Annotated in this window: 57 protein-coding genes and 2 pseudogenes (2 of these 59 only partly in view); 31 read left to right on the top strand and 28 right to left on the bottom strand. The window is 68.7% G+C overall.

The window, feature by feature from the left end:
• Positions 1–223, top strand: partial view of a methylmalonyl Co-A mutase-associated GTPase MeaB gene (meaB, locus tag CV755_RS29580; RefSeq protein ID WP_109283306.1) — the 3' end only. Its footprint begins 737 nt before the window's first position; only the last 223 of its 960 coding nucleotides appear in the window; the start codon falls outside the window, past its left edge; it ends in the stop codon at positions 221–223.
• A 161-nt stretch (positions 224–384) separates the two neighbouring features.
• Here the strand turns inward: meaB and CV755_RS29585 are convergent, their stop codons facing one another.
• Positions 385–861, bottom strand: coding sequence for a MarR family winged helix-turn-helix transcriptional regulator (locus CV755_RS29585; protein WP_109283307.1), 477 nt, complete (start codon positions 859–861; stop codon positions 385–387).
• Between the two features lie 103 nt (positions 862–964).
• Positions 965–1,359: pseudogene (locus CV755_RS35445) on the bottom strand (AIM24 family protein); the annotation flags it as partial.
• Between the two features lie 394 nt (positions 1,360–1,753).
• Here CV755_RS35445 and CV755_RS29600 point away from each other — a divergent pair.
• Complete coding sequence (locus CV755_RS29600; protein WP_109283616.1) at positions 1,754–3,010, top strand: RNA-guided endonuclease InsQ/TnpB family protein; 1,257 nt, start codon at positions 1,754–1,756, stop codon at positions 3,008–3,010.
• Between the two features lie 102 nt (positions 3,011–3,112).
• On the opposite strand, the pseudogene CV755_RS36410 reads toward CV755_RS29600, so the two are convergent.
• Positions 3,113–3,205: pseudogene (locus CV755_RS36410) on the bottom strand (AIM24 family protein); the annotation flags it as partial.
• Positions 3,206–3,348: 143 nt separating this feature from the next.
• On the opposite strand from CV755_RS36410, the gene CV755_RS29605 reads away from it, so the two are divergent.
• From CV755_RS29605 to CV755_RS29635, 7 genes are all read left to right on the top strand, one after another.
• Positions 3,349–3,693 (top strand): DUF3817 domain-containing protein, encoded by a 345-nt coding sequence (locus tag CV755_RS29605; RefSeq protein ID WP_109283308.1) that lies wholly within the window; start codon positions 3,349–3,351, stop codon positions 3,691–3,693.
• Positions 3,690–3,986, top strand: a complete 297-nt coding sequence (locus tag CV755_RS29610; RefSeq protein WP_109283309.1) for an MTH1187 family thiamine-binding protein — start codon at positions 3,690–3,692, stop codon at positions 3,984–3,986. The genes CV755_RS29605 and CV755_RS29610 overlap by 4 nt, the downstream gene beginning before the upstream one ends.
• A 146-nt stretch (positions 3,987–4,132) precedes the next feature.
• Positions 4,133–4,393, top strand: a complete 261-nt coding sequence (locus CV755_RS29615; RefSeq protein ID WP_241561441.1) for a hypothetical protein — start codon at positions 4,133–4,135, stop codon at positions 4,391–4,393.
• A 73-nt stretch (positions 4,394–4,466) separates the two neighbouring features.
• Positions 4,467–4,994 (top strand): MarR family winged helix-turn-helix transcriptional regulator, encoded by a 528-nt coding sequence (locus tag CV755_RS29620; RefSeq protein WP_109283311.1) that lies wholly within the window; start codon positions 4,467–4,469, stop codon positions 4,992–4,994.
• A 70-nt stretch (positions 4,995–5,064) separates the two neighbouring features.
• Positions 5,065–5,403, top strand: coding sequence for a DUF3817 domain-containing protein (locus CV755_RS29625; RefSeq protein ID WP_109283618.1), 339 nt, complete (start codon positions 5,065–5,067; stop codon positions 5,401–5,403).
• Between the two features lie 137 nt (positions 5,404–5,540).
• Positions 5,541–7,241, top strand: a complete 1,701-nt coding sequence (locus CV755_RS29630; protein WP_109283312.1) for a coenzyme B12-dependent isobutyryl-CoA mutase large subunit — start codon at positions 5,541–5,543, stop codon at positions 7,239–7,241.
• Between the two features lie 169 nt (positions 7,242–7,410).
• A complete protein-coding gene (locus CV755_RS29635) occupies positions 7,411–7,752 on the top strand; it encodes a hydrophobin family protein (protein ID WP_109283313.1) in 342 nt (113 codons plus the stop codon).
• A gap of 1,527 nt (positions 7,753–9,279) precedes the next feature.
• On the opposite strand, the gene CV755_RS34385 is transcribed toward CV755_RS29635, so the two are convergent.
• Both CV755_RS34385 and CV755_RS29645 read right to left on the bottom strand, forming a co-directional pair.
• Positions 9,280–9,579, bottom strand: coding sequence for a hypothetical protein (locus CV755_RS34385; protein ID WP_153068765.1), 300 nt, complete (start codon positions 9,577–9,579; stop codon positions 9,280–9,282).
• Positions 9,580–10,299: 720 nt separating this feature from the next.
• Entirely contained in the window at positions 10,300–13,734 is a 3,435-nt protein-coding gene (locus tag CV755_RS29645; RefSeq protein WP_422070612.1) for an ALF repeat-containing protein, read from the bottom strand.
• Between CV755_RS29645 and CV755_RS36415 the strand changes: the two genes are divergently transcribed.
• The 6 genes from CV755_RS36415 (at position 13,654) to CV755_RS29670 (ending at position 17,842) form a co-directional block, all read left to right on the top strand.
• Positions 13,654–13,902, top strand: coding sequence for a hypothetical protein (locus CV755_RS36415; protein ID WP_241561443.1), 249 nt, complete (start codon positions 13,654–13,656; stop codon positions 13,900–13,902). The two genes, CV755_RS29645 and CV755_RS36415, sit on opposite strands and share 81 nt — an antisense overlap.
• 277 nt (positions 13,903–14,179) lie before the next feature.
• Positions 14,180–14,698: a hypothetical protein gene (locus tag CV755_RS29650; RefSeq protein WP_241561444.1), complete on the top strand. Its 519-nt coding sequence runs from the start codon at positions 14,180–14,182 to the stop codon at positions 14,696–14,698.
• A 39-nt stretch (positions 14,699–14,737) separates the two neighbouring features.
• Positions 14,738–16,396: a S1 family peptidase gene (locus CV755_RS29655; RefSeq protein ID WP_153068766.1), complete on the top strand. Its 1,659-nt coding sequence runs from the start codon at positions 14,738–14,740 to the stop codon at positions 16,394–16,396.
• A gap of 266 nt (positions 16,397–16,662) precedes the next feature.
• On the top strand, positions 16,663–17,475 hold the full coding sequence (locus tag CV755_RS29660) for a helix-turn-helix domain-containing protein (protein ID WP_241561445.1): 813 nt from the start codon (positions 16,663–16,665) through the stop codon (positions 17,473–17,475).
• On the top strand, positions 17,472–17,660 hold the full coding sequence (locus CV755_RS29665) for a DUF397 domain-containing protein (protein WP_109283318.1): 189 nt from the start codon (positions 17,472–17,474) through the stop codon (positions 17,658–17,660). The genes CV755_RS29660 and CV755_RS29665 overlap by 4 nt, the downstream gene beginning before the upstream one ends.
• The gene (locus CV755_RS29670; RefSeq protein WP_109283319.1) at positions 17,657–17,842 is read left to right on the top strand and encodes a DUF397 domain-containing protein; all 186 of its coding nucleotides are present in this window, start codon (positions 17,657–17,659) and stop codon (positions 17,840–17,842) included. Before CV755_RS29665 ends, CV755_RS29670 begins: the two co-directional genes overlap by 4 nt.
• A 179-nt stretch (positions 17,843–18,021) precedes the next feature.
• Here CV755_RS29670 and CV755_RS29675 read toward each other — a convergent pair whose 3' ends face one another.
• The 4 genes from CV755_RS29675 to CV755_RS29690 form a co-directional block, all read right to left on the bottom strand.
• Entirely contained in the window at positions 18,022–18,594 is a 573-nt protein-coding gene (locus CV755_RS29675) for a hypothetical protein (protein ID WP_109283320.1), read from the bottom strand.
• Positions 18,595–18,735: 141 nt separating this feature from the next.
• Positions 18,736–20,274 carry an AMP-binding protein gene (locus tag CV755_RS29680; RefSeq protein WP_109283321.1) on the bottom strand — a complete coding sequence of 513 codons (1,539 nt, stop codon included), beginning with the start codon at positions 20,272–20,274 and terminating at the stop codon, positions 18,736–18,738.
• 88 nt (positions 20,275–20,362) lie between these two features.
• The gene (locus CV755_RS29685) at positions 20,363–21,256 is read right to left on the bottom strand and encodes a LysR family transcriptional regulator (protein ID WP_109283322.1); all 894 of its coding nucleotides are present in this window, start codon (positions 21,254–21,256) and stop codon (positions 20,363–20,365) included.
• Positions 21,257–21,373: 117 nt separating this feature from the next.
• Positions 21,374–22,000: a TetR/AcrR family transcriptional regulator gene (locus CV755_RS29690; protein WP_109283323.1), complete on the bottom strand. Its 627-nt coding sequence runs from the start codon at positions 21,998–22,000 to the stop codon at positions 21,374–21,376.
• A gap of 240 nt (positions 22,001–22,240) precedes the next feature.
• Here CV755_RS29690 and CV755_RS29695 point away from each other — a divergent pair, with 240 nt between their 5' ends.
• The 4 genes from CV755_RS29695 to CV755_RS29715 all read left to right on the top strand — a co-directional run bounded on the left by CV755_RS29695 (position 22,241) and on the right by CV755_RS29715 (position 26,225).
• Positions 22,241–23,209, top strand: a complete 969-nt coding sequence (locus tag CV755_RS29695) for a tetratricopeptide repeat protein (RefSeq protein WP_109283324.1) — start codon at positions 22,241–22,243, stop codon at positions 23,207–23,209.
• A gap of 545 nt (positions 23,210–23,754) precedes the next feature.
• Complete coding sequence (locus tag CV755_RS29705; protein WP_109283325.1) at positions 23,755–24,387, top strand: DUF6230 family protein; 633 nt, start codon at positions 23,755–23,757, stop codon at positions 24,385–24,387.
• A 94-nt stretch (positions 24,388–24,481) separates the two neighbouring features.
• The gene (locus CV755_RS29710) at positions 24,482–24,961 is read left to right on the top strand and encodes a DUF6114 domain-containing protein (protein ID WP_109283326.1); all 480 of its coding nucleotides are present in this window, start codon (positions 24,482–24,484) and stop codon (positions 24,959–24,961) included.
• Positions 24,951–26,225 (top strand): hypothetical protein, encoded by a 1,275-nt coding sequence (locus tag CV755_RS29715; protein WP_109283327.1) that lies wholly within the window; start codon positions 24,951–24,953, stop codon positions 26,223–26,225. Before CV755_RS29710 ends, CV755_RS29715 begins: the two co-directional genes overlap by 11 nt.
• Before the next feature lie 70 nt (positions 26,226–26,295).
• Here CV755_RS29715 and pyk read toward each other — a convergent pair whose 3' ends face one another.
• The 3 genes from pyk to pta all read right to left on the bottom strand — a co-directional run bounded on the left by pyk (position 26,296) and on the right by pta (position 31,180).
• Positions 26,296–27,720: a pyruvate kinase gene (gene pyk, locus CV755_RS29720; protein WP_109283328.1), complete on the bottom strand. Its 1,425-nt coding sequence runs from the start codon at positions 27,718–27,720 to the stop codon at positions 26,296–26,298.
• Between the two features lie 71 nt (positions 27,721–27,791).
• The gene (locus CV755_RS29725; protein ID WP_109283329.1) at positions 27,792–29,003 is read right to left on the bottom strand and encodes an acetate kinase; all 1,212 of its coding nucleotides are present in this window, start codon (positions 29,001–29,003) and stop codon (positions 27,792–27,794) included.
• Positions 29,004–29,083: 80 nt separating this feature from the next.
• Positions 29,084–31,180, bottom strand: a complete 2,097-nt coding sequence (pta, locus tag CV755_RS29730; protein WP_109283330.1) for a phosphate acetyltransferase — start codon at positions 31,178–31,180, stop codon at positions 29,084–29,086.
• Positions 31,181–31,411: 231 nt separating this feature from the next.
• On the opposite strand from pta, the gene CV755_RS29735 reads away from it, so the two are divergent.
• On the top strand, positions 31,412–32,437 hold the full coding sequence (locus CV755_RS29735) for an ATP-dependent 6-phosphofructokinase (protein ID WP_109283331.1): 1,026 nt from the start codon (positions 31,412–31,414) through the stop codon (positions 32,435–32,437).
• A gap of 184 nt (positions 32,438–32,621) precedes the next feature.
• On the opposite strand, the gene CV755_RS29740 is transcribed toward CV755_RS29735, so the two are convergent.
• The gene (locus tag CV755_RS29740) at positions 32,622–33,500 is read right to left on the bottom strand and encodes a LysR family transcriptional regulator (protein ID WP_109283332.1); all 879 of its coding nucleotides are present in this window, start codon (positions 33,498–33,500) and stop codon (positions 32,622–32,624) included.
• 103 nt (positions 33,501–33,603) lie between these two features.
• On the opposite strand from CV755_RS29740, the gene CV755_RS29745 reads away from it, so the two are divergent.
• Together CV755_RS29745 and CV755_RS29750 are read left to right on the top strand one after the other, a co-directional pair.
• Positions 33,604–34,530 (top strand): NAD-dependent epimerase/dehydratase family protein, encoded by a 927-nt coding sequence (locus tag CV755_RS29745; RefSeq protein ID WP_109283333.1) that lies wholly within the window; start codon positions 33,604–33,606, stop codon positions 34,528–34,530.
• 3 nt (positions 34,531–34,533) lie between these two features.
• Positions 34,534–35,418, top strand: a complete 885-nt coding sequence (locus tag CV755_RS29750) for an aldo/keto reductase (protein ID WP_109283334.1) — start codon at positions 34,534–34,536, stop codon at positions 35,416–35,418.
• Between the two features lie 27 nt (positions 35,419–35,445).
• On the opposite strand, the gene CV755_RS29755 is transcribed toward CV755_RS29750, so the two are convergent.
• Genes CV755_RS29755 through CV755_RS29770 form a run of 4 tightly spaced genes read right to left on the bottom strand, consistent with a single transcriptional unit; the run spans position 35,446 to position 36,986 of the window.
• The gene (locus CV755_RS29755) at positions 35,446–35,655 is read right to left on the bottom strand and encodes a DUF397 domain-containing protein (RefSeq protein WP_109283335.1); all 210 of its coding nucleotides are present in this window, start codon (positions 35,653–35,655) and stop codon (positions 35,446–35,448) included.
• 45 nt (positions 35,656–35,700) lie between these two features.
• Positions 35,701–35,910 (bottom strand): DUF397 domain-containing protein, encoded by a 210-nt coding sequence (locus tag CV755_RS29760; protein ID WP_109283336.1) that lies wholly within the window; start codon positions 35,908–35,910, stop codon positions 35,701–35,703.
• A 33-nt stretch (positions 35,911–35,943) separates the two neighbouring features.
• Positions 35,944–36,153 carry a DUF397 domain-containing protein gene (locus CV755_RS29765; RefSeq protein ID WP_109283337.1) on the bottom strand — a complete coding sequence of 70 codons (210 nt, stop codon included), beginning with the start codon at positions 36,151–36,153 and terminating at the stop codon, positions 35,944–35,946.
• Positions 36,150–36,986, bottom strand: a complete 837-nt coding sequence (locus tag CV755_RS29770; protein WP_109283338.1) for a helix-turn-helix domain-containing protein — start codon at positions 36,984–36,986, stop codon at positions 36,150–36,152. Before CV755_RS29770 ends, CV755_RS29765 begins: the two co-directional genes overlap by 4 nt.
• 349 nt (positions 36,987–37,335) lie before the next feature.
• On the opposite strand from CV755_RS29770, the gene CV755_RS34810 reads away from it, so the two are divergent.
• Together CV755_RS34810 and CV755_RS34815 are read left to right on the top strand one after the other, a co-directional pair.
• Positions 37,336–37,497: a hypothetical protein gene (locus CV755_RS34810; protein WP_161968765.1), complete on the top strand. Its 162-nt coding sequence runs from the start codon at positions 37,336–37,338 to the stop codon at positions 37,495–37,497.
• Positions 37,491–37,703, top strand: coding sequence for a hypothetical protein (locus CV755_RS34815; RefSeq protein WP_161968766.1), 213 nt, complete (start codon positions 37,491–37,493; stop codon positions 37,701–37,703). The genes CV755_RS34810 and CV755_RS34815 overlap by 7 nt, the downstream gene beginning before the upstream one ends.
• Before the next feature lie 235 nt (positions 37,704–37,938).
• Here CV755_RS34815 and CV755_RS29775 read toward each other — a convergent pair whose 3' ends face one another.
• The 3 genes from CV755_RS29775 to CV755_RS29785 form a co-directional block, all read right to left on the bottom strand.
• Positions 37,939–39,519, bottom strand: coding sequence for an FG-GAP-like repeat-containing protein (locus tag CV755_RS29775; RefSeq protein WP_241561446.1), 1,581 nt, complete (start codon positions 39,517–39,519; stop codon positions 37,939–37,941).
• 513 nt (positions 39,520–40,032) lie between these two features.
• Positions 40,033–41,001 (bottom strand): hypothetical protein, encoded by a 969-nt coding sequence (locus tag CV755_RS34390; RefSeq protein ID WP_153068767.1) that lies wholly within the window; start codon positions 40,999–41,001, stop codon positions 40,033–40,035.
• A gap of 583 nt (positions 41,002–41,584) precedes the next feature.
• On the bottom strand, positions 41,585–41,827 hold the full coding sequence (locus CV755_RS29785) for a hypothetical protein (protein WP_109283341.1): 243 nt from the start codon (positions 41,825–41,827) through the stop codon (positions 41,585–41,587).
• Between the two features lie 37 nt (positions 41,828–41,864).
• Between CV755_RS29785 and CV755_RS29790 the strand changes: the two genes are divergently transcribed.
• Both CV755_RS29790 and CV755_RS29795 read left to right on the top strand, forming a co-directional pair.
• Complete coding sequence (locus CV755_RS29790) at positions 41,865–42,200, top strand: hypothetical protein (protein WP_153068768.1); 336 nt, start codon at positions 41,865–41,867, stop codon at positions 42,198–42,200.
• A 36-nt stretch (positions 42,201–42,236) separates the two neighbouring features.
• Complete coding sequence (locus CV755_RS29795; protein WP_109283343.1) at positions 42,237–42,617, top strand: hypothetical protein; 381 nt, start codon at positions 42,237–42,239, stop codon at positions 42,615–42,617.
• Between the two features lie 25 nt (positions 42,618–42,642).
• Here the strand turns inward: CV755_RS29795 and CV755_RS29800 are convergent, their stop codons facing one another.
• Both CV755_RS29800 and CV755_RS29805 read right to left on the bottom strand, forming a co-directional pair.
• Positions 42,643–43,479 carry a carbohydrate ABC transporter permease gene (locus CV755_RS29800; protein ID WP_109283344.1) on the bottom strand — a complete coding sequence of 279 codons (837 nt, stop codon included), beginning with the start codon at positions 43,477–43,479 and terminating at the stop codon, positions 42,643–42,645.
• A gap of 86 nt (positions 43,480–43,565) precedes the next feature.
• The gene (locus CV755_RS29805; RefSeq protein WP_109283345.1) at positions 43,566–44,150 is read right to left on the bottom strand and encodes a TetR/AcrR family transcriptional regulator; all 585 of its coding nucleotides are present in this window, start codon (positions 44,148–44,150) and stop codon (positions 43,566–43,568) included.
• A 100-nt stretch (positions 44,151–44,250) separates the two neighbouring features.
• Between CV755_RS29805 and CV755_RS29810 the strand changes: the two genes are divergently transcribed.
• A complete protein-coding gene (locus CV755_RS29810) occupies positions 44,251–45,000 on the top strand; it encodes an SDR family NAD(P)-dependent oxidoreductase (RefSeq protein WP_109283346.1) in 750 nt (249 codons plus the stop codon).
• Positions 45,001–45,109: 109 nt separating this feature from the next.
• On the opposite strand, the gene CV755_RS29815 is transcribed toward CV755_RS29810, so the two are convergent.
• A complete protein-coding gene (locus CV755_RS29815; protein WP_109283347.1) occupies positions 45,110–45,526 on the bottom strand; it encodes a CBS domain-containing protein in 417 nt (138 codons plus the stop codon).
• Positions 45,527–45,689: 163 nt separating this feature from the next.
• On the opposite strand from CV755_RS29815, the gene CV755_RS29820 reads away from it, so the two are divergent.
• Together CV755_RS29820 and CV755_RS29825 are read left to right on the top strand one after the other, a co-directional pair.
• Positions 45,690–46,472, top strand: coding sequence for a VOC family protein (locus CV755_RS29820; RefSeq protein WP_109283348.1), 783 nt, complete (start codon positions 45,690–45,692; stop codon positions 46,470–46,472).
• Between the two features lie 776 nt (positions 46,473–47,248).
• A complete protein-coding gene (locus CV755_RS29825) occupies positions 47,249–48,079 on the top strand; it encodes an MmyB family transcriptional regulator (RefSeq protein ID WP_109283349.1) in 831 nt (276 codons plus the stop codon).
• A 15-nt stretch (positions 48,080–48,094) separates the two neighbouring features.
• Here CV755_RS29825 and CV755_RS29830 read toward each other — a convergent pair whose 3' ends face one another.
• From CV755_RS29830 to CV755_RS29845, 4 genes are all read right to left on the bottom strand, one after another.
• Positions 48,095–48,949 carry a carbohydrate ABC transporter permease gene (locus CV755_RS29830; protein WP_109283350.1) on the bottom strand — a complete coding sequence of 285 codons (855 nt, stop codon included), beginning with the start codon at positions 48,947–48,949 and terminating at the stop codon, positions 48,095–48,097.
• 2 nt (positions 48,950–48,951) lie between these two features.
• Positions 48,952–50,292: an extracellular solute-binding protein gene (locus CV755_RS29835; RefSeq protein ID WP_109283351.1), complete on the bottom strand. Its 1,341-nt coding sequence runs from the start codon at positions 50,290–50,292 to the stop codon at positions 48,952–48,954.
• A gap of 68 nt (positions 50,293–50,360) precedes the next feature.
• Positions 50,361–51,056, bottom strand: a complete 696-nt coding sequence (locus tag CV755_RS29840) for a response regulator (protein ID WP_109283352.1) — start codon at positions 51,054–51,056, stop codon at positions 50,361–50,363.
• On the bottom strand, positions 51,053–52,648 hold the full coding sequence (locus tag CV755_RS29845; RefSeq protein ID WP_109283353.1) for a sensor histidine kinase: 1,596 nt from the start codon (positions 52,646–52,648) through the stop codon (positions 51,053–51,055). Before CV755_RS29845 ends, CV755_RS29840 begins: the two co-directional genes overlap by 4 nt.
• Positions 52,649–52,760: 112 nt before the next feature.
• On the opposite strand from CV755_RS29845, the gene CV755_RS29850 reads away from it, so the two are divergent.
• Positions 52,761–54,089 carry a cation:dicarboxylate symporter family transporter gene (locus tag CV755_RS29850; RefSeq protein WP_422070602.1) on the top strand — a complete coding sequence of 443 codons (1,329 nt, stop codon included), beginning with the start codon at positions 52,761–52,763 and terminating at the stop codon, positions 54,087–54,089.
• Positions 54,090–54,173: 84 nt separating this feature from the next.
• Here CV755_RS29850 and CV755_RS29855 read toward each other — a convergent pair whose 3' ends face one another.
• The gene (locus tag CV755_RS29855; protein WP_109283355.1) at positions 54,174–54,815 is read right to left on the bottom strand and encodes a TetR/AcrR family transcriptional regulator; all 642 of its coding nucleotides are present in this window, start codon (positions 54,813–54,815) and stop codon (positions 54,174–54,176) included.
• Positions 54,816–54,940: 125 nt separating this feature from the next.
• On the opposite strand from CV755_RS29855, the gene CV755_RS29860 reads away from it, so the two are divergent.
• Positions 54,941–55,736 carry the beginning of an MFS transporter gene (locus tag CV755_RS29860; protein WP_109283356.1) on the top strand. The gene runs 866 nt beyond the window's last position, so only the first 796 of its 1,662 coding nucleotides appear in the window; its start codon is at positions 54,941–54,943; the stop codon falls past the right edge of the window.

Here is a 55,736-nt window from a genome sequence, read left to right on the forward strand (position 1 = left end):
GCACCGGGCGTGGATGGAGGAGCACGGGGTGCTCGCCGAGCGCCGCCGGGTGCGGGCGGCCCGTGAGGTGGAGACCATCGCGGTGACCGCCCTGCGCGCCCGTATCGGCGACCTCCACGGCGACCGCCGCCTGGGCGCGCTGGCGGAGCGGGTGCTTTCCGGTTCCCTGGATCCGTACGCAGCGGCCGACGAGCTCATCGAGGGGCTCACCAACGGGGGTTGAGGGCGCGAAGCGCCCCTCCCAGGGGCGCGGGGCGCTGCCGATATGCGGCTTCGCCGCGTGGGCGCGACCAGCCACAACCGGCCCGCAGCCGAAAACACACCCGGGGCGCAGCCCTGACTCAAAGCAACCCCCGGGGTGCGGCCCCAACTCCCGAAGCGGAGTTACCCCTTACCCCGCGTGGAGCGCAAGTGCTGCGCAACCGGCGCCAACGACTCATGCAACGCCTTCAGCTCATCCGCCGACAGCAAATCAATGAAGTGCTGCCGCACAGAAGCCACATGATGCGGCGCGACCTTCCGCATGACCTCCCACCCGTGCTCCGTCAGCACCGCGAACAACCCCCGCCGGTCCGACTCGCAGTTCTCCCGCCGCACCAGCCCCGCGTTCTCCATCCGCGTGATCTGGTGCGAGAGCCTGCTCTTGGACTGCAAGGTCGCACTCGCCAGATCGCTCATCCGCATCCGGTGATCCTGGGACTCGGAGAGATTGACCAGGATCTCGTAGTCGTTGTTGGTCAGACCGAACGGCTGGAGATCCCGTTCGAGCTGGTGCATCAGCAGCCGGCTGACGTCCAGATGGGTCCGCCAGGTCCGCTGTTCCTCGTCGCTGAGCCAGCGAGTGCCGTTCTCGGTGTCCATGAGTGGAATCTACCTAAATAAGTTGAATTTTTAACAGGTCGCCATGTTACAAGGGTCGAAGTGAGAGGTCAGGCGTTCGACATCACACTCCGGAGGGTACCGCTCACAGCCCGAAACGGCGCTGGAGATCCCCAAGCTGCCCCGGCAGTCCGGGAGCGGACGACTGGTTCACAGGATTCGCGTGGTTCGCACCCGATGCACCCGGTACGCCCTCTTCGTCCGGTGAACATCCTTACCCCGCTCAGCACTCCGCGCAGATAGCGGTGGTCGTAGTGGTGGCAGGGCGAGGGGCAGTCGGCCCACCCCATCAGCGCCCACCCGGATCGGCGGCTCCATGAACACCACCGGCCCGTTGGAGACGGCCATGAACTTCCCCGTGCCGATCAGCGTCAGGAACCCCGGCGCAATCGACTGCTTCAGCGCCGGCGAGGGCTCGAAGGCCAGCAGATTGCCCGAGCACACGGTGAGGTTGCCGTCCTCCATGTCATAGGAGTTGACCGGCCATCTCGCGCGCAAGTCCCGTCCTCCAGCGCGGGGTTGGCGCATCCTGGACCTGCGCTTGGCGGGTAGGCCGGGCGCTTCTGCTGTTCGGTGTACTGCCGGGTGATCGACAGCGGTGCGTCGCCGCATGATGCCGGAAGTACGACGGTAACCAGAAGTGCCCGTGCGTGATCGCTCGGTTTACGCGGTTGGTGAAGTCGCGCCGCAGGATGTGGTCGGCCTCGCCACATGTCGGCCTTGCCGTTGAACTCCCTCAGCCCTGCCTGGAAGTCCTCGCGCACGTTGCGCATGTTTTCCTCGCACTCTCAGCATCTCGTCGTCCAGGACGCCGCTTTGGTACTTCGTGACGAAGGCCAAGTGAACATGCGTCGCGGAAACTACGATGGTGGCTGTGCAGCTCCGGTACAACTTCCGCGTGTACCCCGGGCCCGGTCAACGCGTAGCGCTGGCCAAGGCGTTCGGGTGTGCCCGTGTGGTGTTCAACGACGGGCTTCGCGCCCGTCAGGAGGCCCATGCCGCGGGGCTGCCATACATCAAGGACACCGAGCTGCAAAAGCGGGTCATCACCGCCGCCAAGCGCACCGACGAACGCGCCTGGCTCGGCGAGGTGTCCTCCGTGGTGCTGGTCCAGTCGCTCCGCGACCTGCACACCGCGTACCGGAACTTCTTCGCCTCGGTCACCGGCAAGCGCAAGGGGCCCAAGGCCGCGCCGCCCCGCTTCAAGTCACGCAAGGACAGCAAGCAGTCGGTCCGGCTCACCGCGAACGGGTTCAGCGTCCGGCCGGACGGCCGCCTGTACGTGGCCAAGGTCGGCGACCTGCGGGTGAAGTGGTCCCGGACCCTGCCGTCAACGCCGACGTCCGTCACGGTCACCCTGGACGCCGCCGGGCGGTACTGGGCATCGTTCGTCGTCGAGGCCACTGCGGACATCCTCCCCGAGGCCGCCGCCGACACCGGGATCGACCTCGGCCTGAACCACTTCGCCGTCCTCGCCGACGGCCGCAAGATCGACTCCCCGAGGTTCCTGCGCCGGGCGGAGAAGAAACTCAAGCGCATGCAAAAGGCCCTCAGCCGGAAGGAGAAGGGCAGCAACAACCGGGACAAGGCCCGAAGGAAGGTCGCACGGCAGCACGCCCGCGTGGCGGACCGGCGCCGGGACTGGCAGCACAAGCTCTCCACCCAGATCATCCGTGACAACCAAGCGGTGTTCGTGGAGACGCTGTCCGCCAGGGGCCTGGGCCGCACGAGGCTCGCCAAGTCGGTCCACGATGCCGGATGGGCACAGTTCGTCGGCATGCTGGAGTACAAGGCTGTCAAGCACGGCAGGGTCTTCGCCAAGGTGGACCGGTCGTTCCCCTCGTCGCAGGTCTGCTCGGCCTGCGGCATGCGGGACGGGCCCAAGCCCCTGCATGTCCGCGCATGGACGTGCGGGAACTGCGGCACCGAGCACGACCGGGATCACAACGCGGCGAAGAACGTTCTGTCCGAAGGACGCCGGATCGTCGCCGCCGGACGGGCGGAGACGTTAAACGCCTCGCAGAGCGCGGGTAAGACCAGGACCCCGGTCCCGGCACAGCGCGTTGAAGCAGGAAGCCCCCGAGAGGGTCAGCCGACCCTGGTAGGAAACCCTGCCCCCAATAGGGCTTAGGGCTGGCTTAAGGGCGGGGGCACGTCAAATTGTCATTGAGCGGCTGGAGCAACTGTCGGCGTCATAGGCCACCGGGCCGTCGCAGCTTCTCCTCCACCTGTACGCCTGGATGTCCACCGTGACACTGCCCGACAGTTCCAGCCGGAACGCCTCGCCCGAGCCCCGGCCCACCAGCTCCCGCCGACCCGCCGCCGACCAGGGCCCCGGCCCCGCACCGCCCTCAGGGGCGCCCCCGTACCGGCGCCGCGCCCCCCGGCTGTCACAATGGCCGGGAAACTTGTGAACGCGGTCACAAGCTGTGACCGCCCGGCCACCACCCCCGACCCGAAGGTGCTTCCGTGGACCTCAAGACCGCCACCGCCCTGCGCCGGCTCCGACTGGTCTCCTCCCCGGAGGCCGTCTCCTGGCTGCTGCTGATCGTCTGCATCGTGCTGAAGAACACGACCTCGTTCAACGCCGTTCCGGTCATGGGCTGGGTGCACGGCATCTGCTTCATCCTCTACGCCGTCTTCCTGGCCGACGCCTGGAACCGCACCAAGTGGCCGCTGAAGACCGCCGCCCTCTATCTCTTCCTCTCCGTCCTGCCCACCGGCGGCTTCATCGCCGACCGGATGCTGCGCCGGGAGGCCGAGGCCAGCGTGATCGCCGCCCGTGCCCGCAAGGAAGGCGTGGTCAGCGCATGATCGCCGCATTCTCCGTGACCCCCATCGGCGTCGGCGAGGACGTCGGGGAGTATGTCGCCGAGGCGGTCCGGGTGGTCCGCGCCTCCGGCCTGCCCAACCGCACCGACGCGATGTTCACCTCCGTGGAGGGCGACTGGGACGAGGTCATGGACGTCATCAAGCGCGCCGTGGCCGCCGTGGAGGCCCGCTGCGGCCGGGTCTCCCTGGTACTCAAGGCGGACATCCGCCGCGGCGTCACCGACGGCCTGACCACCAAGGTGGAAACGGTGGAACGGCACCTCGCCGGGGGGTGAGGGTTTCGGGGTGCCCTGAGCGCGGAGCGCGTATGCCCCTTACACCTGGCGCGGGCACACGCGCTCCGCGCTCCGCTGCCCAGCCGACGTGGCCGGCCGCGATGGTGACCGGTCGCGGTGGTCGTGACTCACTCGATCGCGGCGCCGTGCACCGCGCGCTGGCCGAGGCGAGCGATGAGGACCGTCCCGGCCTGGAGCGCGCCGCCGGGCTGATCGCCGCCCTGGCCGCCCGGCCGGAGCGGGAGGTACGGGCCGAGTGGGCGCGCGGCGTCATCGCCGCCGCGGGCCTCGACCCGCACACCCAGGAGCTGCCCGCCATCCGCGCGGTACGCAAGGCGGAACCCGGCCTGAGCCTGCGGGCGGCCGTACAGGTGGTCCGCGAGGCCAAGGGCGAGCCCGTCCCCTAGGCCCGCCGCCCCGGCCGTCTCTTACTACGAGACGCCCGGCCCCGCCCGGGAGCCGACCGGTACGCTCGTCTGCGTGCCCAAGCCCCTCAGCCTCCCCTTCGACCCCATCGCCCGCGCCGACGAGCTGTGGAAGCAGCGCTGGGGAGCGGTGCCCGCGATGGCCGCCATCACCTCGATCATGCGCGCCCAGCAGATCCTGCTGGGCCAGGTCGATGCGGTGGTCAAGCCCTATGGGCTGACCTTCGCCCGCTATGAGGCGCTGGTGCTGCTCACCTTCTCGAGGGCCGGGGAACTGCCGATGTCCAAGATCGGCGAGCGGCTGATGGTGCACCCCACCTCGGTTACCAACACCGTGGACCGCCTGGTCAAGGCGGGCCTGGTGGACAAGCGCCCCAACCCCAAGGACGGCCGCGGCACGCTGGCCTCCATCACCGAGAAGGGCCGCGAGGTGGTGGACGCCGCCACCCGCGACCTGATGGCCATGGACTTCGGGCTGGGGGCGTACGACGCCGCCCAGTGCGCCGAGATCTTCGAGGTGCTGCGGCCGCTGCGGGTGGCGGCCGGGGACTTCACCGAGGAGCCGGCGGGCGAACAGGGCTGACGTGCACGCCGCCCCCGACGCACCGGGGGCCGCGAAGATCGCCCCGGAAGGTACCGCTACGCTCGATGCCATGAAAAAGAGCGTGCTGACCCGCTACCGCGCCCTCGCGTACCTCACCGGCGTGCTGCTGGTCCTCCTCACCATCGGCGTCATCGCCAAGTACGGGCTGAACATGGACGGCGTCGCCGGCCCGGTCCGGATCGTGGCCATCGCCCATGGCTGGCTGTACGTCCTGTACCTGGTCTTCGCCTTCGACCTGGGCTCCAAGGCCAAGTGGCCGTTCGGTCGGCTCGCCTGGATCCTGATCGCGGGCACCATCCCCACGGCGGCCTTCTTCGTGGAGCGCAAGGTCTCCCGCGAGCTGGAGCCGCTGCTGGAGGACGCCGAGCCCGCGCCCGCCAAGGCGTAACGGCCGCCAAGGCATAACAAGCCCCACAGCGCCCCGGACCTCCCTTGTGTTCGGGGCGCTGTTGCGCGACCATTTACTAGGACGTCCTAGTAAATCGCACGCAGCGCAACGGAGCGCGGAGAGGTGGTCGGCACCACATGGACGCAGCAGCCATCGAGGCGGGGCGCAGCCGCTGGCAGGCCCGCTACGACGCGGCCCGCAAGCGCGACGCCGACTTCACCACGCTCTCCGGCGACCCGGTCGAGCCGGTCTACGGCCCCCGCCCCGGGGACACCTATGAGGGCTTCGAGCGCATCGGCTGGCCCGGTGAGTACCCCTTCACCCGGGGCCTGTACGCCACCGGCTACCGGGGCCGCGCCTGGACCATCCGCCAGTTCGCCGGCTTCGGCAACGCCGAGCAGACCAATGAGCGCTACAAGATGATCCTGTCGAACGGCGGCGGCGGGCTGAGCGTCGCCTTCGACATGCCCACCCTGATGGGCCGCGACTCCGACGACCCGCGCTCGCTGGGCGAGGTCGGCCACTGCGGAGTGGCCATCGACTCCGCCGCCGATATGGAGGTCCTCTTCAAGGACATCCCGCTGGGCGATGTCACCACCTCGATGACCATCAGCGGCCCGGCCGTCCCGGTCTTCTGTATGTACCTGGTCGCCGCCGAACGCCAGGGCGTGGACCCCCGCGTCCTCAACGGCACGCTCCAGACGGACATCTTCAAGGAGTACATCGCCCAGAAGGAGTGGCTGTTCCAGCCCGAGCCCCATCTGCGCCTGATCGGCGACCTGATGGAGCACTGCGCCGCCAACATCCCCGCCTACAAGCCGCTTTCGGTCTCCGGCTACCACATCCGCGAGGCGGGCGCCACCGCCGCCCAGGAGCTGGCCTACACCCTCGCCGACGGCTTCGGCTATGTCGAACTCGGCCTCTCCCGTGGCCTGGACGTGGATGTCTTCGCCCCCGGCCTGTCCTTCTTCTTCGACGCCCATGTGGACTTCTTCGAGGAGATCGCCAAGTTCCGCGCCGCGCGCCGGATCTGGGCCCGCTGGATGAAGGAGGTCTACGGCGCCAGGACCGACAAGGCGCAGTGGCTCCGCTTCCACACCCAGACCGCCGGTGTCTCCCTCACCGCCCAGCAGCCGTACAACAACGTCGTCCGCACGGCCGTGGAGGCCCTGGCCGCGGTCCTCGGCGGCACCAACTCCCTGCACACCAACGCCCTGGACGAGACCCTCGCCCTGCCCAGCGAGCAGGCCGCGGAGATCGCCCTGCGCACCCAGCAGGTGCTGATGGAGGAGACCGGCGTCGCCAATGTCGCCGATCCACTGGGCGGTTCCTGGTATGTGGAGCAGCTCACCGACCGCATCGAAGCCGATGCCGAGAAGATCTTCGACCAGATCAGGGAACGGGGCCTGCGCGCCCACCCCGACGGACAGCACCCCATCGGCCCCATCACCTCCGGCATCCTGCGCGGCATCGAGGACGGCTGGTTCACCGGCGAGATCGCCGAGAGCGCCTTCCGCTACCAGCAGTCGCTGGAAAAGGGCGACAAGAGGGTGGTCGGCGTCAACTGCCACGAGGGTTCGGTGACGGGCGACTTGGAGATCCTCCGCGTCAGCCATGAGGTGGAGCGCGAGCAGGTACGCGTCCTGGGCGCCCGCCGCTCCGCCCGCGACGACGCGGCCGTCACCGCCGCCCTGGATGCCATGCTGACCGCCGCCCGGGACGGCTCCAACATGATCGAGCCGATGCTGGACGCGGTACGCGCGGAGGCCACGCTGGGCGAGATCTGCGGGGTGCTGCGGGAGGAGTGGGGGACGTACACGGAGCCGGCGGGGTTCTGAGGCCCGGCTGACCGTCCCGGAGCCCGGAGCGGAGCCGCCTTGCCGCTCCCGAACTGGCCTCCACCGCATCCTTCGTTGGAGTGCCCCGGCGAGTGACCAGCCGTAAGCAAGGGAAGGCTGCCGCCGCTTCCGAGGGGTCCACGGACACTCCGACACCAGGGGGATTGGTATGGCCCGAAACCTTCGTGCCCGCGTCTGCACCGTGGCGAGCGCACTTGTGCTCGCCGCCTCCGCGACCATCACCACCATCACCACCGCCACCCCGGCATCCGCGGCCGACCAGCTGCTCTGCTGCGACCAGGCGGTCAATGCGAACAATTCCACCGCACAGAACGTCGCCAGGCTGGTGGGCGCCGACTTGTCCCGCACCACCGGCACGGTCGGCGTCCAATGCCATTCCCTGGACCCGGTGGGTCCCGCCCGGAACTGCGGCGGGGAGCCCCTCGTCTGCGCGCACAACAACTTGGGCATCCTGGCGACCGGTTGCAGGCCGTTTAACGTCAACCGTTGAGTGGACAGTGGCCCCGGCCGTCGTCCGGGGCCACTGTGTGCTCATTCCGCGCGGACCGGAGTCACCACTCGATCAGGACGGCGCCGTTGCGGGGATCTATCAGCGATCATTGGGACCGTCATGTCGGGGAAGTGACGTTCGATTCTCGTGCCCGCGCAGGGGCGCGCTCGTCGTCACAGCCGTCTACCTGACGCCCCCTCGAGTCTGGTCGGGTCCGCTACGGGCGATGCCCTGGACATGTACGGACGTGAACTCTGCTGACAGGGGGTGTCGTTGGCAGGAATCGCGGGTGGTCATCGAGGCGGCCGTGTGCAGGCGAGGGCGCCGGCTGACCGCTCGGTCCAGGCAGCTCGTGCTGGAGGTCCGACGCTTCGTTTTAGGAAAGTCCGGCAAGCCATTTCCAATCCCCGGCGCGAGTACGCAGATCGGCAGCGGCCTGCTCAAGGCAGTTCTCGGATTCGACCAGGTCAGCCCCTGGCCCAGCAAAACCATGACGACCACCAGCAACGGACCTCTGAGTACGGGGAGCCGGGCGAAGCGTGAGGTGTCCAGGGACGATACGTCGGGAGGCGCGGTCTTCCACTCGGGTCAGGGGGTGCAGAGAACCTCCATGACTTTAGAAAACCATGCCGTCTCGGTTCCCGGAGCCGTTTCTCCGGTAGATCGTCACAAACCAGATGCCATCCGACTACGCCGAGGCCCCGTCGCCGACTGGAGCATTAGAAGGCCGGGAAGTCACCGCGATTTCCACCAACTCACCCTCCTCCGAAATCGCGACTACCGCCTCGCCGCAATATATGTATCGGGCGGGGCTTTGGCTTGAGAGCATGATCCCTATCTGGCGCGGTATCCGCACAAAAGCCAGCTTCGCGAAGATCGATGCCACGAAGTTTTCAGATGAGGAGTCATCGAGATGGCCTTACTCTTCCCAGTATCGAAGATCGATCTTCGGTGCTCGCGCCTGAGAGTCGGCCGCGAAGGGAAGCTTCTGCTGCGCATTGGACCGTGGAGGCTCCTCCAGGACAATCACCTGTGTGAGCATACCTGTGCAGGGATCGACCTTCATCTCCACCGCACCTCCGCTGGTTCCGGTGACACGGAGATAGAGCGGCCTTCCGTCAGGGCGGGGAGTCCAGGTGACCTTCATAGGGATCCAGGGGTCACTCTCGATGGCTGCAACCTTCGCATGCTGCCGAACCGCAAACTGAGATCATGAGCTCCCCTAATTATTACCTGGGCAAGGCGTGGATGAGTGCGGGAAATTGTCCGGGGCTCCGCGATGCACCAAATTTCAGCTGCCAGGCATCGACGACCCACCGCTTTGTGTAACCCGTCGGCTGACGTTGCCGTCAACTACTGTGGTCAAGACGCCCAGAGGGCCCGCCGGAATCAAACCTGGCGGGCCCTCTAAATTCCAACCTGATCCCACTATTCCCTGCCTTCCAAGGCAAGGTCTGTCAGGATCGCAGGGTGTTGCCGGACGCCTTGCGTCCCCGCGTCAGCCGGTAACCTGGAAAGGCGCCTTCGCTACTCGCGCGGGCGGCCAACCTCAAGGAACTGCCGATAAAGAAGGTGCAATAGCGCCGCGTATGCGTGTTGCGACCGAGCGGCCGCCTGATCGCTACCCGTTGCAACCTCACCGAGCCGATCAATTCGACGCATTAGTTCTTCCAGCACTGCAAGGACGTCAACTGGTGCTGGCTTGAAGATCCCGCGCTCTACATAGCGGATCACCGTCGTCACATACTCGTCGACTCCAGCCAAATCGCTGTGCGCAAGAACCAGGCCCTCGCTTGACCGCTCGAAGGGAACGGCAAGTGGCGCCATAGAGTACAGGATTCCATAAAGCTCAGCATCAGTTACGTAGTCCTCACTCCTGGCGCACGCAAACCCACATAGGCGGACCAAGGCGTGAACAGCGTCTTCACTCACACCCATAGTCGCCAAGAATTCAAGCTCCCTCTCGAAGCTCCTCAATGAGGAACCCGCACTGAAGATAGTTCAGGACGGACCGCCGAGCCCGATTACAGCAACGATCCACCTATTTGTGCAGCACCTGTCCACTGACGTTGCCGTCAACCATTGCCGTCAAAGATACCAAAGAGCCCCGCCGTATCTTCCGGCGGGGCTCTTCACTACCCTTTAAGAATCAGAACAGAATCTGGGTGCTGGACTCCCGACACGCCAAAATCCGCGTCCCTGGGGTGCGACCAGATGCTGTAACTGAGACACGCTACAAGGCCGTCGCCGCTGGCCGACCTCAGCGCCAAGCAGCGAACCCGCGAGGAATGGGACTCCCGCACGTCGGTGAATTTCAACATCTCCTCAACCTGCGCCGGCTTCGCAAGGGAAATGGTGAGCGGCTGGTACACCGTTTTGAGCTTCATTCCGATGACACCATAGAATGTCACCTCAACAAACTCGCGTACGGAAGCCGGATCGACACTTCGCAGCTTGAGCTCCGAATGGCTGACACTGTATCGCCATGGCCGGAACTTCCGATCGAAGGAGATGGGAAGGCTCGCAGCCGGCTGCACTGACTCCTCATCAGGGAGCGAATGGGTTGGCAACGGAACTTCCGTTTCTGTAGAAGGTCACGCGCGACCACGCGCTCGGGTTGTCCTGGATGTAGCTTAGCTCCCATCCAGTCGCATGCCCATCGAAGATCGGATCCAGCCCCCTCCCGGTGCGAGCGGCTGCCACCGGATCGTCGATGCCATCCAGGTTGAAGTGGATCGGCGTCTTCCCGTCATTGACATAGCCTTTGAACTCGCTGACCCATTTATCACCGGCAGAGGGCCAATCATGGTATGACTTGGCGCCAACCGAGTCCGAAAATTCATGAAGGGCCATCGGGTTACCATCGACCTCGCTAAGCCCGAGGGCAATCCCCTCAGAATCACTACCGACCCGTGTTGCCCTGACTATGCCTTCGACTCCTTCAAGGGCTCCTTCCCCGACCTTCAGCCCGGCCCTGGCCTCGGCACCAAGGGGCGGAATGACCATGGCGACGGCTGCTCCGGCGCCGATGCATTGGCCCCAGGTGGGGTTCTTTATGCATCCCTTGAGGTCGTCGAGGCCGGAGTACTTCCAGAAGAGGCGGTTGATGGTGGGATCGATGGCCGGCATCTCGATGTTGTAGCGGTCGGGGGCAAACTGACAAGGTGTCAGTTCCCGGTTCATCGGGATGATGCAGGTCTTCTTCTGGTGTTGTTCGTGCTGCTTCTTGCGGAGCTCGGCAGCTTGCTTGCGTGCGGCGTCAAGCTCGGCTTGCCGCTTTGTGATCACGTCCTTCCAGGCTGCGGCGGCAAGCTCGTTGGCCTCCCTTTCGCTCTTCCCTGCCTTCACAGCGGAGCGGTGGGCTGCGTCTGCGCTCTCGTGGGCCACCATGGCCGCTTCCTTGGCGTACTTCACCGAGAAGTCGGAGTCCGCGGCGGATTCTTCGGCGTTGGCGGCGTCGCGGTCTGCCGCGTCTGCTGCGCTGCGTGCTGTGGTGGCGGAGTTGGCCGCCTTGGCGGCGGATTTCTCGGCCTGGGTTGCGGACTTGTCGGCTTCTGCGGCGTACTGCTTCGCCTGGGCTGCGGACTTCTGCGCTTCCGAGGCGGCCTTTTGGGCTTCGGTGTTGGCGTTGGCGGCGTCGGCTGCGGCCTTGGCGGCGATCCAGCGGTTTTCCTGGGCCTTGGCGGCGATGATGGCGCCTTGGTCGAGGAGGTTCTGGAGCTGGGCGATGTGGGTGGCGGCGAGCTGGTCCTTGCGTTCGGCCATGTACTGGCCGACCTGGATGAAGGTGTGGAGCTCGTCCGCGGGGCCGGCGAGGGCGATCTTGCCGGCGGCCTGCATCTCCGGGCCACCGCTGGAGATGAGCTGGGAGGCGTTGACCTCTTCGTCCTCGTGCCGTGCCGCGTACTGGCCGGCGTTGATGAACGCGCCCATGGTCTTGGGGTCGTTGGTGGCCAGGGCCTTCTTGCCGGCTTCCTTCACCCCCGGTCCGCCGGCGGAGATGAGCTGGGAGGTGCGGATGCTGTAGTCGTCGATTCCGGCTGTGTACTGGCCGGTGGTGTAGAAGTCGCGGATCTGCTGGTCACTGCCGCCCAGCGCCTTCTGTGCCGCTGTGCGAACCGACGGGAAAGGGCTCTGACCGGCCAAGTCGGCGACGTCCTGGCGGATTTCGTCCTGCTGGGCCTTCTGCCAGCCATTGCGCAGGAAGTCCAGGACGTCGGCGTCGGTACCGGACAGGGCGTTGGCAGCGGCCTCCTGGAGGAAGGGGCCGCGGGTCTTCATCGCCTTGAGAGCCAGTTCACGGCCCTTGGCAGCGGTGGCCTTGGGGTCGGCGTCCGGCTTGGATGCCTCTGCAGCGAGGGTGGTGGCGATGTCGTCCAGGCCCCGGGCGTCATACGCCGCCTGGGCCGAGGCGGCGGTGATCCGTTCCGCCTGCGCCTCGCGGGATCTTGCGACGTCGATGGCGGCGGAGGTACGGGTGGCGAGGTCCTGCGCCTCGGCCTTCCGGGCAATTTTGAAGACCTTGTTGGCGGTGGCTACTGCTGAACTGGCCGCTTCGGCAGCAGATTTGGCGGATGCGGCATTCTTGGCTGCGTCGGCGGCTGCCTTCTTGGCCTCGCCGGCGTGCTTGACGGCATCCTCAGCCGCGTCGGCGGCCTTGTCCGCGTGGTCAGCTGCCCGGTTGGCCGCATCCCGCGCCTCGTAGGCGGCTGCAGCCGACTCATTGGCCAGTTCCTCGGCCGAATCGGCGGCGGCGTCGGCCTCCTTCGCATGACGCCGGGTCTCCTCGGCGGCCGCATGTGCCTCGCCGTTGTAGTCCCCGGCCTGCCGCGCATCCTGGTCCGCGGCATCGGCCTGGTCGGCAGCATCGTTGGCATCGGCAGCAGCACCATGGGATGCCTTGGCTGCCGCTGCCGCCGCCTTGGAGGCGTTACCGGCCTGCAAGGCGGCCGAAGCCGACAGCCTGGCGAGCCCCGCAGCCTGACGGGCACTCTTCGCGGAGTTCTTCGCCTCCTCGGCCTTGCCGGCGTCATGCTCCGCGGCTATCGAGTCGTTGTACGCCTTCGCCGCTGCCTCCGCGGCGGCGTTCGCCGCGCTCGCCGTCTGGGCGGCGGCCATGGCAGCCACCCGTGCTGACTCCTGGGCCTCGCTGGCCGCCTCAATGGCCGTCTGCGCCGCGTTGGCGGCGGCGAGGGCCGAGCTGGCCGCCTGCTTCGCCTTGACCGCGGCGGTCTTGGCATCATCGCGGGCCGCTGCGGTCTGCTCGGCCGCGCGCTTGGCGTCCTGCTTGGCCGCCGCCGCAGCCTCCACCGCCCGCTGCCGGGCAGCCTCAGCGGCCTTGGTGGCCTTCTCCGCCTGCGCACCGAACTGCTGCGCCTGCTCGGTGAGCTGGGCGATGGTGGCATGTTCCTTGTCGCGGTTGCGTGCCACGAACTGGCCGACGTCGAGGAACTCGACGATGTCCTCGGGCGTGCCCTTGAGGGCGGCCTTGCCGGCCTCCTTCACATTCGGGCCGCCCGCCATGATGATCTGGGAGACCTTGACCTCGTTGTCCTCCCTCCGGGCCACGTACTGGCCGCTGTTGAGGAAGCCCTCCAAAACCTTGGGGTCGTTGCTGGCCAGAGCCGCTTTACCGGCCTTCTGGACCCCAGGGCCGCCCGCCATGATGATCTGGGAGACCTTGACCTGCTCGTCGTCCCGCAGCGGCGCCTGCCAGCCGTTGCGCAGGAAGGACTGCACGGCGTCAGGGGTGTTGGTGGCCAAGGCCTTCATCGCGGCCTTGCGCACCCCCGGCCCGCCCACACTGATGATGCGGCTGACATCAATGCAATCGTCGTCGAACTGAACGCCGTCCTTCTTGGCGAAGAACTTCTTGACGTCCTCGTCCGTACCCAACAGGGCTTGCTCCGCCGCCGCCTTGACGCCCGCACCGCCATGCCGCCACAGCGCGACGATCTGCGCTCGGTCCGACAGCGGGGGCAGGCCATCGTCCGGGTCAGCGGCCGCGGCCGCGGGATGGACACCGAGCAGGCCCGGCAGGAGGAGAGCCGAAAGCAGCGCCCCGCCGACACCGCGCAGACCAAGCGTTCCCCCACCGTCTCTCTGTCGGCGTATGGGCTGTTGTGGCGCTCCATTGCCAGAGCGCGGTAGCCATTTCATGCAGCAAGTTCTTTCTCGGTCCGGAGCCGGCTGTGCAGCAGCCGACCCGCCAGTTGTTGAGGCCTGAAGGTCTGTTATCGCCGTGAAATTGCCCACGGTGCATGCAGACGTGCATCGTCGCCTTTTGAACAGCCCCCCGGCATGGTCGAGCGCACAACTACCTATGGCTTCAATGCCGATGGGGACGCGCTTACGCGTAGCTTACATGTGCTTTACTGACTGCATTCAAGGGCCACTTTGACCCCAACTCACCTACCGGAAGGCGAACATGGCCATTTCCCGTGCCCCCAAGGGCACCGTTATGGGTATCTTTGCAGCGATTGCCGCATGTATCGGATTCGCGTCGGCGGCCGTGGCCCAGCCCGCACCGCAACCCAAACCCGCTCCCGCACCCGCCTCCGGCCCGTCCGACATGTCCTACGCCGTGGAAACGTTCGCGTACCCCAACGCCGCGCAGATCCTCAAGGAACAGGGCATCACCTTGTACACGGGCGACGGGCACATCATGCTCACCAACTGCTCCGCTGCCCACGACATCACCGTCAAGGCGCGCGACGCTGGCAAGGACTTCTGCTTCGCCGTCACCGGCAAGAAGGGCTACCTTTCCCTCAATCTGCCGGGCGCCTACGGCATATGGACCCAGGACTACGCCGTCACCGCGACGATCACATCCGATGGCAAGGACACCGTCGTCAACGCACCCAAGAACACCTACACAGGCTTCGGTGAGGGCGACCAGCAAAAGCACGCCCCATCCGTCCTGGTCACGCTCCGCGCCAACGGCTGACGCCCCCGGCCGGAAGCCGGCAAACCACCACTCCAGCTCGTGTGCAGCGCCATCGACGCGCCGCACGCTCACCCCACAAGGAAGAACCACACCATGCCTGGCATACGTCCGCGTGCAGCGTGGATGGCAGGAGTCCTCTCGGCCGTCACCGCAGCCGGACTGCTCACCGGGGGACCAGCCAACGCCGTCGTCGGCACGCCCCTGAACGACTCCTACGCCTTCACCGCCCAGCTCGACCTCGACAACGGCAAGCGGTCCTGCTCCGGTGTGCTCGTCGAGCAGCAGTGGGTGGCCACCGCAGCGAGCTGCTTCGTCGACAACCCCGCGCAAGGTATCCAGGTCCCGGCCGGAAAGCCTGCGCTCCCCACCACCGCCACCATCGGCCGCGTTGACGCCGACCATCAGACCGGCACCACAGTGGATGTCGTCGAACTCGTCCCCCGCACCGACCGCGACCTGGTCATGGCGCGCCTGGCCAAACCTGTCACCGGCATCGCCCCGATCGGCTTGTCCTCCAGCCTCCTTGTCCCTGGCGAGGACCTGCGGGTGACCGGCGCCGGCCGGACGAAGGAAGAGTGGGTTCCCCAGCGCCTGCACACGGCCATGTTCACCGCAGGCGAGGTCAAGGACGGCACCGTCGCGCTGTCCGCCAAGTCCGACAGCGCGGCGATCTGCCAGGGAGACACCGGCGGTCCGGCCTTCCGCGACATCAACGGCCGCTATGAACTCGTCGGCATCCACAGCCGCTCCTGGCAGGGCGGCTGCCTCGGCACCGACCCCGCGGAAACGCGCACCGGCGCCGTTGACGCTCGCACCGACGACATCGCTGGCTGGATCCAAGCCGTAGCCTCCCGGACGCTGCTGGCCCGCGCCAACTGGGCCAACGCCGGCTACATGGCTTCCGGCCACTTCACCAATAATGGCGCGAGCGACAGCAAGCGCCGCATGGATCTCTTCGTCGTCTGGAAGGACGGCTCCGCCAGCCTGTACCAGGGCGCCGACCACGACGACCCCAAGTACCCCTTCACCATCGAGTACAAGATCGCAGGCGCAGGCAGCACCTGGAAGTATGCCCGCGCCATCACCGGTGGCAACTTCGCCGGCACCGGCTCCGACGGACTGTTTGTGAAGTGGACCGACGGCGAGGTCACCGAGTACGCCCACCTCGACCAAAACGGCGTCCACGGCGAGAAGAAACTCGTCAAGGGCGTCAACGAAGACCCCAAGAACTACTGGAAGAACGCCAAGCTGGTCGCCGCCGGACGGTTCACGCCCAACAGTCAGCGCGACGACGTCATCACTCTCTGGGAAGACGGCTCCACCTCGATGTACACCAACATCGACGCCAAGGGAGTCAGCGCCCACACCCAGCTCGGCAAGGACGGCTGGACGGCGGCAGCTCAGATCACCGCAGGCGAGTTCACCGGCAAGGGCACCGCAGACCTGCTGATCCGCTGGACGGACGGACAGACCACCATCTTCCCCGGCGTTGATGCCAAGGGCTTCCACAACAGCCGCATCAACATCCGGCCCGAGAAGTCGGCTTGGGCCAACGCCGAAATCCTGACCACCGGAGCCTTCGCTATCGCCGGCGCACGACCGAACGACATCCTCATTCGCTGGTCCAACGGTCCTCTGAGCTACTACCCCGGCGTTGACGCCAAGGGCACGCACAGCGAGATCCAGCTCGTCGGCTGACGCAGGACACCGGAGGCTGCTGTTGACGGATGCGGCGGCCTCGGCCGGCATGGGGCCTCTTGGTCAAATGAGCACCGAAGAGGTCGGTGTTGAATGTACGGCAGCCCAAACGGTTGGGGCGCGGGCCACCACCGTGGTCAAGGCCATGCGTTGCCTCTCGCCAGTGTGCCGCGCCCCCTCCCGTGGGAAGCTCTCGCGAATTCGGCTCGCCCAACGCTTGCGCGCCGTAGCGTCTGGGGCTACGGACGAGTGTGTGGGGAGGCGCCGTGTCGAGTGAGACCAGTCAGCCGCCGATGGCGTGGCGGTTGTGCGGGAACCAGGTCAAGTTGTGGCGTACGGACGCCGACGTCAGCCGGGACCAGCTGGCGAACGAGGCCGGGTACGACTACGAGTATGTGAAGTCCATGGAGTTGGGGCGTCGGCGCCCGACGCAGCGGTTGCTGGAAGTCGCGGACGAAATGTGCGGCGCTCGCGGCAAGTTGCTGGCGTCGTTGCCGTATCTCCAGCCGGAGAGGGAGCCCGGGCGGTTCCAGCATTTCCTGGATGCGGAGGCCAGGGCGATCGCCCAGTACCACTACGAGACGGTGGTAATTCCCGGGCTCCTTCAGACGGAGGAGTATGTCCGCGCCCTGTGCAAGGCCAAGTGTCCACCGGTCGATGATGAATTCATCGAGAAGACGGTGGCCTCGCGGCAGCAGCGGCAGGAGCGGCTGAACAATCCGACAGTGCTGTTCAACTTCGTGCTGTACGAAGCAGCGTTGCGCACCCTTGTCGGGGGTCGCGAGACGATGAGGAAGCAGCTTCTCCATCTGATCGACCTCAGCGCCTTGCGTAATGTCTCCATCCAGGTCCTGCTTGCCGAGCATGGATCGCACGACTGGCTCGAAGGGCCCATGTCGCTGCTGGAGACGGACGAGCGTGAGACTTACGCCTATTCGGAAGGGCCGGGTTTCCAGATGCTCTTCGCCGAGCGCGAGGTGGTGAACGACTTCTCCATGCGGTACGGCATGCTCCGATCGCAAGCGCTCAACACAACGGACTCGGTGCGTTACATCCAGAAGTTGGTGGAGGAACTGTGAGCAACAGAGGCATCTGGACTAAATCCAGCTACAGCCAGGCGAATCCCGATGGCAACTGTGTCGAGGTCGCCGTCTGTGCGCGGACGGTGCGCATACGGGACTCGAAGCGCATATCCGGGCGCATACTCGCCGTACCCTCCGCAGCCTGGGCGGAGTTCATCGCCAAAGTCGGTGAACGGCCATGACCGGCCCAACCGCATGGTTCAAGTCCAGTCATTCGCAAGGGGATGGCGGCGACTGCGTCGAAGTGGCCGTTGCGGTACTTACCGTTCACATCCGTGACTCAAAGCGCAGGCTCGGCCCGCAGCTCGCCGTACCGGCCACCGCCTGGGCCGAGTTCATTACCAACGTAGGCGAACGACTATGAACGGCCAACCGCATGGTTCAAGTCCAGCCACTCGCAAGCGGATGGCAGCAGTTACGTCGAAAGTGGCCGTCACGCCGCGAACCGTGCGCATCCATGACTCAAAGCGCCGACGCAAAGAGCACCTCGCCGTACCGGCCGCCGCCCGGGCGGAGTTCATCGCCCAGGCGGCCGCTCAACCGTCAACGCCCCCGCGACGGCATCCAGTGGTGCACCGTGAAGTCCCCCCGTTCCAGCGTCTCGAACGGCGCACTGCCCAGACACTTGGCGACGCTGTTCTTCGGCAGACCGTCCAGCGCCCAGCTGTAGCCGAGCCGGTCCTTCGTACCCTTGGGGCCGCCGTCCAGCACCGTGAAACCGAACCGCTTGCCCCGGATGTCGCCGATCGACGGCACACCCTTGAAACTCTCCTCGGTCACCACTCCGGTCGCGACGGCGACCGGACCGCCGGTCAGCAGGCAGTCGATGCGGCCCTTGAAATATCCGCCCCAGTCCTTGCCCATATGGTGACTGACATAGAACGTGCCGTGGGCCTTCTCGGCGAAGCCATGGGCGTCGAAGGTGAAATGGACGTCGTCACCCGGGCGGCGCTTGAGCTTGCCGGAGCCGGTGAGTGAGGGCTCGTCGGCGGTCCGGGCCGTGGTTCCGCTCTCGTGTGCCGCCGCCGGGCCGGTGACGCCCAGGGTCAGCGCGGTCGCCGCGCAGGCGGTGAGGGCGGCGATGGAGAGCGTAAGGGAACGGCGCACTCGGCGCATCGCTACCTCCTGGGGAGATGGGGAGACGGGGAGAAGTGTGAACTCCGGTCCGGGGACCGGTCGTTCACAGCCTCTCCCGCGCCACCCGCCCGCACATCCCACCCAAGGAGGGCCGCTCTCCACCGTGCGGTGGAACGCCGGTCAGCCGCCGAACATGGCCCCCAGCCGCTTTCGGTCCGGCTTGCCCACCGAGGTGAGCGGGATCGAGGGCAGCAGGTGCACGCCCTCCGGCGCGTAAATGCGGCCTTTTCGAGCCGTGACGAACTCGCGGATCAGCGAGGGATCGGGGCGCTCGCCCGGCGCGGGCACGATCGCGGCGTGGACATGTTCCGCCGCGTCCTCGTCCTGGACGCCAAAGACCGCGCACTGGGCCACCGCCGGATGGCTGAGCAGGAGTTCCTCCACCTCGGAGGGGTAGACATGGCCGCCGACCACAATGATCTTCTCCTTGATCCGGTCAACGACGAACAGATAGCCGTTCTCGTCGAGGTAGCCGAGATCTCCCGTATACAGCCAGCCGTCCCGCAGCACCTCCGCCGTGGCGTCGGGCCGTTTCCAGTAGCCGGCCATCATGCCCGGGGTGCGCACCACGATCTCGCCCTGCTGTCCGGCGGGCAGGTCCGCGCCGGAGGGGTCGCGGACGACGATCTCCACGCCCGGCAGCGCCCGTCCCACAGTGACCCGGCCGTCCGGCCCGGTCACCGAGTGCTCATGCGGGGCGGCCTGGGTGATGGCCTGGGCCTCGGAGAGCCCGTACAGACCGTAGAGAACGGGGCCGAACGCCTCGGCCGCCTGCCGCAGCCGGGCCGGGGATGCGGCGCAGCCGCCGTAGGAGATCCGGCCCAGGGTGGACAGGTCGGTGCGGGGGAGGGCCGGGTGGTCCAGCAGCCGGTAGATCAGCGGCGGCAGCAGCCAGAGGTGGGTGATGCCCTCGCGTTCGACCGCGGCCAGCACCTCGCCGGGGTCGAAGTCCCGTTGCAGGACCACCGAACCGCCCTGTAGCAGCGCCGCGTCGGCGAACAGCCCGGCCAGATGGGCCAGTGGGGTGCAGGCCAGATAGCGGGGCGCCTCGCCGGCGCCCTCGAAGCGCATCTCCAGGGCCTCCCGGTAGGGGCCGTGGAGCGAGCGAATGCCCTTGGGAATGCCGGTGGTTCCGCCGGTGTGGCGGATGCACCAGTCGTCCTCCGGGCGCACCCGGACCGACGGGGGCCGCGCCTCCTGCCGGGCGGCGGCGGCCAGTACGTCCTCGGCGAAGGAGCTGGGCCCCAGGGCGAGCGCGGGCGGCAGGCCGGGCAGGGCGAGCAACTCCTTGGCCGCCGCGTGCCGTTCGCCGTCCACCAGTACCAGCACCGCCTCGACGCTTGCCACGATGCGGGCCATGGTCTCCGGGCTCATCCCGTCGTAGAGGCCCACCACCCGCGCCCCGGCGAGCCCGGCGGCGTAGCGGGCGGCGAGCGCCTCGGCGGTGTTGCCGGTGAGCAGGGTCACCGTGCTGCCATGGGTCACGCCCCGCTCGATGAGCTCCCCGGCGAGCCGCCAGGTGAGGTCGCGGAACTCGCCCGCGGTGATCCGCGCTCCATCGGCGGTGGTCACCGCGGTCCGCTCCGGTGCGGCCGACAGGGCGTCCAGGATGGCTGCGGGGTAACTGACAAAGTCATCACGGTCATTGGGGGAGGACACGCCGGGCTCCTGACGGTGAGTAGTGGGCTGCCGCACTTGACGTTACGCATGGCCGCTGATGCCTTCCACGACCAGTTCGGTCATGTGCTCATGCCGGGGCGGCCATAAGCGGCAGCTGCTCGATGGCCAGGTCACGGAAGTGCCGGGCGGCGGCGGACAGATAGGCGTCCCGGTGCCAGACCAGGGTGAGGGTGCGCCGGCAGTCCGCCGCGTCCAGGCGCACCCAGGCGACGGCGCCATGCCGGGGATGGCGGCGGGACATGTCGGGCAGCAGGCCGATGCCCAGTCCGGCGCTGATCAGGTCGGGGGTGGCGGCGGGCTCATCGCCCTCGCAGGTGATGACGGGGGCGAGCCCGGCCTCGGCGAACAGCCTCTCCAGCAGGGCGCGTTGCCAGTGTCCGGGGCGGGTGCTGACGACCGGCTCCCCGGCCAGCTCGGCCACCCGCACCCGCTCCCGACCGGCCAGCCGGTGCCCAAGCGGCACCACGAGCCACACCTCTTCCCGGAGCAGTTCCACCGAGCGGACCGTGGGGCCGGTCAGCGGCTGCGAGGCTATGCAGAAGTCCACCTCCCGGGCGCGCAGTTGGCGGCGCATCTCCTCGATGGGGGACTGGTGCAGGCGGACGGTCACACCCGGGTGACGGTTCTGGAAGCAGGACAGCAGCCCGGCGAGCGGCAGCAGGGTCTCGGCCGCGACCGCCACCGAGCCGCCCTGGTCCGCCCCGGCGGCGTCGGCGAGTTCCCGGCGCGCGTCATCGAGCTCGGCCAGGGCACGCTCCACCCGGCGCAGGAAGGCGGCGCCATGCCGGTTGAGCCGGATGCGCCGCCCCTGACGGTCGAAGAGCGGAACCCCCAGCTCACGCTCCAGCCGGATGATGGTCCGGCTCACCGAGGGCTGGGCAACACCGAGTTCGGCGGCGGCCCGGCTGATGTGCTCGTGGCGGGCGACGGTCCGGAAGTAGCGCAGGGACAGCAGATCCATGCCCGAAGTCTGGCCCCGTCAGGGGCGCGGGGCTCCGATGACCATGCGGCTCCGCCGCGTGGGCGCGATCAGCCAGGGGCGGCCGGCACCCGGAGCGCACACCCCACCCGGAAACCCCTACGCACTCCCTCCGGCCGCCGCCGCCAGTCCCCCCACCAGCAGCGCCGTGAACCCCCGCGCCCACTCGCCGTCCACCGGCTCCGCGCTCACCAGCGTGCGGTGCACCACCGCCCCCGCGATCACATCGAAGATCAGGTCCGCGGTGCGGGCGGCCAGTACCGGGTCGGGCTCATAGGGGAGTTCGCCGCGCTCCTGGGCGCGGGCGCGGCCCAGGAGTACCAGGTTCTTCTGGCGGTCCACGATCGCGGAGCGGATGCGTTCCCGCAGGGCCTCGTCGCGGGTGGATTCGGCGACCACGGCCATCAGCGCGGTCTTGGTCTCCGGCCGGTCCAGCAGGGCGGCGAACTGCCGTACCACGCCCTCGATATCGGCCCGCAGACTGCCCCGGTCCGGCAGTTCCAGGTGCTCGTCGAAGAGATCCGCCACCGCGTCCACCACCAGTTCGTTCTTGCCCGCCCAGCGGCGGTAGAGGGTGGTCTTGGCTACGCCGGCCCGGGCGGCGACCTCGCCCAGGGTGAGTTTGCCCCAGCCGAGTTCGACCAGGACCGTGCGCGTGGCGTCGAGGATCGCCCGGTCGGCCTCGGCGCTGCGCGGGCGGCCGGTGCGGCCTTGGGGACGGTTCATGGGCAGGGACCTTACTCCCGGGTAGGGGTGTGGGTATGAGGGAGATCACTCCCGCTGGAATGGCGAGGGGGGCTTGCCGGGAGAGTGGGGTGTGCAGTTACGCTACGGCTCGTAGCGTAAGAAGCGAGCGACAACCACGGTGCCGGGTGGGGACCCGGCGCAATCACAGCGAGCACCGCTACGAGCGAACGCCGATGGCGGACTTTCCGATTCACCGGGCGGAGGGGGGAGGATGGACTCATGCAGCCACGGAACATGTCCATGAGTGGAGTCGTTGACCTCGCCGCGGTGAAGGCCGCCGGGGAAGCCAAGCAGAAGGCGGAGCAGGCGCGGGCCGAAGCGGCACGCCGGGGCGGCACGCCGGCCGCCGGGGCGGGCCGGGTGGTGCTCGATGTGGACGAGGCCGGTTTCGAGCGGGAAGTCCTCCAGCGTTCTGCCGAGGTGCCCGTAGTCATCGACTTCTGGGCCGACTGGTGCGAGCCCTGCAAGCAGCTGGGCCCCCTGCTGGAGAAGCTGGCCAAGGAGTACGCGGGCCGGTTCGTCCTGGCCAAGGTGGATGTCGAGGCCAACCAGCTGCTGTTCCAGCAGTTCGGCGTGCAGTCCATCCCCGCCGTCTTCGCGGTGGTGGCCGGCCAGGCCCTGCCGCTGTTCCAGGGCGCCGCGCCCGAGGCACAGATCCGCCAGGTGCTGGACCAGCTGATCCAGGTCGCCGAGCAGCGCTTCGGCATCGTGGGCACCCCGGTGGAGCCGGGTGCGGAGGGCGAGGCCGAGCCGGCGCCGCGTCCGGCGAGCCCGCACGACCTGGCGCTGAGCGCCGCTCATGAGGCACTGGACCGGGGTGACCTGGGCGGTGCGATGCGGGCGTACAAGAATGTGCTCTCCGACGACCCGGCCAATGTGGAGGCCAAGATCGGCCTGGCGCAGGCCGAACTGCTCAGCCGCGTCCAGGCGCTGGACCCCCAGCAGGTGCGCAAGGCGGCGGCCGAGGCGCCGGGCGATGTCAAGGCGCAGATCGACGCGGCCGACCTGGATCTGGCCGGCGGTCATGTGGAGGACGCCTTCGGGCGGCTGCTGGATGTCGTCCGTCGCACGGCCGGTGAGGACCGGGACGCGGCGCGGGTGCGGCTGCTGGAGCTGTTCGATGTGGTCGGCCCCGAGGACCCCCGGGTGACGGCGGCGCGTACGGCGCTGTCCCGCGCCCTGTTCTAAGGGCGTCGTTCCGGCGGTGTCCCGCGCCCCCTGAGCCACTCAGGGCGCGGCATGCGTCGGTTATCAAATCTTAATAAGGTGACGGCCGTTACGGTCGGTAAGGAAAACCCGGGCTTGTGTCCGGGTTTTTCTGCTTTGCCGGGTGAAAGTCCGGCCACTCAGGGTGGCTGTCCGATGCGTCCCGGACTTCCCTTGGTTATCCGCGCGTTACTCGCTAGTAATGAACCTCTTGTGTACCGCCCCGGAATGGACCACGATCGGCGCATCTCGGTCCATCACCGTGGCGCGGCAGCCAGTCGGCGTACGGGAGTTGGGTCCCCACCGAGTGGGCCGGCGAGGTGTGCCGGTTCTTGGGACAGGGGGGTCGCCGCTCAACGGCGGTGCCTGTCCCGGAGGTTGCGCGAACCGGCGTGGCCAAGTGGTTGTCGCTCGGGGGTGATCGCCGCACGGCGGCGCTCTTCCTCCCGAGGACGTAGCACGTCTCCCACCCGAGGCGGGGTTCATCGGCCCGTACCTGGGGTGCACGTCCGAGAAGGAGGCAAGACATGAAGTCCCAGGCACGCGGTGGGACCAGATGGAAGCGGTTTGCAATCGTCATGGTGCCGAGTGTTGCGGCATCGGGTGCGGTCGCGGTCGCGATAGCGCAGGGCGCGCTTGCGGCGTCCTTCCAGGTTTCCGGCCAGCAGTTCCAGGTGACCGCCGGGCACATCCACGGCGAGGGGTTCACCCAGTACGGTTCGGTGGACCCCAACAAGAAGGGGCCCAACCCGGTCGCGGTGGTCGGGCTGAGCGACGCCGACATCAGCAGCCTGTGCCAGGCGGTCAACGTTCCCACCCCGTTCGGTGAGGTGGGCATGACCCTCAAGGCAGGTGACGGCGACACCAAGGTGCACGCCAAGGGCCTGTACATCGATGCCGACGACCTCCAGGTGCGCCAGGCGCAGTTCAACGACATCGACCTTGGTGTGGCGGCCGGCTCGACCAGCAAGGGCCCGGGGATCTCGGACGGCGACCGGAAGAAGACCTCCCCGGACTCCTTCGCCCAGCAGGCCAGGTCCGTGGACTTCGACGGGGTCAACCAGCGGGCCTGGGCCACCACGGCGGGATCGTTCACCCTGCCCGGCCTGCACATGGGCGTCAGCCTGGGCCATGCGGAGTGCAAGGTGCCCGGTAACTGATCCATTGGGCGCGGGAGTTGGCCTGCCGCCTCTCGCGCCCCTCCGGGCCGCCGGCTTGTAACACCGATCCACCAGTTCCGAGGAGCTGTTCACCATGAGCGCCGATACGCCATCACGACCGGCCCGCAGCTTCGGTGGCGCCCGCCGTTCGTTCCGGGACTGGCGCGGTCAACGCCCGTTCTGGGCGGGGCTGTGGACCCTGCTCGCGGGTGTGCCCATCATGTACATCCCCTACCAGACCGTTAAGTTCGGCGACTTGAGCATCCGGCTGGCCACCACCGCCGGCGCCGGTTCGCTGATCATCGGTGTGCTGCTGGTGGTGCTGGGACTGACCATGTGGTTCCAGAAGCACTCCCGGGTCTTCGCCGGGTTTGCCGCCATCCTGCTGGGGGTGGTTTCTCTGGTGGTCTCCAACTTCGGTGCCTTTCTGCTGGGCCTGCTGCCCGCGCTGATCGGCGGCGGGCTGGCGATCGCCTGGGCCCCGGGCAAGCCGGTGGAGGAGACGGCGGCCCCGGCGGGTGAGCCCGCGCCGACCGGCCCCTCGCTTGTGAAGGAGCCGAAGAGTGCCGAGTGAGGACGAGCAGCAGGATGCCCGGACCGGCGGGCGTCATGCCGGCCCGCGCAGACCCCTGAAGCCACTGCTGGCCAAGCTGCATATGCCCGCGGGCAAGGCGGTGGCGCTGGCGGCGATGCCGGGCGCGGTGCTGATGGGCATGGGGTTCACTCCCACGCTGGCCCAGGCCAAGCCCACCGATCCGCCCAACCCTTTCGGGGACGCGCTGTGCGCCACGGCCCCGGACAAGACGCCGGACCCGAGCGCGACACCGAGCGGCAGCCCGAGCGCCACCCCGGGCCAGAGCGCCACACCCCGTGAGAGCGCCGAGCCGAGCCGGACGCCGGAGCCATCGCCCACGGCCACCACGGACGAGGGCAAGGACGCGCGGCCCAGCCCGTCGCCGAGCCACACCCCGCAACGGCACGACGGCAAGACGCCGGCGCCGGACCGTACCCCCGCCGCCACACCGACCCCGACGCCCACTCCCACGGCCAAGGGCCCGGTCGGCCTGCCCCTGCCATCGCTGCCGGGGCTGCCCACGCTGCTGCCGCTGCCGGGACAGGAGACGTCCGCCAAGCCGACCGACCGGGCGACGGCACCGACGTCGGCCCCGGCTCCCGGCGAGAGCCCGTCCCCCTCCGGTCCGGCGGCGCAGAAGCCGCGGCCGACCGCCGAGCCCTCCCGGACCCCCGCCGCGCCGAGCGAGTCGCCGTCCGCCTCCGCGTCGCCCTCGCCCTCCGCCAGTCCTGGCGAGAGCGCGTCACCGACGCCGGACGCCACCAAGACGCCCAAGCCGTGCCCGAGCGCCACCGCCAAGGCGAACGGCTCCCAGTTCCCCGATCAGCCCTGGTACCTGGAGACCACCAAGCTCACCCTGACCTGGCTGACCTACCAGGGCATAGTGGACGTCACCACGGTCGGCGGACAGCACAAGAAGGCGCTCAAGTTCACCGCCAGCGCCATCGACATCCACAACCTGCACCAGATCGTCAATGGCAAGGGCTTTGAGTACCATGTCACCGGCTATGGCGATACGCCCACCTTCCGGGGCGGCCAAGTCACCCTCTACACCGAGGAGTTGAAGGGCAAGCTGCTGGGCCTGGACACCCCGCTGACCAGGGTGGACTACTCGCCCTCCAGTCCGCCCCCGCTGATCCCGGGCCTGCCGCTGCCGATTCCGATCTGGTTCACGGATGTGAAGCTGCGCCAGTCGGGGCAGTTCGGCGGCAACCTCACGGTGCCCAATATGCATGTCTATCTGACGCCGGGCACTTATTCGTAGGCCCCCGCATACGGCCGTGGCCGCCACCCCTCAACAGGGGCGGCGGCCACGGCCGTTGGTGCGGGAACTCTTAGTTGTTCTCGCCCAGGTGGTGCACCCGCACCATGTTGGTGGTGCCGGGAACCCCGGGCGGGGAGCCGGCGGTGATGATCATGGTGTCGCCCTCGTTGTAGCGGTTGAGCTTGAGCAGCTCGGCGTCCACCAGGTCCACCATGGCGTCGGTGTTGTCCACATGGGGGACCACAAAGGTCTCCACGCCCCAGCTCAGGGTGAGCTGGTTGCAGGTGGCCGGATCGGTGGTGAAGGCCAGGATGGGCTGCTCGGCGCGGTAGCGGCACAGGCGGCGGGCGGTGTCGCCGGACTTGGTGAAGGCCACCAGCGCCTTGCCGCCGAGGAAGTCGGCGATCTCGCAGGCCGCACGGGCCACCGAACCGCCCTGGGTGCGCGGCTTCTTGCCCGGGACCAGGGGCTGCAGGCCCTTGGAGAGCAGCTCCTGCTCGGCGGCCTCGACAATGCGGGACATCGTCTTGACGGTCTCGATGGGGTACGCGCCCACCGAGGACTCCGCGGAGAGCATCACCGCGTCGGCCCCGTCCAGGATGGCGTTGGCGACGTCCGAGGCCTCGGCGCGGGTGGGACGGGAGTTGGTGATCATCGACTCCATCATCTGGGTCGCCACGATCACCGGCTTGGCGTTGCGGCGGCACATCTCGATGAGCCGCTTCTGCACCATCGGGACCTTCTCCAGCGGGTACTCCACCGCCAGGTCGCCACGGGCCACCATCACACCGTCGAAGGCCATCACGACCTCCGCCATGTTCTCCACGGCCTGCGGCTTCTCCACCTTGGCGATCACCGGGACCCGGCGGCCGACCTCGTCCATGACGCGGTGGACGTCCTGGACGTCCTTGGCGTCGCGGACGAAGGACAGGGCGACCATGTCGCAGCCCATCGCGAGCGCGAACTTCAGGTCCTCGACGTCCTTCTCGGACAGCGCCGGGACGTTCACCGCCGCACCGGGCAGGTTGATGCCCTTGTGGTCGGAGATGACGCCGCCCTCGATGACGATGGTCTTCACCCGCGGGCCGTCCACCTCGGTGACGCGCAGCTCGACATTGCCGTCGTTGATCAGGATCTGGTCGCCCTTGGCGACGTCACCGGGCAGGCCCTTGTAGGTGGTGCCGCAGATCGTCTTGTCGCCGGGCACATCCTCCACGGTGATGGTGAACTCATCACCGCGCACCAGCTCCACCGGACCGTCCGCGAAGGTCTCCAGGCGGATCTTGGGGCCCTGGAGGTCGGCCAGCACGCCCACCGCGCGGCCGGTCGCCTCGGCCGCCTGGCGCAGCCGGTCGTAGCGGCCCTGGTGCTCCTCGTGAGTCCCGTGGCTCATGTTGAAACGGGCCACGTTCATACCGGCCTCGATCAGCGTCTTGAGCTTCTCGAAGGAGTCAACGGCAGGGCCCAGGGTGCAGACGATTTTGGAACGGCGCATGGGGCGATCCTATCGGTTTGTTTCAGAGCGGAATATTCGAGCTGTGGGAACGTACGGCGAACTGTGGTGGATCAGGCGGTGACCAGGGCGTACACCTGGGTGGCGATCTCCAGCTCCTCATCGGTGGGCACCACCGCCACGGCTACCCGGGAGCCGGCGGGGGAGACCAGCCGGGCCGAACCGGAGTGCTCGGCGTTGAGCCCGGCGTCCACCGCCAGGCCCAGCTCCTCCAGACCGGCGATGGCGGCCTCGCGCACCGGGGCCGCGTTCTCGCCCACCCCGGCGGTGAAGGCCACCGCGTCCACCCGGCCCAGCACCGCGTAGTAGGCGCCGATGTACTTCTTCAGCCGGTGCACATAGATGTCGAAGGCCAGCTTCGCCCGCTCGTCGCCCTCGTCGATGCGCCGGCGGATCTCGCGCATGTCGTTGTCGCCGCACAGTCCGATCAGACCGCTCTTCTTGTTCAGCAGCGAGTCGATCTCGTCGATGGACATCGAGGCATTGCGCGCCAGGTGGAAGATCACCGCCGGGTCCAGGTCACCGGAGCGGGTGCCCATCACCAGGCCCTCCAGCGGGGTCAGGCCCATGGAGGTGTCCACACAGCGGCCACCGGCCACCGCCGTGGCGGAGGCCCCGTTGCCCAGGTGCAGCACGATCACATTGACCTCGGACGGGTCCTTGCCCAGCAGCTCCGCGGTCTTGCGGGAGACATAGGCGTGCGAGGTGCCATGGAAGCCGTAGCGGCGCACCCGGTAGGCGTCCGCGGTGGCCACATCGATGGCGTAGCGGGCGGCGTGCTCCGGCATGGTGGTGTGGAAGGCGGTGTCGAACACGGCCACCTGCGGCAGATCGGGGCGCAGCGCCATGGCGGTACGGATGCCGGTGAGGTTGGCCGGGTTGTGCAGCGGGGCCACCGGGATCAGCCGCTCGATCTCGGCCAGCACCTCATCGGTGATCAGCGTGGGCTCGGTGAACTGCTTGCCGCCGTGCACCACCCGGTGGCCGATGGCCGCCAGCTCGGGGGAGTCCAGCCCCAGCCCGTCGGCGGCCAGCTCGGCGGCGACCGCCTGGAGGGCGGCGGAGTGGTCGGCGATGGGCGCCTCCTGCTCGCGCTTGTCGCCGCCCGTGGCCAGCGGGGTGTGCACCAGGCGCGAGGTCTGCTCCCCGATGCGCTCGACCAGGCCGGCCGCCAGCCGGGCGCCGTCGGCCATGTCGAGCAGCTGGTACTTCACCGAGGAGGAGCCGGAGTTGAGGACGAGGACTCGGGTGCCGTTGGCAGTCATGCGGTGCTTTCCATAAGGGCAGTTGGGGAGGGAAACGGGCAACGGGCCCATCGCGCCGGGGCGATGGGCCCGTGGGGCCGTCAGGGTTCGACGCGCTCGCCGCGCTGCTCGCCCTGGGCCTGGATGGCCGTAATGGCCACGGTGTTGACGATGTCCTGCACCAGCGCACCGCGCGAGAGGTCGTTGACCGGCTTGCGCAGACCCTGCAGGACGGGGCCGACGGCGACCGCTCCGGCGGAGCGCTGGACGGCCTTGTAGGTGTTGTTGCCGGTGTTGAGGTCCGGGAAGACCAGCACCGTGGCCTTGCCGGCCACCTCCGAGCCGGGCAGCTTGGTGGCGGCCACCGCCGCGTCCACCGCGGCGTCGTACTGGATGGGGCCCTCCACCAGCAGGTCCGGACGGCGCTCCCGGACGATCTCGGTGGCCCGGCGGACCTTGTCCACATCGGCGCCGGAGCCGGAGGTCCCGGTGGAGTAGGACAGCATGGCGATCCTCGGCTCCACCCCGAACTGCTGGGCGGTGCCCGCGGACTGGATGGCGATATCGGCCAGCTGCTCGGCGTTGGGGTCGGGGTTGACCGCGCAGTCGCCGTACACCAGCACCCGGTCGGCCAGGCACATAAAGAACACCGAGGACACGATCTGGGCGTCCGGCGCGGTCTTGATGATCTCGAAGGCCGGGCGGATGGTGGCGGCGGTGGAGTGCACCGCGCCGGAGACCATGCCGTCGGCCAGCCCCTCCTGGACCATCAGGGTGCCGAAGTAGGAGACATCGGCGACCACATCGTGCGCCAGCTCCACGGTCATGCCCTTGTGGGCGCGGGCGGCGGCGTAGATCTCGGCGAAGCGCTCCCGCAGCGGCGAGGTCTGCGGGTCGATCAGCTGTGCCTCGCCCAGGTCGATGCCCAGGTCGGCGGCGCGCTTGCGGATGGCGTCCGCCTCGCCCAGCAGGGTCAGATCGCAGACGTCCCGGCGCAGCAGGACATCGGCGGCGCGCAGCACCCGGTCCTCGGTGCCCTCCGGCAGCACCACCCGGCGGCGGGCGGAGCGGGAGCGCTCGATCAGCTTGTGCTCGAACATCATCGGGGTGACCCGGGGCGTGGCGGCGACCGAGATCCGCTCGGTCAGGGCGGCGGTGTCCACATGCCGCTCGAACAGGCCCAGCGCGGTCTCCGCCTTGCGCGGCGAGGTGCCGTCCAGCTTGCCCTCGATGGCGAACAGCTCGGCGGCGGTGGGGAAGGAGCCCTCCGGCACCGAGGCCACCGGGGTGCCCGGGGCCAGCCGGTCGGCCAGCGCCAGGATCTCCGGGCCGGGCTTCTGGTCCAGGGTGAGCAGCACACCGGCGATCGGCGGGGCGCCCGCGCTGTGCGCGGCCAGCGCGCCCAGGATCAGGTCCACCCGGTCGCCGGGGGTCACCACCAGACAGCCGTCGGTCAGCGCGGGCAGGAAGACGGGCAGCATGGCGCCGCCGAACACAAAGTCCTTGGCGTCCCGGGCCAGGCCCGCGTCATCGCCCAGCAGCACCTCGGCGTCCAGCTTGCGGACGATCTGCGCCACGGTGGGCGCGGAGAGAGTGGCGTCCTCGGGCAGGGCGTAGCAGGGCACCGGCAGGCTGGCGGTGAGCCGCTCGGCTATCGACTCCCGGTCGCCCGGGGCGACCCGGTTGACCACCAGGGCCACCACATCGCAGCCCAGCGCCTGGTAGGCGCGGTAGGCGTTACGGGCCTCGGCGCGCACCGACTCGGCCGTCTGGTTCTGGCCGCCCACCACGGTGATCACCGAGGCGCCGAACTCATTGGCCAGCCGGGCGTTGAGGGCCAGCTCGTCGGGGAGGTTGGAGCCCACATAGTCGGTGCCCAGCACCAGGACGTACTCATACTCCCGGGCCACCGCCAGATAGCGCTCCACCAGGTGGGAGACCAGCTCGTCGGTGCCGCGCTCGGCCTGGAGGGCGGAGGCCTCGGCATAGCTGAGGCCATAGACGCTTTCGGGGGACTGGGTCAGCCGGTAGCGGGCCCGCAGCAGGCCGAAGAGGAGGTCCGGCCCGTCACCGTGGACCAGCGGCCGGAACACCCCGACCCGGTCCACATGGCGGGTCAGGAGCTCCATGACTCCCAGCTCGATGACCTGGCGGCCGTCTCCCCGGTCGGTCCCGGTCACGTACACGCTGCGCGTCACGCGTGCTCTCCTCTTCCATGGCTGGCTGTCGTTGTGCCCGAGCCTGCTCGGCCTGTGCCTGCTCGGCCTGTGAAATTACCCGATAGGGTGGGCTTGCCCTCTTGACAATACCTGCGACCGTGGATAAGGCGCGCGTCAGGCGGGTGACCATGGATGCGGCAGCACCGGCGGGCCCATGGAACAATCGGGTCCGGCTCACAGGTACCAGTAGCGAGCAGGAGACACAGCACGATGCGCATCGGAGTCCTCACCGCGGGCGGCGACTGCCCTGGCCTGAACGCTGTCATCCGCTCGGTGGTACACCGGGCGCTGGTGGAGCACGGTGACGAGGTCATCGGCTTCGAGGACGGCTTCAAGGGCCTGCTGGAAGGACGCTTCCGCAAGCTCGATCTGGACGCGGTCAGCGGCATCCTGGCCCGCGGCGGCACCATCCTGGGCTCGGCCCGCCTGGAGCGCGCCCGGCTGCGCGAGGCCTGTGAGACCGCCAAGGACTTCTCCCGTGAGTACGGGATCGACGCCCTGATCCCGATCGGCGGCGAGGGCACCCTGACCGCCGCCCGGATGCTCTCCGAGGCCGGCCTGCCCGTGGTGGGCGTGCCCAAGACCATCGACAACGACATCTCCTCCACCGACCGCACCTTTGGCTTCGACACGGCCGTCGGCGTCGCCACCGAGGCCATCGACCGGCTGAAGACCACCGCCGAGTCCCACCAGCGGGTGATGGTCGTCGAGGTGATGGGCCGCCACGCCGGCTGGATCGCCCTGGAGTCCGGCATGGCCGGCGGTGCCCATGGCATCTGCCTGCCGGAGCGCGCCTTCGACCCGGCCGATCTGGTGTCGATGGTCGAGGAACGCTTCGCCCGGGGCAAGAAGTTCGCGGTGATCTGTGTGGCCGAGGGCGCGCACCCGGCCGAGGGCACCATGGACTACGCCAAGGGCGCCATAGACCAGTTCGGACATGAGCGCTTCGCCGGGATCGGCACCAAGCTGGCCGGTGAGCTGGAGCGCCGGCTGGGCAAGGAGGCCCGCCCGGTCATCCTGGGCCACGTCCAGCGCGGCGGCACGCCCACCGCATACGACCGGGTGCTGGCCACGCGCTTCGGCTGGCACGCGGTGGAGGCCGCGCACCGTGGCGAGTTCGGGATGATGACCGCGCTGCGCGGTACGCAGATCACGATGGTGCCGCTGGCCGACGCGATCACCGAGCTCAAGCGGGTGCCGGAGGACCGGATGGACGAGGCGGAGTCCGTCTTCTAGGGGCCCCCGCCAGGGGCGCGGGGCCCAGACGATATGCGGCTCCGCCGCGTGGGCGCGACCAACCCCCACCGGCCCGCAGCAAAGCAGAGCGGCCCCATGCCGTCGGTCACTTGTCGTGTGCGGGCCGTGGGTGGCTGGTCGCACCCACGCGGCGGAGCTGCATGGTGCAGCCGCCCCGCGCCCCTTAGGGGGCGAGCAATGCCGCCAGCAGGGCGCGGGCGTACGGGCTGGTCCGGCCTCGGTCGGGCGTGGCCACGCCGATGTAGCGCGCGGGGCGCGGCGGCGTGATCGGGACGACCGCCAGGCCGGCCGTGGACGGGGCCAGAGCGACGCTGGGGATCAGCGAGACGCCCACCCCGGCCGCGACCAGCGTCTGGGCGAAGAAGTAGTCCGTGGTCGCGGAGGCGATACGCAGTTCTCGCCCCGCCAGTGCGGCATACCGTTCCAGGAACGCCTGGGTCTTCATACACCCCAACACCCAGCGCTCCCCGAAGAGTTCGCCCATCTCCAGACTCTCCCGGCCGGCCAGCCGGTGCCCGCTGGGCAGGACGGCCGACAGCGGGTCGTCCACCAGGGGCGTCCACTCCAGCCCGGTGCGCACCGGCAGCGGGCCGTCGAAGTGGTAGGCCAGGGCCAGATCGGCCCCGCCCTCGCGGACCAGCGGCAGGCTGTGCTCCGGTTCCCGGTGGAGGACGGTCAGTTCCACCCCGGGATGATCGGCGACAAACCGGGTCAGTGCCGGGGGCAGCAGCCGCCGGCCGCCGCTGCCGAAGGTGGCCACGGTCAGTGCGGGGCTGCCCATGGCCAGCCGGTCTATCCGCCGCCGCGCCTGGCTGAGTTCGGCATCGACCGTCTCCGCCGTCTCCACCAGCAGCCGCCCCGGATCGGTGAGCGTCACACCCCGGGTGCTGCGCCGCACCACCTCGGTACCCAGACTCCGTTCCAGCGCGGCTATTTGCTGGGACACGGCGGAGGGCGTCAACAGCAGTGCGGCGGCCGCCTTGTTGAAGCTGCCGTGCCGGGCCACCTCGCGCAGGGTGCGCAGCCGCTGGACATCGATCATCAGTCTCCCTAACGACGGATTAAGCAAGCCCCCACTTCTGCTGTTGATCGTATTCGGGAAGGCTGGGGCCACGGCAGACGGCCGGGGAAACAGGGGAGAAGTGATGCGGAAGATTGCCGTGATCGGGGGCAGCCGGTACTTCGGCCGGCGGGTGGTCCAGCGCCTGCGGGACGAGGGCGACCAGGTGACCCTGATCAACCGGGGTTCGGCACCCGCCCCGCCGGGGGTGGAGCATCTGATCGCCGACCGCGACGATGCCACCGCCCTGCGGGCCGCGCTGGGCGGCCGGACCTTCGATGTGGTCCTCGACCAGGTCTGCGGCACACCGCGCCAAGCAGCCGTGGCGGCCGAGGTGTTCCGCGACCGCACCGGGCGCTATCTGATGACCTCCACCATCGAGGTCTACGATCCGGCCACCTCCGAGCACATCCGGCGCGGCACCGCACCGCTGACCGAGGAGGCCGCCGACCCCGCCCGTCAGGCGGTACGCCCCGAACTCCCCTGGCATGAGGAAGAGTTCCGGAACGCCCACTACGGCGAGGGCAAGCGCCAGGCGGAGGCCGTCTTCACCCGGGACGCCGCCTTCCCCTTCGCCGCCGTACGGTCGGCCCATGTACTGGGCGGCGGAGCCGCCGACTTCACCGGACGGCTGCGGCACTACGCGGAGCGCATCCGGGCCGGGCGGCCGGTGGACGTCCACCCGGTGAACCACCCCTCCTCCTTCATCAGCGCCCATGAGATCGCCGACTTCCTGGTCTGGGCGGCGGGCGAAGAGTTCACCGGTCCGGTCAACGCCCGCTCCCACGGCGAGCTGACGGTGACCGGTCTGTGCGAGCGCATCGCCGCGCAGGCGGGGCGCGAGCCGGTCTACCGCACGGTGCGCTCGGCCGCCTCGCCCTATGCCTTCGACCGCTACTACGGCATGGACAACTCCCGGGCGGAGCGGCTGGGTTACCGCTTCGGCCACACCGGTGACTGGCTGCCGGAGGTCATCGCCGAAGAACTCGAAGAACTCATGGAAGAGGTCTGAAAGATGCGCCGACGCAAGCTTGGTACCACCACCGTCGGTGCCGTGGGCCTGGGAGCCATGCCGCTGTCCATTGAGGGCCGCCCCGACGAGGCCCGCGCCCTGGCCACGGTCCATGCCGCGCTGGACGCCGGGGTCACCCTGATCGACACCGCCGACTCCTACCATCTGCTGCCCGGCGAGGCCGGACACAATGAGTCGCTGATCGCCCGCGCGCTGTCCCGCTACGGCGGTGACCGGGACGCGGTGCTGATCGCCACCAAGGGCGGCCGGGGACGCCCCGGCGACGGCTCCTGGACGGTCAACGGCCGCCCGGAACACCTCAAACGGGCCTGCGCCGGCTCACTGCGGCGGCTGGGTGTCGAGGCCATCGGCCTCTACCAGCTCCATAAGCCGGACCCCTCGGTGCGCTGGGAGGATTCGGTGGGCGCACTGGCGGATCTACTGGACGAGGGCAAGATCCGCGCGGCGGGCATCTCCAATGTCAACCGTGAGCAGATTTCCCAGGCTTGGGAGATCCTCGGCGACCGGCTGGTGTCCGTACAGAACCGCTTCTCCCCGGCCGTCCGGGACAGCGAGGCGGAACTGCGGCTCTGCGAGGAACTGGGCCTGGCCTTTCTGCCGTGGAGCCCGCTGGGCGGGATCTCGCGCAGTGCGCTGGACGGTGACGGCCAGGGCGCGGTCGCCCACCCGCAGTTCCACCGGGTGGCCCGCGAGCGCGGGGTGAGCCCGCAACAGGTCTGCCTGGCCTGGCTGCTGGCCCTTTCCCCGGCCGTGATCCCGATCCCTGGTGCGTCCCGCCCGGAGTCCATCCGCGATTCGGCCGGGGCGGCGGGTCTCTCCCTCACGGAGGAGGAGATCGCTCGCCTCTCGGCCGATGTCGCGGGGTAAGTGGAGGGGCATGCCCTGCCCTTGAGGTCACATGGCCGACTGACCCCTGCCCTTGACGCCGGTTACGAAGGAGGTCCAGGAGGACACGGGGAAGGTCAGCTCGGGGCCTTGGGGGGCTTTGGAGTCGCGGACGGGGACGGTGCCGATCGCGACGGCAAGGTTGGTGGCTATCTCGATGCAGTTGCCGCCGTTGTTGCTGTGGGAGGACTTGTACCAGCGGGGGGACTCGGTCGTCACGGGGCACCCTTTCGCCAACCTCCGTGCAGTTGGCTGAGCTTGGAGTCACACGGTGGGATGGGAACCGCTCTTGACGCCGGTCACAAAGGCGGACCAGGCGCCGGATGGGAAGCGCAACGCGGGCCTGTGAGAGGCCTTGCTGTCACGGACGGGGACGGTACCGCTAGCGCGGACAAGGTTGGCGGCAACTTCCACGCAGTTGCCGCCGTTGCTGCTGTAGGAGGACTTGAACCAGCGGGGGCGTTCAGTCGTCACAGTGCGCCCTTTCGTACCTGCTCGACGTTGAGGTCACACAGTGGGCTGGCCCCCACCCTTGACGCCCGTTATGAACGAGGCCCAGGAGGGCATGGGGAAGGCCAGTGCGGGGCCTTGGGGGGCTTTGGAGTCGCGGACGGGGACGGTACCGCTTGCGACGGCAAGGTTGGCCGCAATCTCAACGCAATCGCCGCCGTTGCTGCTGTAGGAGGACTTGAACCAGCGGGGGGATTCGGTCGTCACGGTGTGCCCTTTCCTATCTGCTCGATCATGGCCAGAGACTCCGCCTGTGACAGCGCTTCGGCCTGTAGCTGATGGTAGGCCGTCAGCAGGGGCAGCACGGCTGCCGTATCGCGCTCCAGGTGTCCTCGCAACTGGGACTCCGCGTACGCCACCACGGACAGGTCCGACATCGTCAGCAAGTTCATTGGGAGGTTGAACGAGCGCCGCGCTCCTATCTCACAGGGTGACACCAGCAATACCCAGTTGGGGAGGGAGGCGACTTCGACCAATCGGCGAAACTGGCCCTCCATAACCTCGGCGGCGCCCACCGCATGGCGAAGACAGCTCTCATCCATCACCACCAGCATCATGGGTGGCCGAGGGCGCACCAGCGCGGCTTGTCTCTGCGCGAGGAAGGAGACGCGCTCCTCTGCCTGTTCAGGCGTGATGGCTCCGCGCTGCACATCACCATCCGCCAACGCCCGTGCGTACTCGGGGGTCTGCAACAGGCCAGGAACGAGCCCGATCTGGAACAGCCGGATCTCCACCGCCCGGGCCTCGTACTTAACGTACTCCGGGAACCCCTCCAGCAACGCGCCATGCTTGATCTCGCGGTACTGGCGCTCGAACGTGTCTGCTGTGCCCGTAAGCCCGAAGGCCTGGTCCGTACTACGCGAGAAGCGAAGAGTCGGAGGTTTCCGACCGGTTTCTACCGCAGAAATATGCACGCTGGAATATTCCGTGCGGTCGGCGAGGTCCTCTTGGGTCCAGCCGCGCGCCTCCCGCAAGCCGCGCAAACGCGCCCCGTATGCCGCCTCCGGCGAGGCGTCCGGGTTCAACTCCTTGCGATTCAAGGGCGGTTCACCATCCCTCCGTTCCCCTCCAACAGCTTGAAGGGTGTCTAAGTATGGGACACGCTGAGCCCTCCGCGTAGCCGTTTCGCTACACAGAGGAGCAGTCGTGCCCGGCAAGACCCCCCACCACGCAGCAGAACCCCCGTCCCCAACCTCTGCCTCCTCCGCCCCCGGCACCCCCAGAGCCGACGCACAGAGACAGGCACCCCAGTCCAGTGCCGCCTGGCCCCCGGACCGTCGCACCGGTGAACGGACCTCGCGCCACGGACAGTTCGTATCCGGCGAGGGAGGCTCGCCTCAGTGGGCGCCCGGACTCGGGGAATGGGTGGCGGACACTTCACGCGCACGCGTGGGCGTGGCCATCGCGTGGGACGGCCCGGAAGGCGAGGTGACCTTGCGCGCGCCGGAAGGCGGGGAGCCCTGGGTGACCAGGACCTTCCGCCGCGCCAGTGCCCGCGAAACCCTGGACGCCCGCGTCACGATGCTCAACCGCAAGGGGTTCACATGCTGACGCCCCGGCCCCCTGTCCCGCACACCGGCGGCCCGCCGGCCTACCCGGCGAAGGAGACCTGTCCCGTCTGCAACCAATTCCGCAGCGCTGTCAACGGGGCCATGGGGCGCGCCGAATGGGCGGGCGTACAGCACTTTGAGGAGCAGCGCCGGACGGCCGAGGAGCAAGCGGCGAAGCACCGCGAGGCATGGGGCCGCCAACCTTGAGGGCACCCCGCACCAGGAGGACGCGCGGTGACCCCGAGGCCGCGTAAGTGACTGACCGGCACACGACATGGACGCATGATGCCCTGCCCTTGCGATCGGCAAGGGGCAGGGCATTTCGTCATGTGCAGATGGGCATGGAGCGCAGATCTGTCGCCCCGGTCAGTTGGCCGCTTCCGTGACTGCTGTGAGCGGCCAACGCCCCTGCGACGAGACGGAAGTTCGCCGATGCGGTGGGTCAGCCGCTGGACGGGACGAGGGTGTGTTCGGTGCCGAGGTGTTCGCTGCTGGTGTCCTCGTAGAGGGAAGTCTCGCCGTCGGACCAGCGGATGACGAGGTCGTCGGTGCGGCCGTTGCCGGTGAAGTTACCGGTGGTCATGACAGTGCTGTGAGTCCAGGTGCTGAAGTTGCCCCCGTGGACGGTGTGGGTGGCGCCCAGGCCGTTGACGGTGGTGCCCACGTAGCTGTTGATCGAGCCGTCCTTCCAGCGCACCAGCAGATCCCACTTGCTGTTCCCGCTGAACTCGCCGGCGGTCAGCAAAGTCGCGTCCTCCCACGCCTTGTTGGAGTCCTTGAGCTTGTGCTCCTCCGAGAACTTCCTTTCCGCCCCGACGTTGGTGTAGAGCGTCAGCTCGCCATCGGACCAGCGCACCATCAGGTCGGTGACGTATTTGTCGGCGTTGAAGCGGCCCGCAGTGATCTGGGTGGCGTGCTTCCAGGTCTCGGCTTGGGCCGTCTTCTTTTCGACCATCGTGGTGCCGTCCCAGTTCAGGCCCCTTGAGCCGACATCGCCGAAGAGCGAGACCTCGCCATCGGACCAACGCACCAGCAAGTCGAACTGGTTGGAGCCGGTGAAGTCACCAGCGGTGATCCCTTCCGCGTACTTCCATACGCTGCCTTGCGGCGCCAGTGGCTGCTCACCGCTGAATCCGCCGCGGCCATCGCTGTTGTAGAGAGTGACCTCACCATCGGTCCACACCACGATCAGGTCGCTGCGCCCGCGGCCATTGAAGTCGCCAGCGGCCATCAGCTTGGCGTGCTTCCAGGTACTGGCGCCGCCCATGGTGTAGCCAGGGACGGTGGGCTGTTGGTAGTCGCTGTAGTGGGGGCTGCGGCCGTGCTGAGCGTCATCGTAGAGACGGAAGAAGTAGTCCTGATGCATCGGACTGTAGGTGATGCGGTCGTACATTTTGGGGTACCGCCAGTCGGTTTTGGTAATACCCCCGCCGTTGTAGCCACCAACGTTCCCGATGATCACACCGGTTGCGCCGTGGATCTCGGAGAACCAGGGTCCTCCCGAGACGCCGCCCCACATGCCAGCGCAGTCGATCTGCATCTGGTTGTACCCCGACAGCGGCCATGTCTTGGTGTCACACTTCACCGCTGTGTCGGCTCTATTGTGGCCGATCATGGGGTAGCCGAAGATCGTAACGTTGTTGTAAAAGCTCTTGGTGCGGGCAAGGGTGTTGCCGCCCACCACGTCCTGCACATTCTTACCCTTGACCGACTTCAGGCTGGCGAACGAGAAGTCCAGGTCAGAAGTGGGGCTTCTGTCATCACTACCTTGATATTGGCCGTAGATAAACCATTTTTTCACCGGCCAGATTCCGTATGGCTGGACGGCCGCGGAAGAGTAGTTGGGCACGAACGCCACATGCTCGTGGAATGCGCAGTGGCCTGCGGTCAGGATGAGATTATGCCCCGGGCTTTGGACCACGCTGGCCGAGCAGTAGTGGGCCTTAAGGTTTTTGTCGAGGCCGAAGAGCGCGCCGACGGATTTCAGGCCGCCGGAGGGATGCGCCTGGTCGCCCGCCGCCACGCCCGGCGTATCAGTCGTGGGGGGAGTACCGGTCGGCGCAGGGGGCCGCCCGGAGGGGTCGGTGGCGGAGGCGATGCGCTCGGGTGTCCAGAACCGGCTTAGTGCCTCGGCTTCCGCATCACCGTCAGTGTCGTCCTGAGCGGGATCTGTCGGAGTCGGGGAGGCCTCCTGCGTAGGGGACGCCAGCGGCGTGGAGTTCGGCAGGGGGGCGGCCGCCGTGCTGGAGGCTGCGCCGGGGTGCGTGGCGGCCGCATTGGACCTGTTGGGTGGGTTTGGCGTCTGTGCGTCTGCGGCTATTGCCGGGCCGGCAGCCAGGACGAGGAGACCTGCTGCAGCTATGACGGCACGCCGGAGCCGGGCTCCGTGCAATGACATGGCTTCACTTTTCACTCGGATAAACGGCTCCCCTGTTTTCAGGGAAGGCTTTAGAGACGAGCGCCTGCACTGAATGAGGGCTCGCCAATGGGCTTCCGGCCCGGGGGGCCCGGTTCCGGAAGGTTGAGGGGAGGAGGCCTAGGCCGCGGTGGAGTTCCTGCGTCGCCGGTCGCGGACGGTAAGGGTGACGATGGTCACCAGCCCGACAGAAGCAACGGCGATGACGGCCCACAGCCAGGGACTGGGCCGACTATTGGGCGCAGTCGATGCGGAAGAGCTGGGAGGCGGGGACGACGGCACTTCAGCTTTCGAGGACACGATCAGGTTCTGAGTCACGCTCTGCCGTCCCCTATGCGAGGACACCGTGACCGGATAGACCCCCTCGGGGAGATCCCGTCGCAACTGGACGTGCCCCGCATACACGTAGGGCCCGTTCTCCTCGTCCTGTCGGAGTCCTGGGTCGTCATCGGTATGCATGCGCAGAACCAACGGGTGCTCAAATGCCGGGGACTTCGCCTGGAGAGTGCCCGGCTCATCTTTGTCGACAGCCATAGAGACAGCTGCCTGCGCACCAGGGCGTACTCGATGCGCTTGCACCACTGGGTCAATGGGGTCGCTGTAGCGAGGGTAGACGTCGAAACGGTGGACATAGCCCGAATAAGGCGCTTTATTCACCGTCACCTCAGTGCTGGCGATTTCCCGCTCGTGATAGTAAGCGGTGACCACATATCGCCCCGGATAGCCGGTCGTGTAATGACCGTATTCATCCCCGCTTTCCGTCGCCCGATCATCGCGCGGAGTAACTTCCACCACGTTCGGAAAGAGATACGACAGTTGGTCATTGGGGTCGGCAGGCCGGGCCCTGATCTTAGCTTTGTCCCAGCCGGGGGGCATTCCACTGAGGTGGACGGCGGCGATACCACCGGCCCGCACCGGCGTGTGCCCATGCGGGCCCAAGCCGAACACTTCAAGCCGCGGCCGCACGGGAGCGGTCGGTGAAGCGGACGTTGAGGGTGACGGTGTCTCCGCATGTGCCGGGGCAACAGAGAGGAACAGCGCGCTTGCCACGGCGGCGGCGAAGGCGGGTAGGCGGGCGGGACGGTGCATCAACGCCTCCGGAGAAGAGCGATGAACGCGCCCGCTTCGTTTTCTTGGCGGTCACCCAAGAAGGCAGAAGGGTAGGAGGCGCAGCCAATTGCGGCAGTCGGCAGCGATCGGTTCGCCGTTCCTGCTGCGGAGCCGCCGATGGGTAGCCTCTGCACAGCGGCAAAATTTCGGGCGGCCATGTGGGCACCCGGTACTGCCGTCAAGCCAGCGGTTTTTACACGGTGCAGGCTCCGAGCCCCGAAAGGTATGGCCCCGCGCATTCCACTTCTGTTCACGGTCGTTCCCCCCAACTCCCCGTCCCCTGCACCCGATGGGCTGCCTCAGATTGTTCTGGGCGGTGGCGAGTCGAAGTGATCATGCCACGTTGACGCTCGTGCACACAACCGTTTCGTAAACCACTCATGCCCTGAGCTTTGCTTGAACCATGTACTTCCCCAGGGCCAAGGCGGTCCGCTCCGAACGCCCTCGTGCGCCTGAGCTCGGAGCAGTTGAAGGATTTAAGACAGTGGTGATGGCGATTCCAGCCGATCTTGACGAGTGTGTGCCCAAGCGGGCTTCCCCAACCCCGCCATCTCTTTCATGATCACTCCTGTTCAATGGCGACTGCTCCACGGTGCGCGCCGTACATGCCCGGCTCGATCAGCCAGAGCTCAACAGTGAATGGGAGAACCGGACTGACCACGGTGACGGCTGCCATAGCCACGGCGGCAATCTTCAGCACCGGACTCTCCTCGGCCGCCATGGCTGCCGAGCGCAACACCCACGAACGGTCGGCTTCCACCTCGCCGAGCCGACCGCGCGCACGCCGGCCCAGGATGAAACTCAACTAGGCTGACGGGCAACGGTTCCTGGCCGCTCTTGACGTGATCAACGCGATGCCCGACAGCCCGGCTGAGCAAGGAGAGGCGGCGGTCCAGGCATACCTGGCCGAACACCTCCCCACCTACCAGGGCGGCGCCGTGGCCTTCGGCTGGTGGCAGACCACCAGGTGCGTGGCCGCCATCACCGCCGCCGTCGCCGGCGGTGCGGTTCCCGTTGCCAAGGTCGTCAAGCTCAAGAAGTTCATCAACAAGGCGGGAGGCGTAAAGAAGGCGGCCTACCTGCTGATCCGTATTGCCCCAGGGGCGAAGAGAAGATCAGTGAACTCGGTGCAACCCTTGGCGGTTTGGCATCGGCCGTGCTCGGTGTTGACTCGATAAAGAGGCAATGCCACTGACCGGGGAGTCCCCATCGTCATGACGAGTACCAAGGCACGCACAACAGCTCTGATCACGCCGGTCGCGCAGGAAGTCCAGGACGCGGCGAAGGCCCTGGCGGCGCAGGGCCGCACCGCCCAGGCCGTCCGCCGGCTGCGCAAGGGGTCCGGCCTCAGCATTCATGTGGCGCCCGTCGCCCTGAACATGCTCACCCAGGGGCATACGCTGCCCATCGACTACCGGCAGGCAGTGGACGCGCTGCGGCAGTGCGATGCCAGGCTGGTCAGTGAGATGAGGAACCTGTTGCGTGACGGAGACCAGGACTCGGCCATCAAACTGCTCCGAGAGCAGACCGACATTGATTTGACTGGGGGATACCACCTCGTCATGGCGTTGAGCGCGCAACTCGACGCGCGCTGACCCAGGTCCACCGGCCCGGCCAGGCTCACCCCTTCACCGCCCCGCCCATCGCGAAGCCCGCGCCCAGTCGGCGGGCGATCAGCGCATAGAGCAGCACCACGGGGGTGGAGTAGAGGATGGCGAAGGCGGCCAGCTGGCCGTAGATGATCTGGCCATAGCTGCCGAAGAAGGTGAACACCGTGACCGAGGCGGGGAGTTGGTCGGGGGAGAGCAGCAGCAGGAAGGGTACGAAGAAGTTCCCCCACATCAGGGCGAAGCAGTAGATGGCCACCACGGACACCCCGGGGCCCATCAGCGGCAGCACCACCCGGGTCAGTGACTGGAGCCAGCCCGCCCCGTCCGTCCAGGCCGCCTCCTCCAGTGACTTGGGCACCGAGTCCATGAAGTTCTTCATCAGCCAGATGGCGAAGGGAAGTTGCGCGGCGGCCATGAACAGCGCGGTGCCGTACAGGGTGTCGATGAGGTTGACCCGGACGAACAGCCCGTACACCGGCACCATGATGGCCGTGATCGGCAGACAGGTGGAGAACAGGATGGTCAGCAGGTAGGGCCGGTTGAAACGGGAGGGAAAGCGGGACAGCGGATAGGCGGCCAGCGCGGCGCAGCCCACCGTGAGCGCGGTGGCGCCGCCGCACAGCAGCAGGCTGTTGAGCATGGGCCGGAAGGTGGTGTCCTCGTTGAGCACCGCGGAGAAGTTCCCGGTGCCGGGGGAGGCGGGCCAGCGGACGCTCAGCTGGGCCTGTGGATCGACGGAGGCCAGCAGCAGCCACAGCAGGGGGAGTGCGAAGGCGGCCGTGACCAGCAGCAGCGCGGCGTCGGCGGCCAGCCGGTGGCGGGTGCGGCGGTGGGGGGACGGGGGCATGGCACCTCCGTACGCATAACCGGGCTACCGCCCGGAGCATAGCGCCGCCGCCGTACGGCCGGACAGGGCGCGTACCCGGCCCGGACTCAGCGGGGCCAGGCGGTCAGCGCCAGGTCCACCGCCCGCCCCAGTTCCCCGGCGCTCGCGCCGTCGGCCGCCTGGACCGCGATGCCGTAGGAGACCAGGCTGATATAGCGGGCGAGATCGGCCGCATCGGTACCGGGCGGCAACTCGCCCTCAACCAGGGCGCGTTGGAACCGGTCCCGCAGTGCCGCCTCCCCGGCCTGCCGTCGGGCGATCACCTCCTGGCGCACCGGGCCGGCCTGGGCGCTGGTGGCCAGCGCGCCCTGGATCAGCAGACAGCCCGGGCCCTCCTCGCGGGTGGTCACCCGGATCACACCGCGCAGCAGGTACTCGGCGGTGGCTCGCGCGGTGGGCTGGGTCATGGCCTCTCCGACATGGCTCGCCGGCCCCTGGCCGTAGCGGTCCAGGCACTTGCGGAACAGGGACTCCTTGTTGCCGTAGGCGGCATACAGGCTGGGCCGGTTGATGCCCATCGCCTTGGTGAGGTCGGAGAGCGCGGTGCCCTCGTAGCCATGCCGCCAGAACACGCGCAGCGCGCGGTCCAGGCCCTCTTCCAGGTCGAACTCACGGGGGCGTCCGGTTGCCATGGCCGAGCCTCGCCTTCCTGCCGTCCTTGGCTTCTGTACTGATCGATATGTTAGCGTCCCACTTGTATACCGAGCGGTACAGATCTTGGGGAGGACACCGATGGGCAAGACGCTGGCGGGTAAGGTCGCACTGGTCACCGGCGGATCGCGGGGCATAGGGGCGGCCACCGCCCGGGCGCTGGCCGAAGCCGGCGCGGATGTGGCGATCGGCTATGCCGCTTCTGCGGACAAGGCGGAGGCGGTGGTGCGGGAGCTCAGGGAGTCGGGGGCACGGGCCGGGGCGTACCGGGCCGACCAGGGCCGGCCGGCCGAGGTGGCCGAGCTGGTGGCCACCGTGGCCAGGGACTTCGGGCGACTGGACATTCTGGTGAACAACGCCGGAGTGCTGGCGCCCGGTGCGGTGGACGACATCGGGGCCGATCTCGCCGCGCTGGACCGGCAGTTGACGGTGAACCTCGGCGGGGTGACGGCGGGTATCCGCGCCGCGGCCCCCCTGCTGGGCGAGGGCGGGCGCATCATCACCATCGGCTCCAACCTGGGCGTCCGGGTCGGCCGCTCCGGGATGGCGGACTATGCGGCGACCAAGGCGGCGCTGGTGGCCTACAGCAAAGGGGCCGCCTGGGACCTGGCGCCCCGGGGCATCACCGTCAATGTGGTGCAGCCCGGCTCGGTGGACACCGATATGAACCCGGCGGACGGGCCGCGGGCCGACGAGCAGCGCGCGGGCAACGCCATGGGCCGTTACGGCCGTCCCGAGGAGATCGCGGCGGCCGTGGCCTTCCTGGCCGGTCCGGACGCCTCGTTCATCACCGGCACCACCCTCGACATCGACGGCGGCTACCTGGCCTGAGGAGTGGCCCGCAGGAGCGCGGGCCGTATTGGACATGCGGCCCCGCCGCGTGCGCGCGAGCGGCCGGCGCACCACACAACCCGCACCCGGAACCCAACCCAGCGGTGCCCTAATCCGAATACACCCGGGCCGCGAAGGCGGCGACCTGGTCCTGCGGCAGGTTACGGGCCACATCCGCCTCGCTGATCATGCCGACCAGCTTCTTGTTCTCGATCACCGGGAGCCGCCGGATGTGGTGGCTGCCCATCTCCCGGACGACCTCCTGTACATCGGCGTTGGCGTCGATCCAGCGTGGGGTGCCCTGTGCCAGGTCGGCGGCGGTGCAGGTGGACGGGTCATGGCCCTCGGCCACGCAGTTGATGACGATGTCCCGGTCGGTGATGATCCCGCACAGCCGCTCGTCCTCGTCACTGACCGGCAGGGCCCCCACGCTCAGATCGCGCATCCGCTGGGCCGCATGCTGCAGGGTCTCGGTCGCCGGGATCCAGTGCGCGCCCGGGTGCATGATGTCCTTGGCGGTGGTCATGGCGTCCCTCCTGAGGGCGTTCGGATGCCTCCATTTCCATCCTTGCGCCAGGGGCGCGGGCATGCACCTCGGGGCCGGGCCGGGGGCCGGGCGGTTGTCAGTGGCCGGTGCCAGACTGAGGAAGACGGCACCATGCCGCGAATCCGTCGAAGGAGCACCCATCATGCTCGGAACCAACTTCGTCACCGGCGCCCCCAACTGGATCGATCTGGGCACCCCCGATGTGGAGGCGGCCGCCGCCTTCTATGGCGCCGTCTTCGGCTGGGAATTCCAGTCCGCCGGTCCGGAGAGCGGGGGCTATGGCTTCTGCCAGCAGGACGGCAAGACGGTCGCCGCCATAGGGCCGCTCACCGAGGAGGGTGCCTCCTCGGCCTGGACGGTCTACTTCCAGACCCCGGACGCCGATGCCACGGCCAAGGCCGTGGAGCAGGGCGGCGGTTCGGTGCGGATGGCCCCCTCCGATGTGATGGAGGCGGGGCGGCTGGCCGCCTTCACCGACCCCGGCGGGGCCGAGTTCGCGGTCTGGCAGCCCGGCGCGGTCAAGGGCTTCGAGCTGGCCTCGGTGGACAACGCCCTGTGCTGGGCGGAGCTCCATGCCGCCGACGCCACCGCCGTCTATGCCTTCTACCGGGGGCTGTTCGGCTGGCGGGGCGAGGACATGGAGGTGCCGGGGATGGTCTACAAGATCCTGGCCACCGCCGAGGGGGAGCCGGAGAGCGCGGCCTTCGGCGGGATGGCCCCGTTGCAGGAGGGCGACCGGCCGCGCTGGATCCCGTACTTCGCGGTGGCCGACGCGGACGAGAAGGTCACCAAGGCACAGGAGGGCGGTGGTTCGGTGGTGATGCCCGCCTCGGATGTCCCGGATGTGGGCCGGATCGCCTGGCTGGCCGACCCCTTCGGGGCGGTGTTCGCGGTACTCAAGCCGGCGCCGGCGTCTCCGGCGTAAGCGAATGTGTGCCGTGCGGCACACGGCATGGGGCACTGGGTGAGGCGATTTTGCCTATGCTTTGCCGCATGCCCGATCTGGGCCGGACATCCCGCTTGATCCCCAAGTCGTGGTCAATCCACGGAGGGCAGGGTTCGCGGGAGTGCGGCAAGGTGACCGGCGCCGTGCTGGCCGGCCCATGGGGCCGCGGGCCACGGCGCCGGGGAGGCCGCCTTGGTCATGCCCGGGGCGGCCGGTCCGCGCAATGGATGCCTGCCGCACCGGAGAAAGGCCGTCATTCGCAAGGGAATTACCCCGTTCGAGGCGAGGGCGGTGAGTACGGCCGGGCTATGCCTGCGGTGTCGCACTGCCCGGGCTGCCAGGGCTATGTGATTCGGCTGACGTAACGTCAAATGTCAAAAGCCCTCGTCTGGTAACAGGCGAGGGTTTCCTGCTGCCGATGGCGGCCGCAAGGCGCCGCCGGGGGGCCGGATAAGGCGGATCGCGGCAACTGCCGCCTGATTATTTCCAGTTGGCGCCGCCTGTCCGCGACGGTCATCTGGCGCATCCTGCCTCCTTTGCGCCGTTGTCTCGCTCTCGGCGACGGGCCGCCCGCGGATTCGTTCTCCCCCGTGGAGCGAACCCGCAGGCCGTCGCCGTTCCCGGCCCGCAAGTGGCCGGTAGCCAGATGATGCAGGAGAGATGCGATCATTACTGTGGGGAACTTTTCCCTGGAAAAATTCCCCACAGTAATCCACTTCCCTGCTGAGGGGTGGCCGTGATAGGGGGAAACCGGAATGGACAAGCAGGCGTTGCAGGCCCTGCTGCGGGAGAGCAGGGCGCTCATCGATCCAGGCGCCTACGGTCTGTTCAGGTCATTACGGCAGGGCCGACGGGCGCCGGGGCTGACCCAGGCGCAGATGGACCAGCTGTTGCATCGTGCACAGGGTACCTACAACCGTCTCGAAACCGGCAACTACCCCAATCCCTCCGAGGATTTATTGCGGGATGTCGCCCGGCTGCTGGCCTTCACCGAGCATGAGTGGACCCTGCTGTGGCGCTATACCCTGCGCCGTGACCCGCCAACCCCGCTCGACCCCGGCTCCGGCCAGGAGGTGGTGGAGGCCTGGCGTGAGGTGGTGCACGGAATATCCCATATGGCCTATGTGGCCGACCAGTCCTGGCGGGTGCTGGACTACAACCAGCCCTTCGCCGATCTGTTCCCCGGCGGCAAGGTGCCGGAGAACAGCATGCGCTGGATGGCCAATCACGCCGACGCCCGGCGGATCCTGGCCCGTTGGGAGGAGTGCTGGCTGCCGCTGATCCTGCCCCAGCTGCGGTCCGCGCTGGCCGCCATGCCGGACGACCCCACCCTGGCGGAGATCAAGGAAGTGGTGCTGGCCGACCCGGTCACCGGGCCGATGTTCCGGGCCGGCGGGGTCTCCCCGGGCGCCCAGGCGTACCGCTATGAACGGCCGTTGCTGCACCCCCTCAAGGGGCCCGGCTGGGTGCATATGTGCCCGGCGCAGCCGCTGGACACCCCGGGCATCCGGCTGATGATCATCGTCTTCCACCCGGGTGAGGACCGCCCCGGCGACTCCCGGCTCAGAGCGCTCAGCCCCCAGTAACGCTCCGGCGGGAGCTCACAACTCCTCGCGTAGCAGCCGCAGATACACCGCCGAGAACAGGGCGCCCACCAGCAGCAGGAGCAGCGCCACCGCGGTGCCGTAGCCGATAAGGGACTTCAGGAACGCCTGGTCGTACATGAAGACCGGGAGCGTCTGGCTGCGCCGGCCGGGCCCGCCCCGGGTCATGGCCCAGATCAGCCCGAACACCGAGAGCGTCTGCAGGGTGTTGAGCATCAGATTGGTGCCGATGGAGCGGCGCAGCATGGGCAGGGTGATATGCCACAGCCGGCGCAGCCCGCCGGCCCCGTCCACCTCGGCCGCCTCGGTGATCTCCTGGGGGATGTCGGCCAGCGCGGCGGAGTAGACCAGCATGGAGAAGGCGGTGCCGCGCCAGACGTTGGCGAAGGAGACGGCCAGGATGGGCAGGGTGAACAGCCAGTTCTGGGTGGGCAGATGAAGGTGTTCCAGCAGGGTGTCCAGGGTGCCGCGGCGGTTGAAGAAGGTGTAGAGCAGAAAGCCCGCCACGATCTCCGGGAGCACCCAGGCGGCGATCACCACCGAGCCGGTGAGGGTGCGCACCGGCCTGGAGGCCCGGCGCATCAGCGCGGCCAGTGCGAAGCCCAGGGTGTTCTGGCCGATCAGCGAGGACAGCACGGTGAACACCAGGGTGAGCACCACCGCGTTGCGGAAGCCCTCGTCGGCGAAGGCCCGGCGGAAGTTGGCCAGCCCGGTGAAGGAGGCGGACGCCTGGCCGGTCAACTGGGTATTGGTGAAGGCCAGATAGACGCAGTAGCCGATGGGCCCGGCCAGGAAGAGCAGCATCAGCACGGTGGCCGGGAGAAGGGGCAGCCGGCGGACGAGGCGGCGCATGGTCACTGCCCGCCGGTGATGGCGCGGACCTGCTGGTCGTAGTGGTGGGCGGCCTGATCCACGGTGGCGTCGCCGGTGGTCACCGACTCCATGGCCTCCCCGATGGCGCTGGAGATCTGCGGGTAGACCGGCAGCGCGGGGCGGTAGTGGGTGTCCTTGACCAGACCGGTGAAGAAGGCCACGGCGGGCATGGAGCCCAGGTACCGGCGGTCGGCGGCCACATCGTCGCGGACCGCGATCTGGGCGTCCCGGACGCACCACTCAAGGGCGTTGGCCCGGTTCTGGAGGGTGGCGATGGCCTGCCAGGCCAGCTCGGACCTGGCGGACTTGGCGGTGATGGACCAGGTCCAGCCGCCGGAGAGGCTGACCCGGCCCGGGGCGGCGCCGTGCTGGGTGGGGAAGGCGGCCTGGCCCAGCACGGTGGACCAGCGGGGCCAGGGTTTGCTGCCGGTGGGCAGCCAGCTCTGGCCCAGCCAGGAGCCGTCCAGGTCGATGGCGAGCTTTCCGGCGGGCAGCCAGTCGTTGATCACCCGGGTGCTGACATTGGGGTCCAGGGCGTCGGAGGGGTCGGGGCCCAGCTTCTCGCCGTAGACGGTGCGGACAAAGGCCAGCGCGTCCTTGAAGCCCTGGCCGCCGGTCACCCACTTCTTGTCCGCCGGGCGGTAGAGCGGGTCGGGGCCGGTGCCGTAGAGCAGCATCTCAAAGCCCTGGATCACCGCGGCCTCGCCCGGCCCCTTGCCGGTGTAGACGTTCAGCGGGATCACCCCGGGCACCTTGGCCTTGACGGTACGGGCCGCGTCCAGCACCTGCTGCCAGTCGCGCGGGTGCCAGTCGGCGGGCAGTCCGGCGCGGGCGAAGATCTCCTTGTTGAACCACAGCCCCCGGGTGTCGGTGCCGTCCGGCACGCCATAGGTCTTGCCGTCCTCGCCCCGGGCCGCCGCCCTGGCGGTGGGAAGGTAGTGCCGCCACTCCGGCCAGGAGGCCAGCTTGTCGTCCAGCGGTCTCAAGTAGCCGCTTTTGATATCGGAGTTGATCAGAAAGGTGTCCTCGCGGACCACATCCGGTGCGGTCCGGGGGGAACGCATCATCTGCTGGAGCTTGGTGTAGTAGTCGTTCTCGGCCGCCTGGATGGGAATGAGCTTGAGCTTCTTGCCGGGATGGTCCCGCTCGAACTCCTTTTTCACGGTGGCCAGATAGTCGTCCATGATGCGGAACTTGTTGTCGGTACTGCGCTGGTAGGCGATGCGCACGGTGTCCGGGCCGCCGTCGCTGCCACCGCCACAGGCGCTGAGCGAGGCGAGGACCAGGGCGGTGGCGAGCAGCGCGGGGGCGGTGGGGCGCATGGGACGACCTCCTGTTGTCGGCACCTTGCTGCCTGGGTACGTTCCCGGGCCGGCCCGCCCGCACGCGTTCAGCGGCCCCCGGTCACCCAGCGGTAGCGCAGCTCGGGGCGGCCCACCTGCCCATAGCGCGGGGCCCGCACGGCGCGTCCGGTGTCCACCAGGTGTTCCAGATACCGCCGGGCGGTGATCCGGGAGATGCCCACCTCGGCCCCCGCCGCGCCCGCGGAGACCCCCTGGTCGCCGGCGCCGCGCAGCACCTCGGTGATGGCCCGCAGGGTGGCCGGGCTGAGGCCCTTGGGCAGCGGGGCCGGGCGGGGCGAGCGCAGCACCGCCAGCGCGCGGTCCACTTCCTCCTGGTCGCCGGCCTCCCCGGCGGTGGTCCGGAACTCGGCGTAGCGCAGCAGCCGGTCCCGCAGGGTGGTGAAGGTGAAGGGCTTGAGGACGTACTGGACCACGCCCAGCGAGACGCCCTCCCGGACCACCGCCAGATCGCGGGCCGAGGTCACCGCGATCACATGGGCGCCATGGCCCGCCGAGCGCAGCGAGCGCAGAAAGCGCAGGCCGTGCCCGTCGGGCAGATAGAAGTCCAGCAACAGCAGGTCTACCGGGGCGCGTTTGAGGAACTGGGCGGCGTCCGCCACCGAGTGCGCCACCCCGGCCACTGTGAAGCCGGGCACCCGGCCGACATAGAGGGCGTGGGCGTCGGCGGCCACCGGGTCGTCCTCCACCACCAGCACCCGGATCGGCGGGCCCTGGCCGGTCACGGCCGGCTCCCGGCGGGCGTCCCGAGCGGCAGCCGTACGGTGAACTCGGCGCCGCCGGAGGGGGCTTGGCCCACTTCCACGGTGCCGCCATGGCGCCGGACGGCCTGCCGCACCAGGGCCAGGCCCAGGCCGCGGCCGGGCGCCTTGCCGGAGACGCCCCGGCCGAAGAGCTCCTCGGCCCGCTCCGGCGGTACCCCGGGGCCGCAGTCGCCGACTCTCAGCAGCAGTTCACCGTCCTCGGCCCGGACCGTGACGGTGATTCTGGGCCGGTCGGTGGCCGCCACCGCGTCCATGGCGTTGTCGATCAGATTGCCCAGCACGGTGACCAGGTCGCGGGTGGGCAGCTGGGCCGGCAGCAGACCGTCGTCCAGCTGGGAGTCCTCGGTGAGCAGCAGCTCCGCCCCGCGCTCGCCGGCCTGGGCGGCCTTGCCCAGCAGCAGGGCGGCCAGCACCGGTTCGGCGACGGCGTCCACCACCCGGTCGGTGAGCGCCTGGGCCAGCTGGAGTTCGGCGGTGGCGAAGCCCACCGCCTCCTCGGCACGGCCAAGTTCGATCAGTGAGACCACGGTGTGCAGCCGGTTGGCCGCCTCGTGCGCCTGGGAGCGCAGCGCTTCGGCGAAGCCGCGTACCGAGTCCAACTCGCCGGTGAGCGCCTGGAGTTCGGTGTGGTCGCGGAGGGTGGCCACGGTGCCCCGGTGCTCCCCGCCGGAGACCGGGGAGGTGTTGAGCACCACGATCCGGTCGTCGGTCAGATACACCTCGTCCACCCGGGGCGCACCGGACAGCAGGGCCTCGGTGAGCCCCGGCGGCAGTCCCAGCCGGCGCACCGGGCGGCCGATCACCGCCCGTCCGCGCAGTCCCAGCAGTTCCCGCCCGCCGTCATTGACCAGGGCCACCCGCCCCTGCCCGTCCAGCATCAACAGCCCCTCGCGCACCGCGTGCAGGGTGGCCTGGTGGTAGTCGTGCATCCGGGCCAGCTCCTCGGCGTTCATGCCATGGGTGTGGCGGCGCAGCCGGGTGTTGAGCAGATACGAACCGGCGCCGCCCAGGGCCAGCGCGCCCACCGCCACCGCCAGCAGCGCTGCCACCTGCCCGCTCAGCCGGCGGCTGATGGTCTTCACCGTGATCCCCGCGCTCACCAGCCCGACGACCCTGCCGCCGGTGCCGCGTACCGGGGTGACCGCGCGTACCGAGGGGCCCAGGGTGCCGGTGTAGGTCTCGGCGAAGGTACGGCCCGCCAGGGCGGGGCCGGTGTGGCCCAGGAACCGCTCGCCGATCCTGGCCGGATCGGGATGGGTCCAGCGGATGCCGGCCGGGCTCATGATGGTCACGAAATCGACCCCGGTGTCCCGCCGGACCTGCTCGGCGTAGGGCTTGAGGGAACGGGCCGGGTCCGCCGAGACGGCCGCCTGGCGCACCGCCGGCGAGGCGGCCACCGCGGTGGCGATGGCGGTCACCGTGCGGCGGGCGGACTCCTCGGCCTCCGACCGGTCGGAGAGGTAGGCGAACGCGGCGCAGGTGGTCACCACGGCGGTGACCAGCACGATCTGCACGGCGAACAGCCGGCCGGCCAGGCTGCGGGGTCTACGCATGGCGGACAGTGTGCCTTGTGGTGCATTGGTGAACGTAATGCACTTAAGGGTGACCGCCGTCACAGCGGACGTGCATAGTCCTCGGGACGAGCCGCGAGAACGAGGAGGCAACGTGGCATCCCTGAGCGAGGGCGGGCGGCGGGACCGCACGCACTATCTCTATCTCGCGGTGATCGCGGCGGTGCTGGCCGGAATCGTGCTGGGCCTGGCCGCGCCCGGCTGGGCCGTGGAACTCAAGCCGCTGGGCACCGGGTTCGTCAATCTGATCAAGATGATGATCTCGCCCGTGATCTTCTGCACCATTGTGCTGGGCATCGGTTCGGTGCGCCGGGCCGCCAAGGTGGGCGCGGTGGGCGGGCTGGCGCTGGGCTACTTCCTGCTGATGTCCACCGTGGCCCTGGCCATCGGCCTGGTGGTGGGCAATGTGCTGGAGCCCGGCAGCGGGCTGCATCTGACCGAGAGCCTGCGGCACGCGGGCGCGGCCCAGGCCAAGGGGGCGCACCAGTCCACCGCCGACTTCCTGCTGGGGATGATCCCCACCACCCTGGTCTCCGCCTTCACCGGCGGCCAGGTGCTCCAGACGCTGCTGGTGGCGCTGCTGACCGGATTCGCCCTGCAGGCCATGGGCCCGGCCGGGCAGCCGGTGCTGCGGGGGATCGGCCATCTGCAGACCCTGGTCTTCCGGATCCTTGCCATGATCATGTGGGCGGCTCCGGTGGGGGCGTTCGGCGCCATGGCGGCGGTGGTCGGGGCGACCGGCACCGATGCGCTGAAGTCGCTGGCCGTCATCATGATCGGCTTCTATCTGACCTGTGCGCTGTTTGTGATCGTGGTGCTGGGGGCGCTGCTGCGGCTGGTGGCCGGGGTGAGCATCTTCGCCCTGCTGCGGTATCTGGGGCGGGAGTTCCTGCTGATCCTGTCCACCTCCTCCTCGGAGTCCGCCCTGCCCCGGCTGATCGCCAAGCTGGAACACCTGGGCGTGAGCCGCCCGGTGGTGGGCGTCACGGTGCCCACCGGCTACTCCTTCAACCTGGACGGCACCGCCATCTACCTCACCATGTCCGCCCTGTTCATCGGCGAGGCCATGGGAAAGCCGCTGGCCCTGGGGCAGCAGATCTCGCTGCTGCTCTTTATGATCGTCGCCTCCAAGGGCGCGGCCGGGGTGACCGGCGCCGGACTCGCCACGCTGGCCGGCGGGTTGCAGTCGCACCGCCCTGAACTGGTGGATGGTGTGGGGCTGATCGTGGGCATCGACCGCTTTATGAGCGAGGCCCGCGCCATGACCAACTTCGCGGGGAACGCGGTGGCCACGGTGCTGATCGGCATCTGGATGAAGGAGATCGACCGGGCCCGGATGGCCGAAGTCCTCGCCGGGCGGCTGCCGTTCGAGGAACGTACGCCGCAGGCCGGTGAACCGGAGGGCGAGCCGGTCACGGTCTGAACAAGCCACCCCCACGGCGGAGCCGGGCCCCACCCCGGCTCAGGTCCATCACCCGGCACCGCGGGGCCGACGCCGTGGGGGTCCTCAACTCCCGCCGGGTTTCCCCGGCTGGGTGCCCGCCCGCCCGCGCAGCCGGGTCACCAGCCGGCCGGCCTCCGGGGCCGGGACGCCCGCCGCGGCCAGTACGGTGACGGCCGCCGAGCGGCCCGCCTCCGCCGGGTCCAGCACCCCCTCGTTGACGGCCTGCATCAGGCCGAAGAGCACCTGCTCATGGACATAGGCCAGGGCGGCGGCGGGCAGCGGGGAGGTGAACCGCCCGGTGTCCAGGCCGCGTTGGAGCAGTGCCTCGCCCTCCCGGCGCACCGGTTCCAGCCGGCGCCGGATGCCCTCCATGGTGACGCTGCGCTGGGCGAGGGAGACCAGCAGCCGGTAGCCGTCGGCGATCTCCCACATGGCGAGCACGGCGCGGGCCAGCGCCTCGGCGGCGTCCTGCGGGTCGTCCGCGGATGCCACCGCGGCGGCGCGGGCGGCGCCGACCGCCACCGCGGCCTCGTCCACCAGGGCCGCGATCAGCGCGTCCCGGCTGGGGAAGTGCCCATAGACGGTGCGCCGGACCACCCCGGCGGCGCGGGCGATCTGCTCCATGCTGGCGTCCGGGTCGCGCAGCAGCTCCGCCAGGGCGACGCCCAGGATGTGGCGGCGATTGGCATCCGCTCGGCCGGTCATCGCACCTCTTCTCACTCGGTGAGCCTCATTTTGCCCAGCGGCGAGGTGGCGGCGTAAATTGCACAGCACTGTGTAATTGCACAGCTCTGTGCAAGTGGGCTGTGCGAGAGAGGGGAGTACACGCGATGCCGCTCGGCATGCGGACACCGGCCCATGAGCTGGACGGGCCCTACCGGCGGCGATGGTGGGCGCTGGGGGTGCTGTGCATCAGCCTGCTGATCATCGTCATGGCCAACACCTCGCTGACCGTGGCAGCGCCGGACATGGTCAAGGACCTCGGTCTGGGCAGCGCCGACCTCCAGTGGGTGATCGACGGCTACACCGTGCCCTATGCGGCGCTGATGCTGATCCTGGGCGCGGTGGGTGACAAATACAGCCGGCGCGGGGCCCTGGTGCTGGGCCTGCTGGTGTTCGCCGGGGCCTCGGTGGCCGGATCCCTGGTGCACAGCGCGGCCGGAGTGATCACCGCCCGCGCGGTGATGGGAGTGGGCGCCGCCATGATCATGCCGGCCACCCTCTCCCTGCTGTCCGCCACCTTCCCCAAGGCCGAGCGCGCCAAGGCGATCACCATCTGGACCGCCACCGCCGGACTGGCCATCGCCGTCGGCCCGCTGGTGGCCGGAGCGCTGCTGGAGGACCACGGCTGGTCCGCCACCTTCCTGATCAATGTGCCGATCGCCCTGCTCGGCGTGGTGGGCGCCCTGCTGCTGGTCCCGCCGTCCAAGGCCGAGGGCGTGGAGAACATCGACTACATCGGCGGCCTGCTGTCCGTGATCTGGGTCGGCTCGCTGATCTACATGATCATCGAGGGCCCGCACTTCGGCTGGGGCGGCAAGGCGATCGGCGCCGCGGTGGCCGCCGGAGTGGGCCTGGTCTGCTTCATCCTGTGGGAGCTGCGCCACCCGCGCCCGGTGCTGGATG

Source organism: Streptomyces orinoci, assembly GCF_003121295.1.
GTDB classification, from domain to species: Bacteria; Actinomycetota; Actinomycetes; order Streptomycetales; family Streptomycetaceae; genus Streptomyces; species Streptomyces orinoci.

What these genes read in the sequence shown, in the direction of transcription:
- CV755_RS29585 (WP_109283307.1), bottom strand. Translation starts at nt 861, where the DNA reads ATGGACACCGAGAACGGCACTCGCTGGCTCAGCGACGAGGAACAGCGG.
- CV755_RS29610 (WP_109283309.1), top strand. Translation starts at nt 3,690, where the DNA reads ATGATCGCCGCATTCTCCGTGACCCCCATCGGCGTCGGCGAGGACGTC.
- CV755_RS29625 (WP_109283618.1), top strand. Translation starts at nt 5,065, where the DNA reads ATGAAAAAGAGCGTGCTGACCCGCTACCGCGCCCTCGCGTACCTCACC.
- CV755_RS29630 (WP_109283312.1), top strand. Translation starts at nt 5,541, where the DNA reads ATGGACGCAGCAGCCATCGAGGCGGGGCGCAGCCGCTGGCAGGCCCGC.
- CV755_RS29635 (WP_109283313.1), top strand. Translation starts at nt 7,411, where the DNA reads ATGGCCCGAAACCTTCGTGCCCGCGTCTGCACCGTGGCGAGCGCACTT.
- CV755_RS34385 (WP_153068765.1), bottom strand. Translation starts at nt 9,579, where the DNA reads ATGGCGCCACTTGCCGTTCCCTTCGAGCGGTCAAGCGAGGGCCTGGTT.
- CV755_RS29650 (WP_241561444.1), top strand. Translation starts at nt 14,180, where the DNA reads ATGGCCATTTCCCGTGCCCCCAAGGGCACCGTTATGGGTATCTTTGCA.
- CV755_RS29670 (WP_109283319.1), top strand. Translation starts at nt 17,657, where the DNA reads ATGACCGGCCCAACCGCATGGTTCAAGTCCAGTCATTCGCAAGGGGAT.
- CV755_RS29675 (WP_109283320.1), bottom strand. Translation starts at nt 18,594, where the DNA reads ATGCGCCGAGTGCGCCGTTCCCTTACGCTCTCCATCGCCGCCCTCACC.
- CV755_RS29685 (WP_109283322.1), bottom strand. Translation starts at nt 21,256, where the DNA reads ATGGATCTGCTGTCCCTGCGCTACTTCCGGACCGTCGCCCGCCACGAG.
- CV755_RS29690 (WP_109283323.1), bottom strand. Translation starts at nt 22,000, where the DNA reads ATGAACCGTCCCCAAGGCCGCACCGGCCGCCCGCGCAGCGCCGAGGCC.
- CV755_RS29695 (WP_109283324.1), top strand. Translation starts at nt 22,241, where the DNA reads ATGCAGCCACGGAACATGTCCATGAGTGGAGTCGTTGACCTCGCCGCG.
- CV755_RS29705 (WP_109283325.1), top strand. Translation starts at nt 23,755, where the DNA reads ATGAAGTCCCAGGCACGCGGTGGGACCAGATGGAAGCGGTTTGCAATC.
- CV755_RS29710 (WP_109283326.1), top strand. Translation starts at nt 24,482, where the DNA reads ATGAGCGCCGATACGCCATCACGACCGGCCCGCAGCTTCGGTGGCGCC.
- pyk (WP_109283328.1), bottom strand. Translation starts at nt 27,720, where the DNA reads ATGCGCCGTTCCAAAATCGTCTGCACCCTGGGCCCTGCCGTTGACTCC.
- CV755_RS29725 (WP_109283329.1), bottom strand. Translation starts at nt 29,003, where the DNA reads ATGACTGCCAACGGCACCCGAGTCCTCGTCCTCAACTCCGGCTCCTCC.
- CV755_RS29735 (WP_109283331.1), top strand. Translation starts at nt 31,412, where the DNA reads ATGCGCATCGGAGTCCTCACCGCGGGCGGCGACTGCCCTGGCCTGAAC.
- CV755_RS29740 (WP_109283332.1), bottom strand. Translation starts at nt 33,500, where the DNA reads ATGATCGATGTCCAGCGGCTGCGCACCCTGCGCGAGGTGGCCCGGCAC.
- CV755_RS29745 (WP_109283333.1), top strand. Translation starts at nt 33,604, where the DNA reads ATGCGGAAGATTGCCGTGATCGGGGGCAGCCGGTACTTCGGCCGGCGG.
- CV755_RS29750 (WP_109283334.1), top strand. Translation starts at nt 34,534, where the DNA reads ATGCGCCGACGCAAGCTTGGTACCACCACCGTCGGTGCCGTGGGCCTG.
- CV755_RS34815 (WP_161968766.1), top strand. Translation starts at nt 37,491, where the DNA reads ATGCTGACGCCCCGGCCCCCTGTCCCGCACACCGGCGGCCCGCCGGCC.
- CV755_RS34390 (WP_153068767.1), bottom strand. Translation starts at nt 41,001, where the DNA reads ATGCACCGTCCCGCCCGCCTACCCGCCTTCGCCGCCGCCGTGGCAAGC.
- CV755_RS29795 (WP_109283343.1), top strand. Translation starts at nt 42,237, where the DNA reads ATGACGAGTACCAAGGCACGCACAACAGCTCTGATCACGCCGGTCGCG.
- CV755_RS29800 (WP_109283344.1), bottom strand. Translation starts at nt 43,479, where the DNA reads ATGCCCCCGTCCCCCCACCGCCGCACCCGCCACCGGCTGGCCGCCGAC.
- CV755_RS29805 (WP_109283345.1), bottom strand. Translation starts at nt 44,150, where the DNA reads ATGGCAACCGGACGCCCCCGTGAGTTCGACCTGGAAGAGGGCCTGGAC.
- CV755_RS29810 (WP_109283346.1), top strand. Translation starts at nt 44,251, where the DNA reads ATGGGCAAGACGCTGGCGGGTAAGGTCGCACTGGTCACCGGCGGATCG.
- CV755_RS29815 (WP_109283347.1), bottom strand. Translation starts at nt 45,526, where the DNA reads ATGACCACCGCCAAGGACATCATGCACCCGGGCGCGCACTGGATCCCG.
- CV755_RS29820 (WP_109283348.1), top strand. Translation starts at nt 45,690, where the DNA reads ATGCTCGGAACCAACTTCGTCACCGGCGCCCCCAACTGGATCGATCTG.
- CV755_RS29825 (WP_109283349.1), top strand. Translation starts at nt 47,249, where the DNA reads ATGGACAAGCAGGCGTTGCAGGCCCTGCTGCGGGAGAGCAGGGCGCTC.
- CV755_RS29830 (WP_109283350.1), bottom strand. Translation starts at nt 48,949, where the DNA reads ATGCGCCGCCTCGTCCGCCGGCTGCCCCTTCTCCCGGCCACCGTGCTG.
- CV755_RS29835 (WP_109283351.1), bottom strand. Translation starts at nt 50,292, where the DNA reads ATGCGCCCCACCGCCCCCGCGCTGCTCGCCACCGCCCTGGTCCTCGCC.
- CV755_RS29845 (WP_109283353.1), bottom strand. Translation starts at nt 52,648, where the DNA reads ATGCGTAGACCCCGCAGCCTGGCCGGCCGGCTGTTCGCCGTGCAGATC.
- CV755_RS29855 (WP_109283355.1), bottom strand. Translation starts at nt 54,815, where the DNA reads ATGACCGGCCGAGCGGATGCCAATCGCCGCCACATCCTGGGCGTCGCC.